49 protein-coding genes, 3 tRNA genes and 2 pseudogenes (1 of these 54 only partly in view) are annotated in these 56,991 nt (G+C 64.0%); 16 read left to right on the plus strand and 38 right to left on the minus strand.

Annotated features, from left to right (window positions below):
* From H8A95_RS04900 to H8A95_RS04930, 7 genes and pseudogenes are all read right to left on the minus strand, one after another.
* Window positions 1–163: pseudogene (locus tag H8A95_RS04900) on the minus strand (DUF2497 domain-containing protein); the annotation flags it as partial.
* 351 nt (window positions 164–514) lie between these two features.
* Window positions 515–1,897: a TolC family outer membrane protein gene (locus H8A95_RS04905; protein ID WP_229182172.1), complete on the minus strand. Its 1,383-nt coding sequence runs from the start codon at window positions 1,895–1,897 to the stop codon at window positions 515–517.
* A 215-nt stretch (window positions 1,898–2,112) separates the two neighbouring features.
* Window positions 2,113–2,778: a protein-L-isoaspartate O-methyltransferase family protein gene (locus tag H8A95_RS04910; protein ID WP_229182173.1), complete on the minus strand. Its 666-nt coding sequence runs from the start codon at window positions 2,776–2,778 to the stop codon at window positions 2,113–2,115.
* A 134-nt stretch (window positions 2,779–2,912) separates the two neighbouring features.
* The gene (locus H8A95_RS04915; RefSeq protein WP_163151534.1) at window positions 2,913–3,092 is read right to left on the minus strand and encodes a hypothetical protein; all 180 of its coding nucleotides are present in this window, start codon (window positions 3,090–3,092) and stop codon (window positions 2,913–2,915) included.
* A 132-nt stretch (window positions 3,093–3,224) separates the two neighbouring features.
* Window positions 3,225–3,299: transfer RNA gene (locus H8A95_RS04920), tRNA-Asn, on the minus strand.
* Window positions 3,300–3,553: 254 nt separating this feature from the next.
* The gene (locus H8A95_RS04925) at window positions 3,554–3,922 is read right to left on the minus strand and encodes a hypothetical protein (protein ID WP_229182174.1); all 369 of its coding nucleotides are present in this window, start codon (window positions 3,920–3,922) and stop codon (window positions 3,554–3,556) included.
* A 134-nt stretch (window positions 3,923–4,056) separates the two neighbouring features.
* A complete protein-coding gene (locus tag H8A95_RS04930; RefSeq protein ID WP_229182175.1) occupies window positions 4,057–4,542 on the minus strand; it encodes an anthrone oxygenase family protein in 486 nt (161 codons plus the stop codon).
* Window positions 4,543–4,634: 92 nt separating this feature from the next.
* On the opposite strand from H8A95_RS04930, the gene H8A95_RS04935 reads away from it, so the two are divergent.
* Both H8A95_RS04935 and H8A95_RS04940 read left to right on the plus strand, forming a co-directional pair.
* Entirely contained in the window at window positions 4,635–5,282 is a 648-nt protein-coding gene (locus H8A95_RS04935) for a TetR/AcrR family transcriptional regulator (protein WP_229182176.1), read from the plus strand.
* A gap of 443 nt (window positions 5,283–5,725) precedes the next feature.
* The gene (locus tag H8A95_RS04940) at window positions 5,726–5,908 is read left to right on the plus strand and encodes a hypothetical protein (protein WP_024584196.1); all 183 of its coding nucleotides are present in this window, start codon (window positions 5,726–5,728) and stop codon (window positions 5,906–5,908) included.
* A 43-nt stretch (window positions 5,909–5,951) separates the two neighbouring features.
* Here H8A95_RS04940 and H8A95_RS04945 read toward each other — a convergent pair.
* The 6 genes from H8A95_RS04945 to H8A95_RS04970 all read right to left on the minus strand — a co-directional run bounded on the left by H8A95_RS04945 (window position 5,952) and on the right by H8A95_RS04970 (window position 16,097).
* Window positions 5,952–6,025 (minus strand) — tRNA-Cys (locus H8A95_RS04945).
* A 54-nt stretch (window positions 6,026–6,079) separates the two neighbouring features.
* Window positions 6,080–6,805 (minus strand): tRNA-uridine aminocarboxypropyltransferase, encoded by a 726-nt coding sequence (locus tag H8A95_RS04950; RefSeq protein ID WP_229182177.1) that lies wholly within the window; start codon window positions 6,803–6,805, stop codon window positions 6,080–6,082.
* A gap of 37 nt (window positions 6,806–6,842) precedes the next feature.
* Window positions 6,843–9,947, minus strand: a complete 3,105-nt coding sequence (locus H8A95_RS04955) for an efflux RND transporter permease subunit (RefSeq protein ID WP_229182178.1) — start codon at window positions 9,945–9,947, stop codon at window positions 6,843–6,845.
* Complete coding sequence (locus H8A95_RS04960) at window positions 9,944–13,072, minus strand: efflux RND transporter permease subunit (protein WP_229182179.1); 3,129 nt, start codon at window positions 13,070–13,072, stop codon at window positions 9,944–9,946. The genes H8A95_RS04955 and H8A95_RS04960 overlap by 4 nt, the downstream gene beginning before the upstream one ends.
* Before the next feature lie 48 nt (window positions 13,073–13,120).
* A complete protein-coding gene (locus H8A95_RS04965; RefSeq protein WP_229182180.1) occupies window positions 13,121–14,611 on the minus strand; it encodes an efflux RND transporter periplasmic adaptor subunit in 1,491 nt (496 codons plus the stop codon).
* Complete coding sequence (locus H8A95_RS04970) at window positions 14,601–16,097, minus strand: efflux transporter outer membrane subunit (protein ID WP_229182181.1); 1,497 nt, start codon at window positions 16,095–16,097, stop codon at window positions 14,601–14,603. Before H8A95_RS04970 ends, H8A95_RS04965 begins: the two co-directional genes overlap by 11 nt.
* Window positions 16,098–16,675: 578 nt before the next feature.
* Here H8A95_RS04970 and H8A95_RS04975 point away from each other — a divergent pair.
* Window positions 16,676–17,710 carry a cysteine synthase A gene (locus H8A95_RS04975; RefSeq protein ID WP_229182182.1) on the plus strand — a complete coding sequence of 345 codons (1,035 nt, stop codon included), beginning with the start codon at window positions 16,676–16,678 and terminating at the stop codon, window positions 17,708–17,710.
* Between the two features lie 109 nt (window positions 17,711–17,819).
* Here H8A95_RS04975 and H8A95_RS04980 read toward each other — a convergent pair.
* The 4 genes and pseudogenes from H8A95_RS04980 to H8A95_RS04995 all read right to left on the minus strand — a co-directional run bounded on the left by H8A95_RS04980 (window position 17,820) and on the right by H8A95_RS04995 (window position 22,334).
* Window positions 17,820–18,559, minus strand: a pseudogene (locus H8A95_RS04980) (amino acid ABC transporter ATP-binding protein).
* Between the two features lie 11 nt (window positions 18,560–18,570).
* Entirely contained in the window at window positions 18,571–20,091 is a 1,521-nt protein-coding gene (locus H8A95_RS04985) for an amino acid ABC transporter permease (protein ID WP_229182184.1), read from the minus strand.
* Window positions 20,088–21,293 (minus strand): amino acid ABC transporter permease, encoded by a 1,206-nt coding sequence (locus H8A95_RS04990; protein ID WP_229182185.1) that lies wholly within the window; start codon window positions 21,291–21,293, stop codon window positions 20,088–20,090. Before H8A95_RS04990 ends, H8A95_RS04985 begins: the two co-directional genes overlap by 4 nt.
* 24 nt (window positions 21,294–21,317) lie before the next feature.
* A complete protein-coding gene (locus H8A95_RS04995) occupies window positions 21,318–22,334 on the minus strand; it encodes an amino acid ABC transporter substrate-binding protein (RefSeq protein WP_229182186.1) in 1,017 nt (338 codons plus the stop codon).
* A gap of 327 nt (window positions 22,335–22,661) precedes the next feature.
* On the opposite strand from H8A95_RS04995, the gene metC reads away from it, so the two are divergent.
* From metC to H8A95_RS05020, 5 genes are all read left to right on the plus strand, one after another.
* Window positions 22,662–23,858: a cystathionine beta-lyase gene (gene metC / locus H8A95_RS05000; RefSeq protein ID WP_229182187.1), complete on the plus strand. Its 1,197-nt coding sequence runs from the start codon at window positions 22,662–22,664 to the stop codon at window positions 23,856–23,858.
* 286 nt (window positions 23,859–24,144) lie between these two features.
* Entirely contained in the window at window positions 24,145–24,948 is an 804-nt protein-coding gene (gene cpaB / locus H8A95_RS05005) for a Flp pilus assembly protein CpaB (RefSeq protein WP_229182188.1), read from the plus strand.
* A 13-nt stretch (window positions 24,949–24,961) separates the two neighbouring features.
* On the plus strand, window positions 24,962–26,431 hold the full coding sequence (locus tag H8A95_RS05010; RefSeq protein ID WP_229182189.1) for a type II and III secretion system protein family protein: 1,470 nt from the start codon (window positions 24,962–24,964) through the stop codon (window positions 26,429–26,431).
* Between the two features lie 29 nt (window positions 26,432–26,460).
* Window positions 26,461–27,204, plus strand: coding sequence for a CpaD family pilus assembly protein (locus H8A95_RS05015; protein WP_229182190.1), 744 nt, complete (start codon window positions 26,461–26,463; stop codon window positions 27,202–27,204).
* Window positions 27,201–28,469: a CpaE/TadZ family protein gene (locus tag H8A95_RS05020; RefSeq protein WP_229182191.1), complete on the plus strand. Its 1,269-nt coding sequence runs from the start codon at window positions 27,201–27,203 to the stop codon at window positions 28,467–28,469. Before H8A95_RS05015 ends, H8A95_RS05020 begins: the two co-directional genes overlap by 4 nt.
* Before the next feature lie 29 nt (window positions 28,470–28,498).
* Here H8A95_RS05020 and H8A95_RS05025 read toward each other — a convergent pair whose 3' ends face one another.
* Complete coding sequence (locus tag H8A95_RS05025) at window positions 28,499–29,323, minus strand: tetratricopeptide repeat protein (protein WP_229182192.1); 825 nt, start codon at window positions 29,321–29,323, stop codon at window positions 28,499–28,501.
* 139 nt (window positions 29,324–29,462) lie between these two features.
* Entirely contained in the window at window positions 29,463–29,708 is a 246-nt protein-coding gene (locus tag H8A95_RS05030) for a PilZ domain-containing protein (RefSeq protein WP_021079298.1), read from the minus strand.
* 349 nt (window positions 29,709–30,057) lie between these two features.
* On the opposite strand from H8A95_RS05030, the gene H8A95_RS05035 reads away from it, so the two are divergent.
* Window positions 30,058–31,740 (plus strand): Na/Pi cotransporter family protein, encoded by a 1,683-nt coding sequence (locus H8A95_RS05035; RefSeq protein WP_229182193.1) that lies wholly within the window; start codon window positions 30,058–30,060, stop codon window positions 31,738–31,740.
* A gap of 19 nt (window positions 31,741–31,759) precedes the next feature.
* Here the strand turns inward: H8A95_RS05035 and H8A95_RS05040 are convergent, their stop codons facing one another.
* From H8A95_RS05040 to H8A95_RS05070, 7 genes are all read right to left on the minus strand, one after another.
* Window positions 31,760–33,568: a M23 family metallopeptidase gene (locus H8A95_RS05040; RefSeq protein ID WP_229182194.1), complete on the minus strand. Its 1,809-nt coding sequence runs from the start codon at window positions 33,566–33,568 to the stop codon at window positions 31,760–31,762.
* A 199-nt stretch (window positions 33,569–33,767) separates the two neighbouring features.
* Window positions 33,768–34,106 carry a lipid-A-disaccharide synthase N-terminal domain-containing protein gene (locus tag H8A95_RS05045; RefSeq protein ID WP_163150535.1) on the minus strand — a complete coding sequence of 113 codons (339 nt, stop codon included), beginning with the start codon at window positions 34,104–34,106 and terminating at the stop codon, window positions 33,768–33,770.
* A complete protein-coding gene (locus tag H8A95_RS05050; RefSeq protein ID WP_229182195.1) occupies window positions 34,106–34,885 on the minus strand; it encodes a glycosyltransferase family 2 protein in 780 nt (259 codons plus the stop codon). Before H8A95_RS05050 ends, H8A95_RS05045 begins: the two co-directional genes overlap by 1 nt.
* A gap of 67 nt (window positions 34,886–34,952) precedes the next feature.
* Entirely contained in the window at window positions 34,953–35,798 is an 846-nt protein-coding gene (locus H8A95_RS05055; RefSeq protein ID WP_229182196.1) for a phosphatase PAP2 family protein, read from the minus strand.
* A gap of 1 nt (window position 35,799) precedes the next feature.
* Complete coding sequence (locus tag H8A95_RS05060; protein WP_229182197.1) at window positions 35,800–37,545, minus strand: ArnT family glycosyltransferase; 1,746 nt, start codon at window positions 37,543–37,545, stop codon at window positions 35,800–35,802.
* 82 nt (window positions 37,546–37,627) lie between these two features.
* Window positions 37,628–39,742, minus strand: a complete 2,115-nt coding sequence (gene pbpC / locus H8A95_RS05065) for a penicillin-binding protein 1C (protein WP_229182198.1) — start codon at window positions 39,740–39,742, stop codon at window positions 37,628–37,630.
* Window positions 39,739–44,946: an alpha-2-macroglobulin family protein gene (locus H8A95_RS05070; protein ID WP_229182199.1), complete on the minus strand. Its 5,208-nt coding sequence runs from the start codon at window positions 44,944–44,946 to the stop codon at window positions 39,739–39,741. Before H8A95_RS05070 ends, pbpC begins: the two co-directional genes overlap by 4 nt.
* A gap of 289 nt (window positions 44,947–45,235) precedes the next feature.
* Between H8A95_RS05070 and H8A95_RS05075 the strand changes: the two genes are divergently transcribed.
* A tRNA-Arg gene (locus H8A95_RS05075) sits at window positions 45,236–45,312 on the plus strand.
* Window positions 45,313–45,610: 298 nt separating this feature from the next.
* On the plus strand, window positions 45,611–45,790 hold the full coding sequence (locus tag H8A95_RS05080; RefSeq protein WP_229182200.1) for a hypothetical protein: 180 nt from the start codon (window positions 45,611–45,613) through the stop codon (window positions 45,788–45,790).
* A gap of 557 nt (window positions 45,791–46,347) precedes the next feature.
* On the opposite strand, the gene H8A95_RS05085 is transcribed toward H8A95_RS05080, so the two are convergent.
* Window positions 46,348–46,737 (minus strand): hypothetical protein, encoded by a 390-nt coding sequence (locus H8A95_RS05085; protein WP_229182201.1) that lies wholly within the window; start codon window positions 46,735–46,737, stop codon window positions 46,348–46,350.
* Between the two features lie 335 nt (window positions 46,738–47,072).
* Window positions 47,073–47,630 (minus strand): hypothetical protein, encoded by a 558-nt coding sequence (locus H8A95_RS05090; protein ID WP_229182202.1) that lies wholly within the window; start codon window positions 47,628–47,630, stop codon window positions 47,073–47,075.
* Between the two features lie 561 nt (window positions 47,631–48,191).
* Between H8A95_RS05090 and H8A95_RS05095 the strand changes: the two genes are divergently transcribed.
* From H8A95_RS05095 to H8A95_RS05115, 5 genes are all read left to right on the plus strand, one after another.
* Entirely contained in the window at window positions 48,192–48,566 is a 375-nt protein-coding gene (locus H8A95_RS05095) for a hypothetical protein (RefSeq protein ID WP_229182203.1), read from the plus strand.
* A 120-nt stretch (window positions 48,567–48,686) separates the two neighbouring features.
* The gene (locus H8A95_RS05100) at window positions 48,687–48,950 is read left to right on the plus strand and encodes a hypothetical protein (RefSeq protein WP_229182204.1); all 264 of its coding nucleotides are present in this window, start codon (window positions 48,687–48,689) and stop codon (window positions 48,948–48,950) included.
* 36 nt (window positions 48,951–48,986) lie between these two features.
* Complete coding sequence (locus H8A95_RS05105) at window positions 48,987–49,193, plus strand: hypothetical protein (RefSeq protein WP_229182205.1); 207 nt, start codon at window positions 48,987–48,989, stop codon at window positions 49,191–49,193.
* Window positions 49,190–49,339, plus strand: coding sequence for a YciI family protein (locus H8A95_RS05110; RefSeq protein ID WP_229182206.1), 150 nt, complete (start codon window positions 49,190–49,192; stop codon window positions 49,337–49,339). The genes H8A95_RS05105 and H8A95_RS05110 overlap by 4 nt, the downstream gene beginning before the upstream one ends.
* A gap of 98 nt (window positions 49,340–49,437) precedes the next feature.
* Entirely contained in the window at window positions 49,438–49,740 is a 303-nt protein-coding gene (locus H8A95_RS05115; RefSeq protein WP_229182207.1) for a hypothetical protein, read from the plus strand.
* Window positions 49,741–49,763: 23 nt separating this feature from the next.
* Here H8A95_RS05115 and H8A95_RS05120 read toward each other — a convergent pair whose 3' ends face one another.
* From H8A95_RS05120 to H8A95_RS05165, 10 genes are all read right to left on the minus strand, one after another.
* A complete protein-coding gene (locus tag H8A95_RS05120) occupies window positions 49,764–51,338 on the minus strand; it encodes a terminase large subunit (protein WP_229182208.1) in 1,575 nt (524 codons plus the stop codon).
* A gap of 144 nt (window positions 51,339–51,482) precedes the next feature.
* Entirely contained in the window at window positions 51,483–51,776 is a 294-nt protein-coding gene (locus tag H8A95_RS05125; RefSeq protein WP_229182209.1) for a hypothetical protein, read from the minus strand.
* Window positions 51,773–52,036: a hypothetical protein gene (locus H8A95_RS05130; protein WP_229182210.1), complete on the minus strand. Its 264-nt coding sequence runs from the start codon at window positions 52,034–52,036 to the stop codon at window positions 51,773–51,775. The genes H8A95_RS05125 and H8A95_RS05130 overlap by 4 nt, the downstream gene beginning before the upstream one ends.
* Window positions 52,036–53,340, minus strand: coding sequence for a hypothetical protein (locus H8A95_RS05135; RefSeq protein WP_229182211.1), 1,305 nt, complete (start codon window positions 53,338–53,340; stop codon window positions 52,036–52,038). Before H8A95_RS05135 ends, H8A95_RS05130 begins: the two co-directional genes overlap by 1 nt.
* A complete protein-coding gene (locus H8A95_RS05140) occupies window positions 53,340–54,353 on the minus strand; it encodes a phage tail protein (RefSeq protein ID WP_229182212.1) in 1,014 nt (337 codons plus the stop codon). The genes H8A95_RS05135 and H8A95_RS05140 overlap by 1 nt, the downstream gene beginning before the upstream one ends.
* On the minus strand, window positions 54,350–54,721 hold the full coding sequence (locus H8A95_RS05145; protein ID WP_229182213.1) for a hypothetical protein: 372 nt from the start codon (window positions 54,719–54,721) through the stop codon (window positions 54,350–54,352). Before H8A95_RS05145 ends, H8A95_RS05140 begins: the two co-directional genes overlap by 4 nt.
* Window positions 54,721–55,008, minus strand: coding sequence for a hypothetical protein (locus H8A95_RS05150; RefSeq protein ID WP_229182214.1), 288 nt, complete (start codon window positions 55,006–55,008; stop codon window positions 54,721–54,723). Before H8A95_RS05150 ends, H8A95_RS05145 begins: the two co-directional genes overlap by 1 nt.
* Window positions 55,005–55,172 carry a hypothetical protein gene (locus H8A95_RS05155; protein WP_229182215.1) on the minus strand — a complete coding sequence of 56 codons (168 nt, stop codon included), beginning with the start codon at window positions 55,170–55,172 and terminating at the stop codon, window positions 55,005–55,007. The genes H8A95_RS05150 and H8A95_RS05155 overlap by 4 nt, the downstream gene beginning before the upstream one ends.
* A gap of 171 nt (window positions 55,173–55,343) precedes the next feature.
* Window positions 55,344–55,751: a DUF5681 domain-containing protein gene (locus tag H8A95_RS05160; RefSeq protein ID WP_229182216.1), complete on the minus strand. Its 408-nt coding sequence runs from the start codon at window positions 55,749–55,751 to the stop codon at window positions 55,344–55,346.
* Window positions 55,752–55,910: 159 nt separating this feature from the next.
* A protein-coding gene (locus H8A95_RS05165) for a phage/plasmid primase, P4 family (RefSeq protein WP_229182217.1) crosses the window boundary here: on the minus strand, window positions 55,911–56,991 show its 3' portion. It continues 305 nt past the right edge of the window; the window shows 1,081 of its 1,386 coding nt (coding positions 306–1,386); its start codon lies beyond the right edge, outside the window; it ends in the stop codon at window positions 55,911–55,913.

A 56,991-nucleotide genomic window follows, 5' to 3' on the forward strand; every position in this document is an offset into this window, starting at 1 on the left:
CGGGCTTGGCTGCTGGTGGCGGCTCGACCTTCGGCGGCGCTGCCGCGGCAGCCGCAGGCTTCTCGGCCGCAGCCGGCTTTGCCTCGTCGTCGGCAATGATGCGACGGATCGACGCCAGGATCTCCTCCATCGAGGGCTCTTGGACCTTCGCAGGTTGCGTCATCTCCGACTCCACATCGAAACTATTTTACATCAAGCCCAAGAGGATTCGCCGGTTCCGATGATGCGGGCGGAGATTTTCATTGCTCCCGCCCGACTTGTCCCCAGATCAAGCCCGCCCGAGGCTTTGTGCAAGCTTCGTGTCGCCCACTGCAGCGTGATCAGAGGTGGCGTCGCACCTTTCATCACGCTACGCCGGCGCGCCGCGAATCGCCTTGCTGCCCGACAAAACGGTATGTCAGGCCAATTATCGATTGCAAGCAAACGCACCTGCTTGTGGTCCTGATTAACTCAGAACCACAAACATGGCGCGACAAGCGACGATGATGTGCAGGGTATTTCGAAGCAAAGGCGTTTAGCGGCCGTCGGGCGTGCGCACGCCGGCCCAGTTGTCGCGCACCTGCTGGTAATGCACGCTCGGATCATAGACGTTGGTCGAAAGGCCCATCACCTGCGGTGACAGCCGGCCGACCGCGCTCAGCACGTTGTAGGACGCAACGACGCGGTCGTGCTGCGCGGTGACCAGCGCATTGCGCGCGTTGACCAGCGCCTGCTGCGCGTTCAACACGTCGAGCGTGGTGCGCTGGCCGGCCTTGGCTTCTTCGCGCACGCCGTTCAGCGCGATCTCGGACGCCGTCACCTGCGCCTGTGCCGACGCCACCTGCGACTTGCCGGCGACCAGCTGGCCCCATGCGGTAACGACGTTGGCGCGGGCCTGATCGCGGGTCTGTTCCAGAACGAGGCGCTGCTGCGCCAACGATTCCTTGGACTGCCGGATCAGCGAGTACTCCGTGCCCCCCTGATAGATCGGCACTGAGATCTGAACGTTGGCCGCCGCATTGAAGAGGCGGTTCACCGACAATTGCTGCTGGTAGCCTTCGGTCACCGTCGCCTGCAAACCAACCGTCGGAAGCAGCGCGCCCTCGGCAACCTTGGTCTGCAGGAAATTGACGTCGACGCCGAACATCGCGGAGGTGACGTTCGGATTCTGGGTCAGGCCAAGCTCGACGGCGGCCGCAAGCGTCGCCGGCAGGAAGCGGTCGACCGGCGCGCCGGGCGCAAGGTTCTGCGGTTCGTTGCCGATGATGCGGCGGAAATTCGATCGCGTCGTCGTCAGGTTCGATTCCGCGGTGAGCTGCTGGGTTCTGCCGGCTGCAAGCTGCGCCTCGGATTGCGCGACGTCGGTCCGCGTCACCTCGCCGACATTGAAGCGGTCCTGAGTCTGCTTCAGCGTCTGTTCCAGCACGCGCGTGTTGCTGCGCTGGACCTCGACGATCGCCGAGTCGCGCAGATAGTCCATGTAGATCGTGGCCGCGCTCAGGATGACGGTCTGCTCGAGCACGCGCAGACCTTCGCGTGCCGACGAGACCTGGCTTTCGGCTGCGCGCACCTTGTGTGGGGTCTGCGCGTTGAACAGCGACTGGTTCACCGTCAGGCCGGCACTGGCCGGATTCTGGGTGCCGTGGATCGAGTCCTTGATGCCCGTCGGCTGCTGATCGGAGTATTGATATCCGCCGGTTACCGTCAGCGAGGCCCTCGGACGGTAGCCTGATAGCGCCTGCGGAACATTTTCGTCAGTCGCGCGCACCAGCGCGCGTTGCGCGTTCAGCTGAGGATTGTTTTGGTAGGACCGCACCAGCGCGGCCTCGATAGTATCGGCGAGCGCGGGCACGGGCCCCAGTTCAGCCAACAGAAGGACGGCAGTCGCAGCCGCGGTGACAACCTTCACCCCACGCATCCCCGGTAATCCAATCATTGTAGTCGCCGTCTCCCACACGCAAGTCAGTCCGGCGGTCGCTTCAGACGAAGTGAGTCCCGCCTCACCTTAGTCCGCAGCTAAGGGCAACGGAACTACCCCGCAACGGAACACGGTGGAAACTCTTCACATGGGGCAAACGGGCCACACTTCTGATTCAGAACGGGATTTTTTCAGCTAGCGCAGCGCGGTAGCGGTCAGAAGACGAAGGCGGGAAGCTGCTCGAACCCGGGCAGCACGGGGGCGGTGGCGTCGAACAGCTCGCGATGTCCGAAATCCCCGTGGGAGTGAGTAACGAGGGTGGCGCGTGGCGGCGGCGTCAGGCCGAACACCCCGACCAGCCGGCCCCCCTCCTTGAGCTGGCCAAACAGCCCGGTCGGAACAACGGCGGTCGCACCGTTGAGAACAATGACGTCAAACGGCGCACCCGCGGCATCGCCGTCGGCGGCCGCTGCGGTCTTGACGGTCACATTCTGGACTCCGAGTTGGGCCAACGCGGTGGTCGCTTTTGCGGCAAGCGCCGGATCGCCCTCGGTTGCGCTGACCTCTGCGGCAAAGCGCGCCACGATGGCGGCGGCGTAGCCGGTTGCGCAGCCGACCACCAGCACACGATCGGTGGCCTTGATCTCGGCGGCCTGCAGCATCCTGGCAAGCAGCGCCGGCGTAATCAGGTAGCGCCGCACCGCGCCGCCCTCGGTCACATCGAGATCGAGATCCAGATAGGCAAGCGCCTGCTTGCTGGCCGGCACGAATACCTCGCGCGGCACGGTCAGCATGGCATCGAGAATACGATCATCGGTCACGTCGCTCGGACGCACCTGACCATCGACCATGTACTGGCGCGCGGTCGAAAAACCGGTCATTGGCGGGACCCTGCAAGTCGCGGCATTGCCGCTGGAGAAGCTAGAACAGGGCCATCTTTTGGAACAAGCTCCGCCAAAACGCAACACGCGTCGACGCGCAAAGAATGCTCCCGGAACGCGCTTCGCCGTGCAGCCTATTCGATCGTGACGGCAAGCCGGCCGATCAGGCGGGCTACTTCGTCGAGATGCTCGGAATCATGTTCCTCGACTGCTTTTGCGAGCAGGCGAACGCACTCATCATCACTGATGTCCGGGGCATCGTTCGGAACCAGTGTCGGCTGCGGCATCGACAGGTCGATCAGGTTAATCGCCATCAAAATCACCTCTCAAGACCCGGCGAGACGAAGTGTCGACGGCTATTGAGTCGATTTGACGACGATTTTTGTCTGTCTGCGGCGAGCCACAGGCTTGTGATCTGGTGATGGATGTTGATGGGGCCAGCAAGCTGGCTCCCCGGGCTGGATTCGAACCAGCGACCATTCGATTAACAGTCGAATGCTCTACCGCTGAGCTACCGAGGAATAGGCGAACAAAACGTTCGCGAGCCGGCAGCGTATAACAAAGCCTTTCGGCCTTGCAAAGAACCAAATGGGCCTCCGGCGAAACTTTAGCGCGGGACGGTAACCCCCTGCGGTGCAAGGGTTTGCCGGCGTCCCGGGAGATGCAGGCCTGTCCCGGCTGTCCCAGCATTGGCACCGCCGGCGCCCGGATGGACCCAACGGCGCGGCATTGGAGCCGCACCGTGATTCCCCAAGGGCACCACCCGCTCCCGACATCATTCCGCGGTGAACGAGGTGGTCTTGGTGCCGGGGTCGTAGCGCAGCCGCAGAACGTTCAGCTTGCAGAGGTTGACGTTCTTCCACAGCACCGACTCGTCGTAGTTCGCCCAGTCGACCTTGATGTTCCAGACGCAGCCTTCGTCGTCGTTGCCGAATTCGACATAGGCGGTGTCCTGATTCTTCAGCGTGCCCTCAAGCTCGTTCTCCCATTCGTCGAGGCCGTCGTCGGGCCCGTTGAAGCCGAGAAACTTGATGGCGTATCCGGTCTCGTTGACCACAGAGACGTTGCGGTTATCGGCGGCGGACGCGGGCACCGCGATCAGCGCCAAACCCATGACGAGCAGTGCCGGCAAAATAAACTTCATTGAAATTCTCCTGGCGGTCGGCCGCACATCGGCGTGCGGCGCCACTTCCTTAGCGACGGTGCCTTACGAGTACAAATCGTGCACAAAATGCGAAGCGCGTGCCCCGCCCCGTTCCGATTGAACCGGAGAACGCGCTATCGCGCGGCGATGGCGACGATGAACAGCGTGGTCGCCGCAAGCGAGGCGATGGTCCGGACGTGGTTCCAGATGGTCCAGTCGGTCAGATAGCGCGCCCAGACCGGCGCAGCCGCAGCGCTCGCGGGATCGACCGCCGCAAGCTGATCGTTCAGCGGCACGTTGAAGACAACAGTGACGATGAACATGCCGACCACATAGAGGACGCCGCCGCAAATCATCGCAATTGCACCCGGCTCCTGCCAGCGCAGCGCGCCGAGCACCACCAGCGCCGCGCAGGACAGCGTGGTGCCGAGGAAGACCGGCATGAACAGCGAGCGCACGATGTCGACACTGATCGCGTTCATCGCCGAGATGCCGGCGGCCTGATCGATCCGGCCGAGCGCGGTCATGACGAAAGCCGAGAACGCGAAATAAAGCCCGGCAAGCAGGCCGCAGCCGAGTGCAGAAAACCACAGCAAGCCCGAGGTCAGGACACTGCGCATCGCTCCACCTCAAAATGCGAGAGGTACTCGTATTTGTGAAATGTGATAAACTCTCGTATTAGAAACGTCAACCCCGTTTGTGGAGGACAGAGATGGCGAGACGAAAGGCCGCGCCTGCGGCGGAAGCTCCCCTGCCCGGGCTGGCGCGGCTTGCCCCGACGCAGCAGCGCAGCCGCGAGCGTTTCGAGCGCATCCTCGCCTGCGCGACCGAGATCATGGCGGAAAAGGGCAGCGAGGCCTTCCGCATGAGCGACATCGTCGAACGCAGCGGTGTCGCATTCGGCTCGCTCTATCAATATTTCCCGGACAAGGCCGCCATCATTGGCACGCTGGCGGAACGGCACAATGCCGTCGGGCGCGATTGCGTCAGGCGCGATCTGGCAAGTGTTGCGGCCGCGCGCGACCTGCACCCGGCGCTCTGCCGGATCGTCGACAGCTACTACGAGATGTTCATGCGCGAGCCTGTCATGCGCGACATCTGGCAGGCAACGCAGGCCGACCGCGCCCTGCAAAAGCTCGATGCTGACGACATGGCCGTGCTCTCAGCCCTGTTGTCCGACACGGTCAAGCGGGTTGTGCCCAACATGCCGGCCGCCACCCTCGCCACGCTCTCGGGATTGACGATGACGCTGATCGCGGCTGCCGTCCGTCACGCGATCACCTTGCCACCGACGAAGGCGCGGCAGGTGCTGACCCAATTCAAGGCCATGTTGCCGGACGACCTCGCCAGGCTGGCATGATCGCGGTCGCGAAGGCGCGTCGGGAATTTCCGCTGCGCAGAGGCGATAGACAGCTGGCGTAGACGACCTACGCCGTCTTGGGAGTTGCCCACGGCGCCCAGCGCTGTCCTGCTGGCGAACCATGTCAGCAAGAGCCGAGGATCGATGCGAGATGCGACTGGCGACGGTTCTGCAATGCTCGCCTTCATTGTCACGTCTCCCTAAAATTCCTGCGATATTTGACGGCTATGAATATTGCCGGGAATTCCGGGAAGAGTTTTTCGAAACATGTGATTTGTCTCACACGAGGTGCGGCCATGCCGACCTAGGTTCCCCAAGGGGTCATCAGTCATTTATTAACCAAAGCGGGCGCCATCGTTCTTTTCATAAAATTCGAACGAATCGCTCAATCCCGACCGAAGACAGTTTTGCGACCATGGCGCTCTCGAACCTCGGAGAGCGCGATGAGCGAAGTCGAATTTGATCTGCTGCTTGACGCCGTGCGAACGGCGATCGCGCCTATTGCTCAGGAGGATTTCGTGGCCCAGCCCTCGCCCCGCATTCAGCCGCCACCGCGCGCTGCCAATGACAACCAGGCGCCGTGGCCGCTGATTCCGTTTCCTGAAGGTTGGTACGCCGCGAGCTGATGCGGCTTCTCATTTGTTGGCTGCAAGCCATTGATGAGATGAGTGGAGGCCACGACCAGAATTGAACTGGTGTACACGGTTTTGCAGACCGTTGCGTAACCACTCCGCCACGTGGCCCCTTGCGGCGGACTTCATATACGCCCTCTCTTCGATAGGCAACCAATCGCGCAACTAACGCCGACGCCTCCGGAAGTCCCGCTTTTTGGGTTTTGGCGCCAATTCCGGCATTTTGGCCTGCACTTCGCTGAATCTCGCCAGCATCCGGTCGAAACTATCGGTTAAGGTTGCGGCAATATCCGGCCGCTTCTGCAGCCCGGCCAGCAGGATCGCGGCCGCCTCGATGGTCGACAGACCGTCGCGCCTCGGTTCCCGGCGCAGCTTGCCGTAGCGCGAGGGCCGCTTCGGTCCGAGAATCACCCGCTGGCACTTCAGCATCCAGGCATTGCGCCACCACAGCGCCTTGGCCTGGCTCCAGGTGCCGTCGAGCAGGACGATGCCCTCGATGTCGGAGAGGATCGCCCGCTGATGCGGCTCGAGCTCGCCCTTACGGTTGATCGCGACGATCTCGGCATCGGTATCGAGGTCTTCGACCTTGGCCGAGCCGAGATAGAGCACCGCCCAGCGTGACGGATCCGGCACCGGCCGGCCGAGCGCCTTGGCGAGGCTCGGCCAGGACAGCCCGATCCGGACCACGGCGTTCTCGAAATGCCGCGCCAGCAGCCGCGCGGTGCCGAGCGCCCTGTCCTGCTCCTGCGGATGGATCAGGATCAGGAGCTGGATGCGGCTTTCAATGGGCGTGACGCTGTCGCAGATGCACAACGGCAGCGGCTTGCCGCAATGCGGGCAATCCTCGATCTCGTCGGCAATATCTGGCTTTGCTTCGGTCGGGTCGGACATCGCTTCGCTATACGCGCGCGGAGCCGTACAATTCAACCTATTCCGCCGGCGCGTACACGCCTGAAGGCTCGCGGCGCCGGCGCAGTCGGTCGATCAGCAGATAGATCACCGGCGTGGTGTAGAGCGTCAGGACCTGCGACACGAACAGGCCACCGATGATGGTGATGCCGAGCGGCCGGCGCAGCTCGGTGCCCGGGCCGGTCGCGATCACCAGCGGAATGCCGGCGAACAGCGCGGCCATGGTCGTCATCAGGATCGGGCGGAAACGGGCCCGGCAGGCCTCGAAGATTGCATCCCGTGACGACAGCCCCTGATGCCGCTCGGCCTCGAGCGCGAAGTCGACCATCATGATGCCGTTCTTCTTGACGATGCCGATCAAGAGGATGATGCCGACGAAGGCGATCACCGTCAGCGGCGTGTTGGTCACCTGGAGCGCCAGCAAGGCGCCGAGGCCGGCCGACGGCAGTGTCGAGATGATGGTGATCGGATGCGCCAGGCTCTCATAGAGCACCCCCAGCACGATATACATCGCGATCAGCGCGCCGAGGATCAGCAGCGGCTGCCGCCCGCTGGTCTTGTTGAAATCGCCGGCATTGCCGTCGAAGCTGCCGCGAATGCCTTCGGGCATATGCAGCTCGTTGACCGCCTGCTGGATGTTCGTCGTCGCCACCTCCAGCGGCACGTCCGGCAGCAGGTTGAACGACACCGTTGTCGAGGGGAAGCCGCCGGAGTGATAGACCGCGAGCGCCGACAGGCCGCGCTGGGTGTGCACGAGCGCCGATAGCGGCACCTGCACGTCATTGGCGCCGGCGACATAGATGCGCTCGAGGTTCGACGGATCACTCTGGAATTTCGGATCGATCTCGAGCACCACGACGTACTGGTTACGCTGGGTGTAGATGTACGAGATCTGCCGCTGCGAGAATGCGTTGTTGAGCGCGTTGTCGATGTCCTGGACGCGGACGCCGAGGCTGGAGGCGATCTTGCGGTCGATCACCAGGTTGAGCTGCAGACCGCCGGGATCGCGATCGGACGAGACATCCGTGATGCCCTCCACCGTCTCCATGCGCTTGGCGACCAGCGGTGCCCATTTCTGCAACAGATCGAGATCGGTCGAAGAGAGCGTGTACTGGTAGTCGGAATCGCTCTGCCGGCCGCCGGTGCGGATGTCCTGGGCAGCGAACATGAACAGCCGAATGCCCGGCACCATGAACAAATTGCGGCGCAGCCGGTCGATCACCTGTGCGGTCGACATGCCTCCCCGCTCCTCCGGCGGTTTCAGGCTGATGAACATGGTGCCGCGGTTGGAGGTGGCGCCGCCCGGGCCGCCGCCGGAGCCGACCGACGAGCCGATGCCGGCGACCGCCGGATCGGCCATCACGATGTCGGCGAGCCGCTGCTGCAACTGGAGCATCGCCTGGAACGAGATATCCGCCGACGCCCGGGTCGAGCCGATCACAAAACCGCTGTCGTCGGTCGGGAAGTAGCCCTTCGGCGTCTTGTAGTAGAGCACCACCGTCAGCGCGACGGTTGCGGTGAACACCACCATCGTCAGCCAGGGGTATCCGAGCACACTCCGCAAGGTCGACGCATAGAACGCCACGACCCGCGACAGCGCGCCCTCGATGGCACGGTCGTACCAGGTGGCATGGTCCGAGGTCGCCTCCTTGATGTAGTGCGCGCAGATCATCGGTGTGATCGTCACCGACACCAGCGTCGACACGATGATGGCAAAGGTCAGGGTCAGCGAGAATTCGCGCAACAACCGGCCGACGATCCCGTCCATGAAGATCAGCGGCGTGAAGGCCGCGATCAACGACAGCGAGATCGACAGCACCGTGAAGCCGATCTGCTTGGCGCCCTCGACCGCGGCCGGATACGGCGCCATGCCCTGCTCGAGATTGCGGTACATGTTCTCGATCATCACGATGGCATCGTCGACCACGAAGCCGACCGAGATCGCGAGCGCCATCAGCGACAGATTGTCGATCGAGAAGCCGGCGAGCCACATCCCGGCGCAGGTGCCGGCCAGCGCCAGCGGTACCGAGACGCCGGCGGCGATCGTCGGCACGATCCGGCGCAGGAACACGAACACCACGACCATGACAAGCATGGCGGTCGCCAGCAGCGTGAACTGCATGTCCTGGACGCTGGCGCGGATCGTTCCGGTGCGATCGACCAGCGTCGAGATTTCGACGCCGGCCGGGATCCACTTCTTCAGTTCCGGCAGCATCCTGCGGACGCTGTCGACGGTCTCGATGACGTTGGCGTCACCCTGCTTGGTGATCTGGATCAGCACTGCCGGCTGCTTGTTGAACCAGGCGATCGAGCGCGAGTTGCGGACGGAATCCTCGACCTCGGCGACGTCGGAGAGGCGGACGAAATTGCCGTTCGAGCTCTTGATGAGGATGTCGCGGAACTCGGCCGCGGTCCGCATCTGCTTGTTGATCGAGAGCGTCTCGGCCAGCCGGTCGCCATTGAAGATGCCGACCGGGCCCAGCGGATTGGCGCTAATGATGGCGAGCCGGACGTCATCGGTCGCGATCCCGGCATTGGCCAGCGACACCGGATTGAGCGCGATGCGTACCGCCGGCTGGTCGGCACCGCTGACGGTGACCTCTCCGACGCCAGGCACTTGCGAGATGCGCTGCGCCAGCACGGTGTCGGCAACATCGTACATCGCGCTGGTCGAGATCGTCTTCGAGGTCAGCGCCAGCACGAACACGGGTGCCGCGGCCGGGTTGGTCTTGCGGAATTTGGGCAGCGACGGCAGGTCGCTCGGCAGGTCGGCGAGCGAGGCATTGATCGCGGCCTGCACGTCGCGCGCGGCGCGGTCGATGTTGCGGCCGATCGAGAACTGCACCTGAATGCTTGTCATGCCGAGCGAGCTCGTCGAGGTGATCTGGTCGACGCCCGAGATAGTGCCGAGCTTGCGCTCCAGCGGCGCGGCGACGGTCGAGGCCATCACCGACGGATCGGCGCCGGGACGGGATGCCGACACGCGGATAGTCGGGAAGTCGACGTTCGGAACCGACGACACCGGCAGGAACTCGTAGGCGACGATCCCGACCAGGAACAGCCCGATCGCCAGCAAGGTGGTGCCCACCGGCCGGCGGATGAAGGGCTCCGAGATCGAGATCACTGCATGCCCTCGGTGGCGCCCGCGATCGGCGGGCCGCCGCGGCCTGGGTCCGGCACGGCGCGCTCGATCCGGCGATTGAGCCGGTCGAGCGCGAGATAGATCACGGGCGTGGTGTAGAGCGTCAGCAGTTGGCTCAGCAGCAGGCCGCCGATGATCGAGATACCGAGCGGGAAGCGCAGCTCGGCGCCGGTGCCGCTTTCGATCGCGAGCGGCAGCGCGCCGAACAGCGCCGCCAGTGTCGTCATCATGATCGGACGGAAGCGCAACAGGCAGGCCTGCACGATGGCGTCATAGGACGACATGCCTTTGTGGCGCTCGGCCTCCAGCGCGAAGTCGATCATCATGATCGCGTTTTTCTTGACGATGCCCATCAACAGGATGATGCCGATCAGGCCGATCACCGAGAGGTCCTGCCCGCACAGCATCAAGGCAAGGATGGCGCCGACGCCGGCCGAGGGCAGCGTCGACAGGATCGTGATCGGATGGATGTAGCTCTCGTAGAGCACACCGAGCACGATGTAGATCGTGATGATCGCAGCCAGGATCAGCCAGGGCTGGCCGGCCAGCGAACGCGCGAATTCGGCGGCGTCGCCGGAATAGATGCCGACGATGCTGCCGGGCATTCCGATCCTGGTCTCGATCGCCTTCACCGCCTCGACCGCATCGCCCAGCGCTTCACCCGGCGCGAGGTTGAAGCTGAGCGAAACCGACGGAAATTGCGCCTGGTGCGAGATCGCGAGCGGCGCCGTGGTGCGGACCAGCGTAGCGACCGCCGACAGCGGCACCTGCGCGCCGTTGGCGCCGGGCAGATAGAGCTTGTCCAGGATCGACGGATCGCGCTGGTACATCGGCAGCGCCTCGAGCACCACGCGGTACTGGTTGGCCTGGCCGTAGATCGTCGAGATCTGCCGTTGCGCGAAGGCGTCGTTGAGCGTGTCGGTGACGCCCTGCAGATTGACGCCGAGCTGGCCGGCGCGCTGGCGGTTGACGTCGAGTGCGGCGCGCAAGCCCCCGTCCTGCGCCTCCGAGGAGACATCGCGGAAGATCGGGTCGCGCCGCATCTCGGCGACGAGCTTTTGCGCCCATTGCGAGACCTCGGCGGCATCGGTCGCGGTCAACGTATACTGGTATTGCGAGCGGCTCGACTGGGTCGATATCTGAACGTCCTGCACCGGCTGGAAGTAGACGGTCATGCCGGGCACCGTCGCGACCTTCTGCTTGAGCCGTTCGATCACCTCGACGACGCCGTCGCGCCGCTGGTCGAGCGGCTTCAGTGTCATCACCAGACGGCCGACATTGGTGGTCGGATTGACCGAGCCCGAGCCGATCACCGAGACCACACCGACGACGTCAGGATCGGCCTTGATCAGGTCGGAGACGGCGCCCTGCCGCCGCTGCATCTCGGCGAACGAGACGTCGGGGCCGGCCTCGGTCACCGCCGTGATCGAGGAGGTATCCTGCAACGGCAGAAAGCCCTTCGGCGCCAGCACATACATCACGAGCGTCAGCGCGATGGTCGCGAACGTCACCAGCAGCGTCGCGCGCTGGCGCCGCAGCACCCAGAGCAGCGTCCGATGATAGAACTCCACCATCCCGTCGATGAAGCCGCTGACCGCGGCCAGGCCCGGGACTGCCATCTCCTCGTGGATGTTCTTGAGCAGCCGCGAGCACATCATCGGCGTCAGCGTCAGCGAGACAATCGCCGAGGTCACGACCGCGATCGTCAAGGTCAGCGCGAACTCGCGGAACATGCGGCCGACCAGGCCGGACATGAACAGCAGCGGGATGAACACCGCGATCAGCGACACAGTCAGCGAGATCACGGTGAAGCCGATCTCGCTGGCGCCTTTCAGCGAGGCCTCCATGACCGTCTCGCCGTCTTCCATGTGGCGGACGATGTTCTCGATCATGACGATGGCGTCGTCGACCACGAAGCCGGTTCCGATGGTCAGCGCCATCAGCGACAGATTGTCGAGGCTGAAGCCGGCGAAATACATGATGCCGAAGCTCGTGATTAGCGACAGCGGCAGCGCGACGCCGGCGATCAGGGTCGCGCGCAGCGACCGCAGGAACAACAGCACCACCAGCGTCACCAGCACGACGCTCAGGATCAGCGTGAACTGCACGTCGTGGACCGAGGCGCGGATCGTCACCGTGCGGTCGGAGACCACGGTCAGCTTGACGCCGGCCGGGACCGATCGCTGTAGCCGCGGGATTTCGGCCCGGATCTGCTTGACGACGTCGATGACGTTGGCGCCGGGCTGGCGCTGGATGTCGATGATGACCGCCGGCGTGCCCTGGTACCAACCGCCGGTACGGTCGTTCTCGAGCCCGTCGACGATCTGCGCGACGTCGCCGATCGTGACCGGCGAGCCGTTGCGATAGGCGATGATGATCGGCCGGTAGGCGTCCGCGGCGGCGATCTGGTCGTTGGCGGCGATGGTGTAGGATTGCTGGGCGCCGTCGAGCGATCCCTTCGGCCCAGACACGTTGGCGCCCGCAATTGCGTTGCGTAAATCCTCCATCGCGATGCCATAGGCCGCGAGCCGGGCGAGATCGGCCTGCACGCGCACCGCGGGCTTCAGGCCGCCAAGGATCGAGACCCGGCCGACGCCGGAAATCTGGCTCAGCCGTTGGCCGAGGATGGTGTCAGCGAGATCGCTCATCGCCCGCAGCGAGATCGTGTCCGAGGTCAGCGCCAGGGTCATGACCGGCGCGTCGGCCGGGTTCACCTTGGCGTAGACCGGTGGATACGGCAGCGTCTTCGGCAGGATGCCGGCCGCGGCATTGATCGCGGCCTGGACGTCCTGGGTGGCGCCGTCGATGTCGCGGTTGAGGTCGAACTGCAACGAGATCTGGCTGACGCCGAACGAACTGGTCGAGTTCATCGACGACAGCGACGGGATCTGCCCGAGCTGCCGCTCCAGCGGCGCCGTGATCAGCGAGGCCACCACGTCGGGACTTGCGCCGGGCAACTGCGTCGTCACCTGCACGGTCGGGAAATCGACCTGCGGCAGCGCCGAGACCGGCAACGCCCAATAGCCCAGCGCGCCGCCAATCATCAGGGCAATGCCGAGCAGCGAGGTGGCTATCGGCCGGCGGATGAACGGTTCGGAGACGCTCATGGCTGCGTGCTCGCTGTAAGGTCGGACATTACGAGGTCAGGATGCCGGTCATGGCTGCGCCTTCGGTGCGCCGCCCGACTGTTCGCCCCCCGCTGCGGGCGTCGGCCCGGTCTGCCCCTTCTGATCGCCTTCGCTATGCTCGCGCTGGCCGCGATGTTCGCCGTTCTTGCCCTGCCCGTCCTGCTGGCCGTCCTTGCCCAGGTCTTTGCCTTGGTCCTTGCCTTGGTCCTTGCTGGAGCCGTCGCCTTGCGCCCCACGCTTGCTGTCGGGATTCTTGCCGTCGGGATTGCGGCTGCGCTTGCGCGGCGCGAGATCGGCGGCCGGCGGCCCGTCGTCCTTGCCGACCACGACCTTCGATCCGTCCGCGAGATTGGCAAAACCCGTCGTCACGACGCGGTCCGACGTGGTCAGGCCGCTGCCGATGACAGCCTCATGCTCGTTCTGCTGCGTGACCGTGACCCGCTTGGCGGTGACGATGTTGTCGGCACCGATCACATAGCTGAAAGTCCCGGCCGGACCGCGCTGCACCGCCGAGGTCGGCACCACGATCGCCTGCGGCAGGGTCTCGACCTTGAGGCGGACATTGACGAACTGGCCGGGCCAAAGCTGGTAGCTGGCATTCGGCAACTCCGCCTTCAGCTTCAGCGTGCCGGTGGTCGGATCGACCTGGTTGTCGATGCCGGTCAACTTGCCGGTATCGATCACGGTGACGCCGTCGTTGCCGAACACGTCGACGGCCAGCTGGCCCTTCGCGGCCGCGGCGTTCACCCGCATGATCTGCTGCTGCGGCAGGCTGAACCATACCGCAATCGGCTGTAGCTGGGTCAGGATCACGAGCCCGGTGGTGTCGGAGGCGTGGATGATATTGCCCTGGTCGACCTGGCGCAGGCCGGCGCGCCCCGCGATCGGCGCGACGATCTTGGTGTAGCCCAGTGTGGTGCGCGCATTGTCGATCTGGGCCTGGTCGGCCTTGATGATGGCCTCCTGCTGCGCGACCAGCGCGCGCTGCGTGTCGGCCTGCTGCTTGGAGCCCGCATTGCTGGCGGCGAGTTGCTCATAGCGTGCTAGGTCGATCTTCTGATTGGCGAGCAGTGCTTCGTCCTTGGCCTTCGTGGCCACCGCCTGGTCGTATTGAGCCTGATAGATCGCGGGATCGATCTCGCCCAGCACGTCGTCCTTCTTGACGTCCTGGCCTTCAGCAAAATTCACCTTGAGCAGCTTGCCGTCGACCTGCGAGCGCACGGTGACCGTGTTCAACGCCTTTACTGAGCCGACGCCGTCGAGATAGACCGGCACGTCGTGGACTTGCGGCGTGGCCGCAAGCACCGGCACCGGCAGGTCGGGCGGCGCGCCCGCACCGCGTCCACCGACACCACCTTGCTTGGGCTGGAACGCGAGCCAGCCGAGGTAGCCGAGCCCACCCAGGATCACGAGCGTCACGATCAGGGACACCATGCGCCCGAGCAGGCGCGAGACCAGGCTCCGCTTGCGCGGGGCAGTGCTTTTCTCGTCGTCCGTCGAGTCGGGCTTAAAGAGCATCGACCGGTCTTTCCATCTTCGGTTCCCAGCCGCCCCCCAAGGCCTGATACAGGCTCACGATCGCCAATAACCGGGCCAGCTGGGCCTGAGAATAAGCATCTTCCGCCTGGAATAGGGTCAGCTGCGTATTTAACACAGTTACGATGTCGGCGGTGCCGGCCTTGAGCTGCTGCTCGGCCAGGTCGAAGGCGCGCCGCGACGACGACAGCACGTCGCGCTGCAGCTGCAGCCGTCGCGTGGTTTCGCGAATTGCGACCAGCGCGTTGTCGACATCGGTGAACGACTGCACCACCGTCTTGCGATAGGTCTGCAGCAGCTCGTCCTGCCGCGCCTTGGCGTTCTCGAAATTGCCCAGGATCCGGCCGCCGTCGAAGATCGGCTGGGTCATGCCGCCGACCAGGTTGAAGAAGGCGGCGTGCGGCTGGAACAGCGAGACCAGCGCCTGGCTCTGGTAACCGCCCGTCCCGGTCAGCTGGATGCTCGGGAAGAACTGCGCCCGCGCGCTGCCGACATTGGCGGTGGCGGATGCAAGCTGCGCTTCCTGCCGGCGGATATCCGGACGCTGGGTGAGCAATTCGGACGGCAGGCCCGGCGTGACGCGCGGAATCGCAACCGCGTTGAGCGAGCCGCCGGCGACGCGCATGCTTTCCGGCGGCCGCGACACCAGCACGGCAAGCGCATTGACGTTCTGGTCGAGCGTCTGCCGCAGCGGCGGCACCAGCGCGCGCTGATTGGCGAGCACGCTCTCCTGCTGGGCGACATCGAGATCGGAGCCGGTGCCGGCCTTGAAGCGATCCCGGATCGCATTGAGGATACGCTCGGCGCTGGCGATGTTGCGCTGTGCGGTACGCAGCCGGTCCTGGGTGGCGAGCACCGTGAAATAGGCGTTGGCGACGCTCGCCAGCGTGGTGAGCGCCACCACCTCGCGGTCGAAGCGGTTGGCGACGGCGGTCTCCTCCGCGGCCTGCGCGGCGTCGCGATTCTGGCCCCAGAAATCGAGCTGATAGCTGGCGCTCAGCGAGGCGCTGTAATTCACCACCTCGCGCCCGCCATTGGTGAGACCGCTGGCGCTGGAGCCGGAGGTGCGCGAGTAGGTCTCCGAGCCATTGAGGTTGACGGTCGGCAGCAGCGCGGCGCCGGCCTGCCGTGCCAGCGCGTCGGCCTGACGGAAGCGCGCAACGGCCGCGGCGATGTCGAGGTTGACGGTCTGCGCCTCTTCCATCAGCTGCGTCAGCTCCTTGGAGCGGAAGCCCCGCCACCAGTCGAGCGTCGGAATCGCGTCGGCCGCGCCGCCAAGCCGCGCGGCCTTGTAGCCCTGCGGTACGTCGAGTGCCGGATCGGGGATGTCCTGGGTCAGAATGCAGCCGGCCGAGCTCGCGACCAGGCCAAGCGCGACAAGCGACCGTCCCGCGAGCCGTCGCGCGCGGACAGCGAGGCCGAACCGGCCTCCAGGCACCATCACGGACGTGGGCTGGCTCACACCCATTCTCCGCCGAGGCCAGACGTCGCCCGTGACGCAGGAATGACGCGTTCGGCAATGGTCTGGGTGACGTTCACGGGGCAATGCTTCCAATGGAACCTGACTGTCCCATCCTACCCTTGGGACGATGGCGCGGACAGCCCTGTCACGATCGCGCGACGTCGCACCGCGCGCGATTCATGGTCGCCCCCGACGCAGGCTTTGCCCTATTTTTTAAGGCATTTCCGCGCATTTCGGCCCCCTGCCGGAAGTCACTATCCTAACAAAGATTTCATGGGGATTTCTGGGCCCCTGTTGCACCGAATCCGCAGGATGCGCCGATCTGTTGGCGCCGCGCTCCGCGCCGTCAGGCCTTGACTTCATCTGCTGCGCACAATCGACGCAAGGCGGCCGACCGCAGGGTGATTCTGCCGGGTGGGCCGACCACCGCAAAACGTCATTCTCCCCTGCGCGCGACATCCGTGCTCGCGAGGTCAAGCGTGCGGAGCCCACCATTTGCCGCAGTGCAAAAGCCCTTCCCTTTTTCGATCAGCACACTAGGTTCGCGGCAAGCAAGACACAGACCGGCAAAGAAATTCCCCGACATGACATTCAACAAAGACGTCGTCCAAGCGATCGGCAACACGCCGCTCATCAAGCTGAAGCGCGCATCCGAGCTGACCGGCTGCACCATTCTGGGCAAGGCCGAATTCATGAACCCAGGCCAGTCGGTGAAGGACCGTGCCGGCAAATGGATGATCCTGGAAGCCGAGAAGCGCGGCGATCTGAAGCCCGGCGGCCTGGTGGTCGAGTCGACCGCGGGCAATACCGGCATCGGGCTTGCGGTCGTGGCGAGTGCGCGCGGCTACCGCACCCTGATCGTCATCCCGGAGACGCAGAGCCAGGAAAAGAAGGACATGCTGCGGCTGTGCGGGGCCGAGCTGGTCGAGGCCCCGGCGCTGCCCTTCTCCAACCCGAACAACTATCAGCATCTCGGCAAGCGTCTCGCCGAGCAGCTTCGCAAGACCGAACCGAACGGCGTGCTGTTCGCCGACCAGTGGAACAACCTCGACAATCCCAAGGCGCATTACGACTCCACGGGGCCGGAAATCTGGCAGCAGACCGACGGCAAGGTGGATGGCTTCATCTGTTCGGTCGGTACCGGCGGCACGCTCGCCGGCATCAGCCGCTACCTGAAGGAAAAGAACAAGGACATCGTCACTGCCTGCGCCGATCCGCACGGCTTCGCGATGTACGAGCTGTTCAAGAACGGCCAAGTCAAATCGACGCCCGGCGACTCGATCACGGAAGGCATCGGCCTCGGACGCAAGACACCGGTGATCGAAACGGCTGATGTCGACGATGCATTCCTGGTCTCCGACGAGGACGCCGTGACCATCATCTATGAGCTGCTGGAGCACGAAGGCCTGTGCCTCGGCGGCTCGACCGGTGTCAACATCGCGGGCGCGATCCAGCTCGCCAAGCAGCTCGGCCCCGGCAAGACCATCGTCACCATTCTCTGCGACTCCGGCAACCGCTACCAGTCTAAGCTGTTCAACCCGGCCTTCATGCGTTCGAAGAACCTGCCGGTTCCGGAATGGCTGGACAAGCGCACCAAGATCGAGCTGCCGTTCGTCTGAGGTGTGAACGAGGCACGTCATTATTCCGGGATGGTGCGTCAGCACCAGACCCGGAATCTCGAGATTCCGGGTTCGATGCTTACGCATTGCCCCGGAATGACTCGAACAATCACCGCAATATCTGGCTCAAGAACAGCTTCGACCGCGCATGCTGCGGATTGGCGAAGAATTCCTGCGGCGTGTTCGATTCGATGATCTGGCCGGCGTCCATGAACACCACCCGGTTGGCGACCTCGCGCGCAAAGCCCATTTCATGGGTCACGACCAGCATGGTCATGCCCTCCCTGGCGAGATCGACCATGGTGTCGAGCACCTCCTTGACCATTTCCGGGTCGAGTGCCGAGGTCGGCTCGTCGAACAGCATCACCTTCGGGTTCATGGTCAGCGCGCGGGCGATCGCGACGCGCTGCTGCTGACCGCCCGACATCTGGCCGGGAAACTTGTTGGCCTGATGCGGAATCTTGACGCGCTCGAGAAATTTCATCGCGGTCGCCTCGGCATCCTTCTTCGGGATGTTGCGTACCCAGATCGGCGCCAGCGTGCAGTTCTCGAGCACGGTGAGATGCGGGAACAGGTTGAAGCTCTGGAACACCATACCGACTTCACGGCGCACTTCGTCGACGCGGCGCAAATTCGGCCCGAGCTCGATGCCGTCAACCACGATCTCGCCCTCCTGGAATTCCTCCAATGCGTTGATGCAGCGGATCAAGGTCGACTTGCCCGAGCCGGACGGGCCGCAGATCACGATGCGCTCGCTCTTTCCGACCTCAAGGTCGATGTCGCGCAACACGTGGAAGTCGCCGTACCATTGTTGAGCGCGGAAATGTTGACGATCGGGGTTGTGGACATGGTGACCTTGTTCAGTGGCGGCGGTGGGCGTTGAGCCGGTTTTCGACGAACAGCGAGTAACGCGACATTCCAAAGCAGAACACGAAGTAGATCATTCCGGCAAAGGCGAATCCGGTAAAGGCGGTCGTCGGCGTCGTCCAGACCGGGTCCGAGAACGATGCCCGCAGAGATCCCAACAGATCGAACAGCGCCACGATCGACACCAGCGAGGTGTCCTTGAACAGCGAGATGAAGCTGTTGACGATGCCGGGAATGACGTAACGCAGCGCCTGCGGCAGCACGATCAGCGACGTGGTCTTCCACCAGGACAGGCCGAGCGCCGATGCGGCCTCCGCCTGCCCGCGCGCCACCGCAGCCAACCCGCCCCTGATCACCTCGGCCATATAGGCGCCGGTAAAGATCGCCACGCCGATCAGGGCACGCAGCAGGCCGTCGACGGCGAAATTGCCCGGCACGAACAGCGGCAGCATGTAGGTCGCGAAGAACAGCACCGTGATCAACGGCACGCCGCGCCAGAATTCGATGAACGCGATCGAGAAGATCCGGATCAGCGGGATGGTCGAGCGACGGCCGAGCGCCAGTGCAATCCCGATCGGCATCGAGGCGACGATGCCGGTGATCGCGATCACCAGCGTCACCAGGAGTCCGCCCCACAGCCGGGTGTCGACGATGGGAAAGCCGCCGCGATCGAGCCCCATCAGCCTGATGCCAACCGCTATCCCGGCAAATGTCAGCAGGCTCCCGAGCAGTGCCCCGCGGCCGGTGCGCACGCCGCCTCCGAGCACAAACAGCACGGCCGAGACGATCACGGCGGTGACGAGGAAATCGCCCCAGACCGGCAGCGACGAGGCTTGCAACTGATCGCGCAGCCAGGTCAACGGAAAGATCAGCCAATGGATCAGTACGCCGACCAGGACGAGCACCTTGCCCACCACCCACAGCAGCGGGGCGATCGCCGAACTCTTGCTGAGATTGACCAGCAGATCGCCGGCACCGCCGATGCTCTGCTCGAAGAGCTGCAACAGTCCGGCGGTCCAGCTCACGCCGAAGCCAGCGATGCCGCCGCCATGCAGCAGGAAGAACGCCACCACCGGAAACGCGAAGAAGAACAGGCCGGAGTTCAGGCCCTTGGCCGGCAGGCGCGGCATCAGCAGCGGCAGCAACAACGCGGCGCCGAGCGCATAGGTCAGATTGACACGCCAGCGCTGGGCTTCCGGATAGAAGCCATAGATCAGTTGCGCCAGCTTGGCCTGAATATAGGGCCAGCAGGCGCCGACCTCGTGGCCGGCCTTTTCGGCGAGGCAAGCGGTGCGATCCTTGCCGGTCCAGACCGCGTCGAACAGCAGGAACCTGACCGTCGGGACAACGATGTACCAGGCCAGCAACAGCCCGAGGATCGTGAGCAGGATGTTGCCCGGCGAATTCAACAGTCGCGTTCGCAGGAATCCGATGAAGCCGGTGGTCTTCGTCGGCGCCGCACGCTCGGCAACCAGATCCTGCCGGACAAAGGACGAGGCGGACAGATCCGTCATGCCGCCATGCTCCGGTTGATGCGCCAGCCATAGATGCTCATCAGCGCGCTCGTCGTCAGCGAGAGCAACAGGTAGACGCCCATCGTCATCGCGATGATTTCGATCGCCTGCCCGGTCTGGCTCACCGCGGTGCCGGCGAACACCGAGACCAGATCGGGATAGCCGATAGCCACCGCCAGCGACGAGTTCTTGGTGAGATTGAGGTACTGGCTGGTCAGCGGCGGCACGATGACGCGCATCGCCTGCGGCACCACGATCAGCCGCAGCGTCGCGGCGCGGCTGAGGCCGAGCGAGGAGCCCGCCTCCATCTGTCCCTTGTGGACCGACATGACGCCGGCGCGGACGATCTCGGCAATGAAGGCCCCCGTGTAGGTCGACAGCGCGACCGTCAGCGCAACGAATTCGGGGATGATCCGCGCGCCGCCGGCGAAGTTGAAGCCTTTCAGCTGCGGCAGCTCGAGCTTGAACGGCCAACCGAAGATCAGCATCGAGGCCAGCGGCAGTCCGACCAGGCAACCCAGCACATAGGGCCAGATCCGGATCATGTGCCCGCGCTGGAACAGGATACGCCGCGCGTGGTGCCGCAAGCCCAACGCCACGACGATACCGGCCGCGAGCGCGGCGAGGAACGGATAGAGCCCCGGCTCGCTGACCGGCAGCGGCACGATGAGCCCGCGATTGTTGAGGAAGAACGTGCTGAAGATCGAGATGCTCTGCCGCGGCGCCGGCAGCGCCGCGAGCACTGCCAGGTACCAGAACAGGATCTGGAACAAGACCGGCAGGTTCCTGACGATCTCGACATAGATGCCGCCGATCCGCGACAGCACCCCGTTCGGCGACAACCGGCACAGCGCCACGATGAAGCCGATCACGGTGGCGAAGACGATGCCGATCACCGAGACCAGGATCGTGTTCAACAGACCGACGAAGAACACCCGCCAGTAGGTGTCGGAATTGTTGTAGGCGATCAGGCTCTGATTGACGTCAAAGCCCGCATTGTAATTGAGGAAGCCGAAGCCCGACGCAATGTGCTGGGTCTCCAGGTTCGTGCGCGCATTCGCCACGATCTCATAGGCTATCCAGGCCAGGATCGCGGCGAAGGCAATCTGTGCCGCAAAGCCGTTCCAGCCGGTCTTGCCGCCAAGCGCACGCTTGAGCCTGAGGGCAAATTGCAGCGGTGGTTTGCGGGGCGCGATGCTCATCGCCGCAGCCGTTGGCCGGATCGATCAGCGGATCGGCGGCGCGTACTGGATACCACCCTTGTTCCAGAGATTGTTGACGCCACGAGCGATGCCGAGCGGCGAGCCGGTGCCGACATTGCGCTCGAAGGTTTCGCCGTAATTGCCGACCGCCTTCACGATCCGCACCACCCAGTCCTTGGTGAGGCCGAGCTGTTCGCCGAGATTGCCGTCGGTGCCGAGCACCCGCTTCATCTCCGGCTTGTCCGATTTGAGCATGGTGTCGACGTTCTTCTGGGTGATGCCGAGCTCCTCGGCATTGATCATCGCAAACAGTGTCCACTTCACGATGTCGAACCACTGGTCGTCGCCGTGGCGCACCATCGGCCCCAGCGGCTCCTTGGAGATGATTTCCGGGAGCACGATGTGATCGGCAGGGTTGGCGAGCTTCAGGCGGCTGGCATAGAGCCCCGAGGCGTCGTCGGTGAAGACGTCGCAGCGTCCGGATTCATAGGCTTTGACGGCCTCGTCAATGCTGCCGAACGCGATCACCTCGTACTTCATGTTGTTGCCCTTGAAGAAGTCGGCGAGGTTCTGCTCCGTCGTGGTGCCGGTCTGCACGCAGACCGAGGCGCTGTTCAATTCCAGCGCCGAATTGACCTTGAGCGACTTCTTCACCATGAAGCCCTGCCCGTCATAATAGGTCACGCCGGTGAAATTGGCGCCGAGCGAGGTGTCGCGCGACACGGTCCAGGTGGTGTTGCGCGACAGCACGTCGATCTCGCCGGACTGCAGCGCGGTGAAGCGATCCTTCGCCGACAGCGGCACGAACTTGACCTTGGTCGGGTCGTCGAGCACCACGGCGGCAATGGCGCGGCAGACGTCGACGTCGATGCCGGTCCAGTTCCCCTTGTCGTCCGGCGCGGAGAAGCCCGGCAGGCCCTGGCTGACGCCGCAGGACAGCTGGCCCCTGTCCTTGATCGTCTTGAGGGTTTGCGCCGAGGCGGCCTGGCCCGACAGGGTGGCGGCAACGGCAAGAAAAACAGCCAGGGATGCGCATTTCATGGGCAGGGCCTTTCAGGGTCGTCCGTTGGACGTTTGCTTTGTGATCGCCTCGCGTTCGGGCCATCCCAATGATCCCTTGCAGCAAAAGATGCTGATCTGACAGTCAGTTTGACGTGCAAACCGGCCAGGCAACGGATCGTAGGTCGCGGCAGGCCCCTCAACGTGCGGCGACTGGTAGTTGCGGCGCATCACATAGCGACTGACGAGCCGGGTCAAGGGGTTGACGCATGTCTTCTACCTCTTGTTAGTAACACCTCCCGGCGTAGCCCTGTCTTCCCGACGCGGTGCGGCTGCGGCAAAAAGTCTAAAGTCTAACGGCAGCAATCCATGACCTCCTCTGACGGCTCCACGCCCTCCCGCTCGCAAGACGTCACGACCCGCCTGGTCACGGCCGGCCGCGACACCAAGGCCCAGAAGGGCTTCGTCAACCCGCCGGTGTTTCACGGCTCGACCGTGCTCTATCCGAGCGCGGAGGACCTCCACGCCCATCGCGCCGAATTTACCTATGGCCGCCACGGCACCCCGACCACCCGGGCGCTACAGGACGTGCTGATGGCGCTGGAAGGCCCGCAATGCGCCGGCGTCGGCCTCGCCCCGTCGGGACTGTCCGCGATCAGCACGACGCTGCTCGCCGTGCTGAAGGCCGGCGACCATCTGCTGGTTTGCGACAATGCCTATCGGCCGACCCGCAACGTCTGCGAAAAGCTCCTGAGGCGCTACGGCATCGAGACCAGCTATTTCGATCCGCTGATCGGCGCCGGCATCGCGGCGCTGTTCAAGCCGAACACCCGCGCCGTGCTGGTCGAGGCGCCCGGCTCGCAATCGTTCGAGATGCCCGACGTGCGCGCGATATCGGCCGTGGCGCATGCCCACGGCGCGCTGATGATCGATGACAACACATGGGCGACCCCGCTCTATCGCCGTTCGCTCGAACAAGGCATCGACATCAGCATGCAGGCCGGCACCAAATATTTCAGCGGCCACTCCGACATCATGTTCGGCACCATCGCGGCCAACGCGAAGGCCTGGCCGCTGGTCCAGGAGGCGATCGGGGTGCTCGGCGTCTGCGTCGGCCCCGATGACGTCTACCTCGCGCTGCGCGGGCTACGCACGCTGTCGGTTCGACTTGCACAGCACCACCGCTCCGGGCTCGAGATGGCGCGCTGGCTTGCGGCGCGACCCGAGGTCGAACGCGTGCTGCACCCTGCCCTCGAGACCGATCCCGCGCACGCAATCTGGAAGCGCGACTTCACCGGCGCCTCCGGCCTGTTCAGCATCGTGCTGAAGCCGGTGCCGCAGACCGCGGTCGATGCGATGCTCAACACGCTCAAGCTGTTTGGCATGGGCTTTTCGTGGGGCGGGTTCGAGAGCCTCGCCATCCCGTTCGATTGCAGCGACTATCGCACCGCGACCAAATGGTCGCCGGGCGGACCGACGCTGCGGCTGCATATCGGGCTCGAAAGCCTCGACGATCTCAAAGCCGATCTCGATCGCGGGTTTGCGGCGTTGAAGGCTGCGCGCTGATCCGTCGGCGCGGACTACACGTTAGCCGAGATTAACCACAAGCGACCGGCCGTGACGCGGCATTGCGACCCGCGTCCCGTGCATCGAGTACGCGCGATCTCCGGGATTCTGCGGAGATGTGACGGCGCCGATAAACTCGCCGTTCACCATCCCCACCAATCCCTTAATTGTCCGGACGTTCCATCAAGTTCCCTTATACTTTTGCGGCCGTAGTGATGCTCCCGGGAAGGGCTGTCGGTGCCGCAAGGACGTGACTGCCCTGAGTTAAGGGCATTCAGACAATCGCATGAAGACGGCACGCATCGTGGTCCTCGGCATCGCCGGCGTCGCAGGCCTCGCAGCCATGTATCTCGCGAGCGTTGGCGATCGCAAACCGGCGCCGGTCGCGCCGCCAGTCGCACAGCTCCCGACCGTCGAGGTGCTGGTGGCGAAGTCCGACATCGGCCTCGGCCAGTCGGTCAAAGCCGAAGACGTGCAATGGCAGCGCTGGCCCGCTGAAACCGCAAGCGCGGCGTTCATCCGTCACGACACCAATGCCAATGCCATGGCCGACGTGATCGGCTCGATCGCACGCGCTCCTTTCATCATCGGCGAACCGATCCGCGACCAGAAATTGGTCAAGGCCAATGGAAGCGGCTTCATGGCCGCGATCCTGCCGTCCGGCATGCGCGCGATCTCCACGGAAATCTCGCCGGAGACCGGCGCCGGCGGCTTCATCCTGCCGAACGACCGCGTCGATGTGATCCTGTCGCGACGCGACAAGAACCCCGATCAACAGCAGGGTAACCGCGACATCATCACCACCGAAATACTGCTGTCCAACGTCCGCGTGCTGGCGATCGACCAGGCGCCGAAAGAGAAGGACGGCAACAACTCCCTCGTCGGCAAGACCGTGACACTCGAGCTCAAGCCCGAACAGGCCGAGACGCTCGCGCGCGCCCGGCAGAGCGGCACGCTGGCGCTGGCGCTGCGCAGCATCGCCGACATCAATGAGACGATCGACGAGACCAGAGACCAGGCCCCGAAGCGGGGCGAGAGCATCAAGGTGGTGCGCTTCGGCATCCCTAGCGCTCAGACGACACAGAAGTGATGGGGGCTTCGATATGACAACGGGTGCAAAACAACTGGCGACGCGGACCACGCTGGTCCGTTCGCTGTCATTCTCGGCGGTTACCGCCCTGATGCTGATCCCGGCTCTCGCCGGCGCGACCGATCCCGACAAGAACTCGGACGTCGCAGTGACGAGCAGCATTTCCGCCAAGATGCGCTCCGTCTCGCTCGGCGTCGGCAAGTCGGTGGTGGTCGACCTGCCGCGCGAGGCCAAGGACGTCCTGGTCGCCGATCCCAAGATCGCCAACGCCGTGATCCGCTCGGCGCAGCGCGCCTATATCATCGGCGCGGCGGTCGGCCAGACCAACGTGGTGTTCTTCGACGCCGAAGGCAACCAGGTCGCGTCCTACGACATCGCCATCAAGCGCGACCTCAACGGCATGCGCGCCGCATTGAAGCAGATGCTGCCCGGCGTCCAGATCGAAGGCGTCGGCGACAGCGTGGTGCTGACCGGCACGGTGGCGAGCCCGGTCGAAGCCCAGCAGGCCGGCGACATCGCCGCGAAGCTCGTCGGCAGCGCCGAGAAGGTCGTCAATTCCATCGTGGTGCGCGGTCGCGACCAGGTGATGTTGAAAGTCACCGTCGCCGAAGTGCGCCGGGATGTCGTCAAGCAGCTCGGCGTCGATCTCAGTGCCAACATGAATTACGGCACCGCCGCGGTGGTCTTCAACAACGCCAACGCCTTCACCGCCAACAACGGACCGCTCGCGCCCAGCAACGTGCTGGCCGGTGCGGCCCTGAACAAGCTCGGCGTGCCGACCGTCACCGCGACGCTGCGCGCGATGGAAAACGCAGGCGTCGTGAAGACGCTGGCCGAGCCCAACCTCACGGCGATCTCCGGCGAGTCCGCGACCTTCGTCTCGGGCGGCGAGTTTCCAATTCCGACCGGCGTCACCTGTCAGACCACGACGTCAGGCACGATCGGCAATTGCGTCCAGACCGTCAGCTTCAAGAAGTTCGGTATCTCGCTCAACTTCACTCCCGTGGTGCTGTCCGAGGGACGCATCAGCCTGAAGGTGATGACCGAAGTGTCCGAAGTCTCGATGGACAACGCGTTGACCGGCGGCCAGGGCGGCACGACGATCCCCTCGATCAAGACCCGCCGCGCCGACACCACGCTGGAGGTGCCCTCCGGCGGCTCGATCGCGATGGCCGGATTGATCCAGGAGCAGACCAAGCAGGCCATCAACGGAATGCCGGGTGTCGATCAGATCCCGGTCCTCGGCCAGCTGTTCAGGAGCCAGGACTTCGTCAACAACGAGACCGAGCTCATGGTCATCGTGACGCCCTACGTGGTGCGCGCCGTTGCGCAGAAGGAATTGTCCCGTCCGGACGACGGATTTGCCCCGGCCTCCGACGCACAGTCGGCGCTGCTGGCGCGCGTCAATCGCATCTACGGCGTTGCCGCCCGTGCCGAGCCGATCGGCGCCACGCCGGTCAATTTCGGCTTCATCATCGACTGAGGCGCGAACCTGAAGGGTTGGGGGATCCTATGATGATACGCAACACACAAGCCGGATATACGAGGTCGCTGTCGCTCTGCGGCGCACTCGTCGCCACGGCGATCGCGCTCGGCGGCTGCAATCTGACCGGCGACAATCTTGCCACCGGCACCGTACCCGACGACTACCGGCAACGGCATCCGATCGCGATCACCGAGGGTGAGCAGTCGATCGTCGTGTTCGTGGGCCATGCCCGCGGCAATCTCACCGAAACGCAGCGCGACGACGTGATGGGGCTGGCCCGCACCTGGCGCCGTGAAGGCACCGGCGCGATCGCGATCGATGTGCCGGCCGACACCTCGAACACGCGCTCGACGCAGGCGGTGTACCAGGAGATCCGCGGCGTGCTGGCGTCGATGGGCGTGCCTGCGCACGCCATCACCCGGCGGTCCTATCACGCCGACGACCCGCGCGCGCTCCCGACCATTCGCCTCAGCTATCCGAAGATGGCCGCGGTCGCCGGACCCTGCGGCGTGTGGCCGAGCGACCTTGGTCCCTCGATCTACAATCCCGGTTACAGCGAGAACAAGCAGTACGAGAATTTCGGCTGCGCCACGCAACGCAACCTCGCCGCGATGGTCGCCAATCCGTCCGACCTCGAACAGCCGCGGACCGAGACCGCCGCCTACACGCCGCGCCGGTCGATCGCATTCCAGAAATACCGCAAGGGTGAGTCGACCGCGACCACCTACCCCGAAGCCGATAGAGCGAAACTGAGCGACGCCGGGAAATGACCGAACAGCAGGACGAACCGCAGCACGCCCACGACCACATCGCGCCGGCACCGCGGATTTCCGTGCAGGCCTTCTGCGCCAGCGTCGCGACGGCCACGACCGCGCGCGCCGCCGCCGAAGACCGCCGGCTGGCCAAGGCTCACCTCTCCGTCCACATGGGCGGCATCGCAGCGGCGATCGACACCTATCACAAGGCACCGACGCCCAACGTCATCATGCTGGAGACCGAGCCGGACAACGATTTCCTCGCCGGTCTCGACGAACTCGCCACGGTCTGCGATCCCGGCACCCGCGTTGTCGTGCTCGGCACGCCGGGCGAAGCTGCGCCGTATCGCGAATTGGTCCGGCGCGGCGTCAACGACTACGTCATCGGGCCGGTCAAGGTGCTCGACATCGTCCGCTCGATCTGCAGCCTGTTCTCGTCCTCGGAAGCGGTCTCGGTCGGTCGCCTGATCGCGGTCGCGGGCGCCAAGGGTGGCGTCGGCGCCTCGACCATCGCCCATAATGTCGCCTGGACCATCGCGCGCGACCTCGGGCTGGATTCGGTCGTGGTGGATCTCGACCTCGCCTTCGGCACCGCCGGGCTCGACTACAACCAGGATCCGACACAGGGCATCGCCAACGCGGTGTTCGCACCCGAGCGTCCGGACAGCGCCTTCATGGAACGCCTGCTGGCAAAGTGCGGCGACCATCTCAGCCTGCTGGCGGCCCCGGCCACCCTCGACCAGGTCTATGATTTCGGCGCCGAGGCGTTCGATGCCATCTTCGACACGATGCGCATGACCACGTCCTGCATCGTGCTCGACGTCCCGCATCAATGGACCGCCTGGACCAAACGCGTGCTGGTCGGCGCCGACGATATCCTGATCGTCGCCGAGCCCGACCTTGCCAACATGCGCAACACCAAGAACATGATGAACTTGCTCCGGACCGCGCGTCCCAATGACCGGCCGCCGCTCTACTGCCTGAACCAGGTCGGCATGTCGAAGCGCCCCGAGATCGAGGTCAAGGATTTCGCCAAGACGATCGAGAGCCAGCCGATCGCGTCCATTCCGTTCGATTGCAGGCTGTTCGGCGAAGCCGCCAACAACGGCCAGATGATCGCGGAAGTCTCCGCGCGTCATCGCACCACAAAGACGTTCCTGCGGATCGCGCAGCGCCTCACCGGCCGTCCCGATCTCGCCGAGGCCCGCGAGTCGTTCCTGTCGCCGATCCTCAAGAAGCTGCAGTCGCGTCGGAACGACGGCCGCCGCGCTGCCGGCTAGCAGCCGTCCTGATTTCGCGTGAAGACGCTCTAGTCGCGGCGGCTGGCCGCGACCGGGATCTTGTCAGAATCGGTCCGGCTCGCATCCCTGCGCGCCAACAGCCGCTTCAGCGCGGCAACGTTCGCTGAGCCCTGCTCCGGCGGCAAATCGGCCTTCATGATGGTCTCAGCTTCGGCCTGGCGGCCCTGCAGGCCGACCACGACGGCGAGATTGGTCCGCACCCGCATGTCCCCGGGTGCGCGCTCCCGGGCGCGGCGCAGCGTCTCCTCGGCCTTCGGCAGGTCCTTCGACAGCAGATAGGACAGGCCGAGATTGGAGAGCACCGACGGATCGTCGGGCACGATCTTCAGCGCGCTCGAATAATACTGGCGGGCCTCGTCATGGCGATCGAGTTGATCGAGCACGGCGCCCTGCGCGGACAGGATGCGCCAGTCCGGGTCTTCCGGGGTGTGGGCGCGTCCGAGCACGTCGAATGCCTGCTGGAAATTGCCGTTGTCGGCGAGCGCCCGTCCATAGCTCGCGAGCAGCGCCTTGTTGCTGGGCTGTGCCAGTACGGCCTGCTCCATGACCGCGACGGCCTGTGCCCGCTGGCCGGTGGCGCGCAGCGCCCGGGCGTATTTCAGCGCGGCGTCGGTGTCTTTCGGGTTGGCCCGGACACGCTCGTGGTAGGTTGCGATGTCGCTCCGGGGATCGGCCGGGGCCGGCGTGGCCTCCGCCGTATCGCCCAATGACCCGGTGATGTCGGATGGCCCCGAGGTCTGACAGGCGGATAGGCCAATCAGCAGGATGACGGCAGATACCGAGCCGGCGAGATGGCGCACGCGGCCTGGAGGTCGGGGTAGTTTCTCGGACATCAATGAGACTCGGAACAGCGAAGGTTCCGGGATGCTCACAGCTTAACCCTAAGTTCCGGTTAAGGATGCCATCATCTCGCCGTCATCCGGCCCAGAAGCGGTGCCGGACGCCTGGCGGGAAGTCAGCCTGGCCGCTGGCTCAGTCGACGAACTGGGCGCCGAATTCGTGCCCGATCCGCCAAGCCAGACGGCACTGCCGCGGGCTGCCACTCGAGAGGATGATGGTGAATTCCGGCGGAATCTCGAGATATTCGGCGATCACCTTGACGCCACCCGCCGAGATGTCGGTAATCATGCAGTCACGTGGCAACGACCCCGTGCCCAATTGAATTTTTGCGACGCTCCGGCACTCGCGGCGTTCGCTCTTGCGGCGATTCACAAACATTCTGATCCCCACGCCTTTCTGGGCAACTTCTTGGCTGGACAGCTTTCTCGTTCCTACCGTCATAGCCGGGAAAGATTGGAAACTGCCTAGCGGAACCAATCGCAATTTAGCGGTCCCGTTCGAGAATCATTTACCGGGCGTACCCGTCGCCATCCCGTGTGGAACCAGGCGCTTGGCCAAAGGATTGAAGGAGTTCCGATCCGACCATGGCTGCATCATGAGGCAGCCCCGATCGTTCCGATCGCCTTCCGCAACCGGTTTCAACGAGAACAAAAAGGGGTTGATATCGGGTCAGTTGGCTCTATAGCGTGATCCCTTCGACTCGAATTCGCCGGGATATCCAGGAAGTATGGGAAGTCTAGTTCTGCTTGATCTGATGGGGGGCGTCGCCCTCCTGCTGTGGGGCCTGCACATGGTCCACAGCGGGATTCTGCGTGCCTTCGGGCCCGATTTGCGGCTGTTGCTGGCGAGGGCGCTGAGCAACCGGTTCACCGCCCTTGGCGCCGGCCTCGGTCTGACTGCCCTGCTCCAGAGCTCGACCGCGACCGCCCTGATCACCAGTTCCTTCGCGACCGAGGAGATCGTGAGCCTGGTGCCGGCGCTCGCGATCATGCTCGGCGCCAATATCGGCACCACGCTGATCGTGCAGGTGCTGTCGTTCAACATCGCAGCCGTAGCGCCGGTGCTGTTCATCACAGGCCTCGTCGCATTCCGCAGCGGGCCGCGCTCCCGGATCAAGGATCTCGGCCGCGTCTCGATCGGCCTCGGCCTCATGCTGCTCGCGCTGCACATCCTGCTCGATACGATGGCGCCCGCCGAGAATGCCCCGGGCGTGCGCGTGTTCCTTGGCGCGATCACCGGCGATCCCGTGCTCTGCATCCTGATCGGCGCTGTCGTCACCTGGCTGGTCCACTCCAGCGTCGCCAGCGTGCTGCTGGTGATGTCGCTGGCCTACTCCCAATTCATCTCGCCCTATGCCGCGTTCGCGCTCGTGCTCGGTGCCAACCTCGGCAGCGCCATCAATCCATTGATCGAAGGCGCTCGGCGCGACAATCCGGCAAGCTACCGGCTGCCGGTCGGCAACCTCGTCAACCGCGTCGTCGGCATCCTGCTGGTGGCGCCGTTCCTGCGCCCGATCACGGAGACCATCTACGCCTGGCAGCCCGATCTCGCCAAGGCGACCGCGCTGTTCCACATTGCGTTCAACGTTGCGACTGCGCTGCTGTTCATCGGCGTGCTCGACCACATGGCGCGTTTGCTGGAGCGTTTGTTGCCGAAGCGGGCACAGGAGACCGATCCATCTCGCCCGCGCTATCTCGACGAGAGTGCACTGGAGACGCCGTCGCTCGCGCTGGCCGATGCGGCCCGCGAGGTGCTGCATATGGGCGACCACACCGAGGCGATGCTGCGCAAGGTCATGACGGCGATGATGACCAATGATCGCGCCATCGTCGACCAGGTCTCGAAGATGGACAACACCGTCGACCATCTGAACGAGGCGATCAAGCTCTACGTCACCAAACTCACCCGCGGCAGCCTCGACGAGCGCGAGGGGCAGCGCGCCATGGAGATCGTTTCGTTCGCGATCAATCTCGAGCATATCGGCGACATCGTCGACAAGAATCTGAGCGAGCTCGCGACCAAGAAGATCAAGCACCGCCTGCAATTCTCTGCCGAAGGTGCCGAGGAATTGTCGGCATTCCACAAGCGCACGATCGACTCGCTGCGGATGGCGTTCGGCGTCTTCATGTCAGGCGACGCCAACGAGGCGCGCAAGCTGCTTACCGAGAAGGCTGCGCTGCGCGCGGCTGAATTGGCCGCCGTCGAGCGCCATCTGGAGCGCCTGCGCGAAGGCCGACCCGAGACCATCGAGACCACATCGCTGCATCTCGACGTGCTGCGCGACCTTCGCCGCATCCATTCGCACATCTGCTCGGTCGCCTATCCCGTGCTTGATGCCGCCGGCGAGACCGCCGCTGATCGTGAGAATGCGGTCGACGCAGCCGAGCTTCCTGCACACGGGCGGCTTTAATCGAACGCGCCTTCGAAGGTTACGTCGGCGGCCCGTGTTCGGAGCCAGGCTGCCGCCGCGGAAACGCGGAGGCCGCAGCGAGTTGGTCGATGCTGTCCCGCTGGCGATCGAAAGCTCCAAGGAGTTCGCCTTGCAGCAGCCGGCCGCCTGACAATTTCATCCGAAGCGGATCGACGTTGCGGCCGTTGATCCGCACCTCATAATAGAGATGCGGACCGGTCGAGAGGCCTGTCGATCCGACATAGGCAATCGTCTCGCCCTGACGAACACGGTCGCCGATCTTCAGTCCGGGCGGGAAGCTCGCAACATGGGCATAGGTCGTCTCGTAGCCACGATCGTGACGCACGCGGATGTATTTCCCATAGCCGCGTTCGTACCCTTCGGTCTCGACGACGCCGGCGCCCGCAGCCGCGATCGGCGAGCCGTAGGGCGCGGCAAAATCGACGCCTTCATGGAAGCGGCGGTCGCCAAGGATCGGATGAATCCGCCAGCCGAAGCCGTCGCCGAGGCGCCCGCTGACGACCGGCTTGCGCAATAGGAATTTGGTAATGGACTGGCCGCTCTCATCATAGAAATCAGAGCTGCCGTCGTCCGGTGCAGTGAAGCGATAGTACCGGCGGGTCTGCCCGCGCACCGTCAAGTCGATGAAGACCAGCTCGGGCTGGCCAATGTCGTTGGGAGCGTAGATGATCTCGGCCACGTCGGCGTCGCCGAGCGGCTCGTCGAGGTCGAAATCGCGGCCGCACAGGCGCATCAATTCGGCAACGATCCCCTCGTCGACGTGATTGGAGCGTGCAAGCGCGTTAAGCCCATCTCGTAGCGTTTCGCCGGGGACGGCGTGTGCGTCGATCGACTGACGCAACGCACTCTCGCTCCGCGAGGAGCTGCCAGGCTGCTCCGGCGCGATCGCCTGATATTCGCCGCCATCGGTGCGACCGACCGCCGTCACGCTGGAGTCCGCCCGTTCGATCGACACTTTTGCGACGTGACCACGTGGCGAACCGGCCTCTCCGCTCTGCTCGACGATCGTGATCTTCTCGCCGCCGGACAGGGCCGCTTGCGTGCCAGGCGACGGGAAAGCGGCAAGAACGGCTGGCGCGTCCTCCGCAGCCGCGGTCAACGCCCGCAGAATGGCAGACAGCGTGTCACCGGCTCTCGCGATAATGACGTGTCGTTGGTGGCGCGACGACACGGGAGACTTCGGCAGGCTGGTTACGTTGACGGCGTCACCGATCGAAGAAGGCGGCTGCGGCATGGCTTCATCAGCAGCATAAGCGCTGGTGCCGCCCGGCAGCCCGCGGCGGGATGGACCGGCCCGGATGATGGGCGGCAACTCCGACAGCGCAGCGCTTGGCGAGTTTGCTCGCTGCTGGTCCTTGCTGTCTCCCGGTGCATCGCGATGGTCCGGTTGTGGCTGGGGGGCGATCTCCGCGAGTCGGGCTGACACCCGCGTGAATGGACGGACCGAACCCGTATCGCTCAACTGCTCGATCTTGAGCGCGGTGGAATTGCCTTGCGAGTCGTGCCTCCGATCCAGACGATCGCCACGCCGCGCTTCGTCAACCACCTGCCCCGCAAAGCGCGGCAGCGAAACGACCGGGGATGCTGCGAACCGCGTGCGATAGCCGAACGCGCCGCGAAGCGCGCCACCAAGGAGAACGAGGGCGGCGGTCCCGATCAGAACCGTCCCCGCGATCCAGCGGATGTTGACCGCGCGCCGGTCCGGCACACCGCCCTCGCCGGTCAGCGGCGGCGCGTCAGGCAGCGGAACATCGCGGACAATAGATCGATAACCACCCGCTTTGGTCGCTTCGCCACGGCTGGTCATCAACGCCCCTCATGCTATGGCGCATGATCTCAGGATGCCGCCACGCCAACGACAAGGCGTAGATGCCATACGCCTTAAGGCGAATGTTTGACCGCCGTTCAGATTCGGTCGCAATTGATGCCGAGCTGAACTCGATGCTGGAATTTATCGAAATTGCAGGAAGCCCAGCGTACCGCTCGCCGCGCGGCGACCGCTGGGATCAGTTCTCGAGCGTCTTCGACCCGCGTCCGCGGTTCTTCAGGATCAGCATGATGTTGCGGATGTAGATCAGCGTCGCGAGACCCTGCCCGATGATGATGACCGGCTCACGCTTGGCGAGCCCGTAGATCAGCGTCATCAAGCCGCCGCCCATCGAGAAGAACCAGAACGCCATCGGCACCACGCTCTGGCCGGCGCGCTCGCTGGAAATCCACTGCACCAGGAAACGCGCGGTGAACAACAGTTGCGCGACGAGGCCGAACGCCAACCAGAAATCGAACTTGGCGACGAACGTGTCGTAAAAATAGGCGCTCAGCGCCTGGCCAAACTGAATCAGCATCACTTCACCTCGGTAGCGACCGGCGCTTCGGCGACATCAGTCACCTCAGTGACGACCGGCGTCGGCTTCTTGCGGCGGATCAGCCACCACACGCCGGCAAGATCCATGATCCCGATCCAGAGCCGGTCGAAGAATCCGTAGTTCGACACACCGGAATGGCGCGGGCGGTCGACGACATCGACATAGGCAATCGCGAGCCCCTCGCGGCGGACCAGCGCCGGAAGGAAACGATGCAGCCCGTCGAAATAGGGCATCGCCAAAAACACCTCGCGCGGAAACGCCTTCAGGCCGCACCCGGTGTCGCGGGTGCCGTCGCGCAGGATGATCCCGCGCACCGCATTGGCAATGCGCGATTGCAACTTCTTGAAACCGGTGTCCTTGCGCCCCACGCGCTGGCCTGCGGCGAGGCCGACCCGGCCATTGCCGCTTTCGATCGCCGCGATCAGGTCCGGCAGGAAGGCCGGATTGTTCTGACCGTCCCCATCGAGCGTTGCCACGATCACGCCGCGCGCGGCGCGCACGCCACTGCGCACGGCGGCCGACTGGCCCGAAGAGACGGTGTGGCGGAGTTGCCGGAGATTGGGCCGCTGGGCCATGATCGCGCCCAGCCGCTCGCCGGTCGTATCCGTCGAGCCGTCATTGACGTAGACGATCTCGTAGGCCCAGCGTCCGTCGAGCGCAGCCGCGATCTCGGTGATCAGCGGCGCGATATTGTCCGCCTCGTTGCGCACAGGCACGACGATGGAAACGGCGACCGGCGTCTGGTCGGAAGCAGGCAAATCGGCACTCGTGGTTGGTGTTGTCAGTGGCTGGAACCCGCCCGATCCGGCCATCGGGCGACCGCTTTTATGGGGCGAATGCGCTCCCCGCAACCCCTTTAAGGCGCCCTTCCGACGGTCCCGGCAGCGCCACAACGGTCCCATCGCGATCAATGGCGAAACCAAGGCGGCGGGCCGCGAACCAGTAGCGCACGATCATTGCGCCGATCACGCCGACCAGCGCGCCCGCCACCACGTCGCTCGGGTGATGAGCCAGCAGTACCAGCCGTGTCGCGATGATGATCAGCGCATAGACCAGCATCACGCCCCGTGCCCGCGGCCATACTGCCGACACGGCGAAGGCCAGCGCGAACGCAGTGATCGAATGTCCCGACGGAAAGCTCGAATAGGCCTCGGTGCCGGCGAAATGCTGGAAGTTGAACGCGTTGGCCTTGCCGCCGACAAAAGGCCGCCCGCGGCCGACGATCCACTTGATCAGTTCACCGACCGCGACCGACAGCACGATCGACAGGAACAGGTACTGCAGCCGCGTTCCGAGGCCGAGCAACGTCGCGCGCGGCACACCGCGCAGTGCAGGCGCCGCCAACGCCACCGCAATCAGCAGCAGGCCGAGCGCGCTCAGCACATACTCGTCCTTGCCGAAATCGGTGAGCACTTTCACCCACCAGAGACCCGGGGTACCGCGTGGTGGCATCAGGCTGATCTCTGCGACATCGACCACATACATCAGCGTGACGATCACGCCGCCGACGATGACGACGAGCAACAATGCGTGGCGCGCGGAGCGTCGCGCCGCCTCGGCCCGGCGCGAATGCGACGGCGCGCGCACCAGCTGGGCAAAGGACAGCCAGACCAGCGTCAGCAATCGTCCGAAATAATTGGCGGAGTCCGGAATGGCGGGCGGCGCCGGCATGTCACTCCGTTCCTTCGGAACGGAAGACCGCAATCGAGACCGCCTTGCCCTGCGAGATGTTGTAGCCCTCGATCCGCACCGGCGCGTTGTAGCGCAGGCCGATGGCCTCGGCGCGCTGCACGAAGGCGCGCTCCGAGCGCTGTTCGATCAGCGCGAAGCGGCAGGAGCCCTGCCCGAGGAAATCCGCGGCACCCGATCCGTCGGTGAGCAGCGTCGAGGTATCGGTCATGAAGACGAGGCTCGGTTCATGGAAGCCGGCGGCCGCCGCCTTCGGGCCGACGCAGGTCACGTTGCGCAGGGCGCGCGCGACCTCCTGGCTCGGAAACACCGTGGTGAGCCGCGGCAGCACCACGCCATAGGTTGCTCCCGCCATCAACGCCGCGGCGATCACCGCATTGAGCAGCGACCGCTCGGCACGGCTGTCCTCGAACATCCACCACGCGATCAGGCCGAACACCATCGCCACGGCGAACAGCGGCCAGGCCGGAAACAGCGGCTGATGGATCGCCTTGATCGCGCCGACGATCACCAGCACCGCGCCGAACGCGGGGATCGCAAACCACCAGGCGGCGGCGCGCAACAACCAGGGAGAGCGTGACAGCACCCGCCGCTCCAGCGCGCCCACGGTCAGGATCGCGATCGCCGGATAGAGCGGCAGCACGTAATGCGGTAGCTTGGTCAGCACCGCCTCGAACACGATCCAGGACGGGATCAGCCAGGCCAGCAGGAACTGGGCGCCGGGCTCACGGCGCGCGCGCCAGATCGCAGGCGCCGCCATGCCGGCGAGCGGTGCGCCGGGCCAGAACGTGATCCAGAACAGCAGCAGATAGAGCCCGGGCGGCGCGCCGTGGGATTCCTGCGCGCCGAGCTTGCTCAGCATGTCGCCGCCGACCGAGTCGGCAAAGAAGGCGTCACCCGCGCGCAGGAAGATCAGCACGAACCATGGCAGCACCAGCACCAGGGTCCACATCAGACCCCAGACCGGGCGCATGCGCCAGAACCAGGCCGCCGAGCGATCGAGTATCGCAACCCCGGCCATCGCGAGGCCGACGAACATCAGGATCAGCGGCCCCTTGAGCAGGATGCCGACCGCGAGCGCCGTCCAGAAGACCGCCGGCGGGCCCCATGATGGATGCGCCGGATCCTCGCCGCGCTGCCAGGAGATGTAGACTCGCGCCATCGCACCCATCGCGGCGGTGACCGTCAGCAGCAGCATCGCGTCGGTCTTGGCCAATCGCGCCTCGACCCCGAGCAGCACGCAGCTTGCCATCATCAAGGCGGCCAGCACCGCGCCCTGTCGTGTCACGAAGGCGAGCGCCGTCCAATAGGTGAGTAACACCGCGCCGATCGCCCCGATCAGGGACGGCAAGCGGTAGACCCAGATGCGGACCTGGGCGCGCGGCACCCCGAGCGCGGAGACGGTCTTCAGCGCCGCCGCCTGCATCCAGTAGATGCCGACCGGCTTCTTGTAGCGGACGTCGTCCTGGAAGCGGATGTCGACGAAGTCGCCGCTCTCGACCATCTGTTTAGTCGCCTGGGCAAAGCGGACCTCGTCGCGGTCGATCGGCGGGATGGTGAAGAAGCCCGGCAGGAACAGGACAAGACAGGTCAGCGTCAGGAACAGGATCGAACGCCATTGGCTGGCCGTTGCGAACTCGAACGCCATGAACAGCCTGCGGCTGGAATGCGCAGGTTTTACAGACTGTTGCCCTGCTCCGAAGCGCCGGGGTTGGAGGCTATCCACCATGGGTTTCGCATACGATGAAACCGCACCGCAAACAACCGTGCTGTTCCGCTTTCCAACGGTGCCGTTCCGCTTTCCCGCACGATCATTGCACGCGGATCACAACGGTATCCGCTGCCCCCGTGGCATCGATCACGGTGAGCCGCGCGAAGCCGGGCCCAGGCGGCTCGATCAGGCGTTGGCGCCGGCTGTCGATGTCCCCGGCTGAGACACCATTGACGAGGACCGTCAGCGGCAGCACCCCGCCGGCGACCTTGACCGGCATCGTCGCGTTACGGCCGCCCTCGGATTGATCGACGTCGATGCGCGAGCCGTTCAGCGGAAACTGGATGTGCGGCGCCTGGTCGTTGCCGCTGCGGACCAGCTCGCCGAGCGGCCGGAACCGGCGCAGCGGTGGCGGCAGTTTGGCGTTGGAGGCGACCAGCACGCCCCGCGGCGGCTTCGGCAACGCCGCCGGGATCTTTTCGGTGCGCGCAAAGGCGTCGAACAGGATCGGCGCCGCGGCCGTTCGGCCGACCAGGCCCGGCACCGGTGCGCCGTCCGGACGGCCGACCCAGACCCCGATGGTGATGCGGCCGTCGAAGCCGACCGACCAGGCATCGCGATAGCCGTAGCTGGTGCCGGTCTTGAACGCGATCCGGTTGTGCACGCCGTTCTCCGGCGGCGGCGTGCCGAGCAGGACATTGCCGACCTGCCAGGCCGCGGCCTGATCCATCAGCCGCATCGTGTCGCGGCCGTCACTTGCCTGCATGATCTCGCGCAACGGCTTGGTCGCACCGAGCCGCGCCAGGCCGGAATAGAGCTGGGCGAGATCCTGCAGCGTGATACCGACGCCGCCGAGCCCCATTGCAAGGCCCGGCGCTTCGTCTTTCGGCAGCACGAGACTGGTGCCGGCCTGCTTCAGCCGCGACGACAGCCGGCTGGCACCGACCCGGTCGAGCAGCGCAATCGCCGGCACGTTCAGCGACAATTGCAGCGCCTTGCGGATCGGCACCGTGCCCTGGAACGTCATGTCGAAATTCTCCGGCGCGTAGGTGCCGAAGCGGATCGGCTGATCCTCGATCAGGCTGTCGGGATGGACAAAGCCGTCCTCGAAGGCGAGGCCATAGATGAACGGCTTCAGCGTCGATCCGGGCGAGCGCACCGCGCGCGTCATGTCGACCTGCCCGGCCCGCCGATCGTCGAAATAATCCGCCGAGCCGACCCGCGCGAGCACGTCGCCCGTTTCATTGTCGACCACCACGATCGCAACCGAGACGTCAGGGCCCAGTGCGGTGGCGCGGTCGCGTGCCAGCGCCTCCAGGTTCCGTTGCAGCGTGGCGTCCAGCGTCAGCTTGATGACGGGCGTATCCTTCATCGTCGCGATCGCCTGATCGGACGAATGCGGCGCCAGGATCGGGATCTGCTTGCGCAGCTTCGGCACCGCCGTCGCCCTCGCCTGCGCGGCGTCGTCCTTCGACACCACGCCATCCTCAACCATGCGATCGAGCACGCGGTCACGTGCGGCATGGGCGGCTTCGGGGAAACGATCGAGCCGCCGCCGCTCCGGCGATTGCGGCAAGGCGACCAGCAGCGCGGCCTCGGCGAGCGAGAGCCGCTTCGGCTCTTTGCCGAAATAGGCGATCGAGGCGGCGCGGACGCCCTCGAGATTGCCGCCGAATGGCGCCAGCGCGAGATAGAGATCGAGGATCTGCTCCTTCGAGAGCTGCCGCTCCAGTTCGACCGCACGCACCATCTGGCGCAGCTTGGCGTAGACCGAGCGCTGGTGCCGCGGCTCGATCAGCCGCGCCAGCTGCATCGTGATGGTCGAGCCGCCCGAGACGATATGACCGCGGGTGAGGAGCTGGAGTGCGGCGCGCGACAGCGCCAGTGGATCGACGCCGTGATGCTCGTAGAAGCGCTTGTCCTCATAAGCGAACAGCAGCTTCAGATAACCTGGATCGACTGATGTCTTGCCGTCGACCGGCAGCCGCCAGCGTCCATCCGCCATCGCATAGGCACGCAACAGCTTGCCGTTGCGATCGATGACTGATGTCGAGACCTGCTGCGCCTGCGCAAGCGGCAGCGGACCGAGCGACACGACCCAGCCGGCGAAGGCGCCGGCTGCGACCAGCGCCACGACGGCACAGATCGCCAGCACTGGCCTGATCCGTCGCCAGCGCGATCCGCGTACCGGTGCTGTCGTCAGCGTTGCACTCATCTCGCCGGCTTCACCTCGACCGCACCGGTGCCGCTTCGGCCGTAGCGCGAAGGATTGTACATGTCCTCGACATAGGCCTGCGGCAGTACGTATTTGCCCGGCGACACCGCGCGCACGACATAGGCGACGGTGAACACCGATTTGTCGTTGGCGCCGCGGTCGATCGCCGCGGTGAAGCGATCATCGCGGAACTCGGTGTTCTTCGGCTCGACACCATCCTCGATCCACTCGAGCGTGCCGGAATCGCCTGACGACACCAGGTTCGGGTTGTCGATCTCGAGCCCGGCCGGCAGATAGTCGGCCACCATGATGTGCCCGAATTCCGGCTTGGCTTCCGTCACTTTCAGGACAACCGCGAAGCGGTCATTCTGTTTCGCCTTGGTGACATCCGCCGGCTTGCCGTCGAGCGTGAAATAGCCGCGCTCGATCTTGAAGCCGTTGGAGGCCGCGGGTTCCGGCGTGACCGGCGAGCCCGACACCGAGATCACCGCCTGCACCGGTGCGTCTCCGGTGTTGGTGATCTTGAGCGGCTGGCCCGTCATCTCCTCGGCCTTGTAGCTGCGATAGACCGCGGTTTTGACCGGCTGGCCGTTGATGTCGAGCGCCATTGTCTCCTTGGCGAGCGCGCGGGCCGCCAGCACCATCCACGCATTCTCCTGCGTCGAGGTATAGGGCGACAGCCCCCGCGCCGCTTCGACCCGCAGCACGGCCTGCGTCAGCGTGGTGCGCGGCGCATTGCCCTCGCCGGCGAGCGAGACAAGCGCCGCCGCATCGCGCAGCGCCGAGCCGTAATCCACCCGGCCGAACTCGATCACCGGTTTCGGGTTCAGCGCGTCGAGCGCGGCGCCATAGACCCGCTCGGCCCTCGCCTTGTCGCCGACCAGGGCCAGCGCCGCGGCAAGCTGCGCCTTGGAGATCGGCGTCGCCAGATTGTTCAGCTTGGTATCGGCGAGATAGCGCAGATCGCCAATCGGCGCCGCGCCGTTGCGCGCGAGCACGTAGAGGCCGTAGGCCAGATCGCGGCCGCCGTCCTTCTCCGGCTCGTTGGCATTGACCACCGAGTTCCTGACGCGGTCGAGCGCGTTCTTGAACAGCACATCCGGCACCGCAAAGCCCTTTTCACGGGCCCGGGTCAGGAAGTCCGTGACATAGGCATCGAGCCAGGCGTCGTCACCGCCCGCCGACCACAGGCCGAACGAGCCATTGGAGCCTTGTCGAGCCAGCAGCCGCTCGATCGCATCGCGGATGCGCTGGTCGACCGCGGTGTCCATCGCGAGATGGGCGCCGGCGGCAAGATCGTTGACATAGAGCAGCGGCAAAGCGCGGCTCGTGATCTGCTCGGAGCAGCCATAGGGGTAGCGATCAAGCGCCTTCAGGATGCTCGCGGCATCGAGCGCGGTCGACAGGCTCGCCGAGATCGAGACGCTGCCGGTGCCCGGCACGAGATCGGAGAACATGTCGGAGGTCAGCGTCAGGCTCTCGCCCTTCGCCAGCGTGCGGATCGAGCGGCGCGCCAGCACTTGCGTGGCCGGCTTGACGTCCAGCGCATAGTGCCGCGCCAGCGCCAGCCCGTTCGGCCCCGAAATATTGACGTCGAACTCGGCGCGTCCGGCACCGCCGGCCTCGAGGCCGAGCGACAGCGATGAACGCTGCTTGGCGGCGAGCTTCACCGTCGTGGTCGAATTGCCCGAAGCCTTGATCGGGCCACTCGCCTTGACGCTGATGGCGTAGTCGCCGGCGGCGCCCTCGACATTGTCGATATCCATGCTGATGGTGCCCTTGTCACCGGTCAGCAGGAAGCGCGGCAAGGTCGCGGTCACCACCACGGGGTCGCGCACGATCACATCGGTGGTTGCGCGACCGAGCTTGGTGGCGCTCCACGCCACCGCCATCACCCGCGCGGTGCCGGCGAAGTCGGGGATGTCGAAGCTCACCTCGGCGGTGCCGTCGGGGCCGACCGTGACAATGCCGGAATAGAGCGCGAGCGGCTTCTGCGTCGGCGGTGAGCCCTGCAGCTCGGCGCCGGCGGCGTCGCCGCCGCTGCGGATCTGGCCGCGCGTGCCCTGCATGCCGTCGATCAGCTGGCCATAGAGGTCGCGGATCTCGGCGGTCAGGCGGCGCTGCCCGAGATAATATTCATCCGGCGCCGGCGGCTTGTAATTGGTCAGATTGAGAATGCCGACATCGACCGCGGCCAGCACCACCTTGGCGTCCTCGCCCGGATTGAGCCCGCCGAGCTTGACCGGGATCTTCAGCGTCGTGCCAGGCCGCACCAATGCAGGCGGCGACAGCGCGACGGCAAGCGTGCGTGTCTTCTTGTCGATGCCGAACCATTTCAGCCCGATCGCACGGCCCGGCATACGCCCGGCGGCGGCATCGAGCGGACGGCGCAGCGTCGTCATTACATAGGCACCGGTGCCCCAATCGCTGCCGACCGGGAGCTTGACCTGCTGGGTGCCCTCCTTGACGTCGACGCTTTGCGTCGTCAGCAGGCGGTCGCCGAGCACATAGAACGTGAGCTTGCCTGAGGTGCGTGCGTTGACCGACACCGTCATGGTGTCGCCGGAGGCATATTCCGGCTTGTCGATCGATGTCTCCAGCAGGTCGGGCGTGTCGGCACTGCCGTCGGAATACCAGCCGACATCGAACTGCACCGAGGTTACCGGGCCGTCGGCGTCGGTCGATTTGACGTCGAGCCGGTACCGGCCGGGCTGCGGCTGGAAGGTCAGGCGCATCGGCTTGTCGGCCGCGAGGTTGGCGTCGCCATCGGCAACGCGGCGGGTCGACTTGACCGGCTCATAGTTCCACGACGAATTCTGCCGGTACCACTGGTAACGCGACTCCAGCTTCAGGAGTTCGTAGCGCAGCCCGTCGCGCTGAAGCTGCTTGCCGTCGGGCGCGACGAACACAACGTCAAACTCGGCCTTGTCACCCTCGGCCACGCTCTTGTCGCCGAACAGCGGCTTGACGCCGATCAGCGAGGCGCCAGGGGCCACCGGCAGCACGATCTTGCGCTCGACCGAGCGGCCGCCGGTCTCCGCCATGCGGATGAAGATCTGGGCCTCCTGCGGCCGGGTCGAGGCCGGTACCTTGTCGAGCTTGACCGGGAAACTGGCGGCACCATTGGCATCGGCCTCCGGCAGATCCTCGATCGGGGTCCGCTCGTTGCTCGCGGTCTGCTCATCGTCGACACCGAACTGGTAGCCGGCATAGCCGGGCCGGCCGTTCGCCGCTGGCGCCACCAGCATGTCGCCCTCGAGCTGCAGGCCCGAGGCCGGCGCGCCGTAGAGGAAGTGGCCGGAGACCTGAAGTTCCACTGGAACTTCAGCTTTAATCACCTTCTCCTTGCTGGTCAGATCGAATTCGACCCGCTCGGGGTTGTAATCCTCGACCATGAAGGTGGTTTCGCCGACCGACGAGCCCTTGGGATCGGTAAAGACGCGGGCGCGCCAGGTGCCGGTCGGCACCGCCGAGTTCAGCGCCACCGCCAGCATCCGGCCGCCGGCACCCTGGTCGGGCAGCACGGCACGGCGGAATTCGACGCCGTCGGGGCGCTCGATCACCATGGTCAGCGGCGTCCCGGTCAGGGCATTGCCCTGCCCGTCGCGCAGCAGCGCGGTCAAATAGACGGTCTCGTTGGAGCGGTAGACGCCGCGCTCGGCATAGACGAAGGCGTCCGCACCGGCCGGGATCGCCCGGCCGGTGACGCCGCGGTCGGTCAGGTCGAAGGCATTGGCCTTGAGGCTTAGGAAGGCGTAGTCGGCTTTCTCGCCCGTCACCGTCAGCAGCGCCGGCGACAGCCCGCCCTCGCCGCGCGCCAGCCCCTGCTCGAACAGCACATGACCGGCCGCATCCGTCTTGCGGGTCGCCAGGATCTCGTTGTTGCGGGCGACCAGCTTCACTTCCGCGTTGGCGACCGGCTCGGTCGAAGCCAGCGAATTGACGAAGACGTGGATACCGTCATTGCCGGAGAACGCCGACAAGCCCATGTCCGAGACGATGAACCATTGCGTCGCCAGCGTGCCGTCGTCGTCGCTGCCAGGTCCCTTGGCCGCAGCGGTCATGACATAGACCCCCGGCTGCAGGTCACCCAGCGCCTGGTCGACGGGAAATGCGGTGACGACGTCCTGGTTCAGCGTGGTGGCCGTCGCAAGCTCGCCCGACCACACCTTGACGCCGCGCTGGTCGCCGAGATCGGAAAGCTGGTAGCGGCTCAGCGTGCTCTGGAAGTCGCTGTCGATCACCGTGTTGATCAGGTTGCGGTCACCGATCCGGAAGACGTCGACCTTAACCGCCGGCGTGTTGACGCTCACCACCGGGATACCGCGCTGTCCGGTCCGCGGCAGCACATACGCGCGACCGGTGAACCGCACGAACGGCTTGCGGTCGCGAACATAGATGTTGAATTCGGCCGATTTCGGCAGGGTCTCCTTGACCGTCGACGGCAGGCCGGCGCGCAGATTGATGTTGTAGCGCTCGCCGTGCTTCAGCCCGTCGACGCAGAGCTGCTGGCCTTCCGCCGACAATGCCGGCTTGTCGGTGCCGGCGAGCGCCAGGTACGGCGCGAAGTCAACGCGCTTGGCCAATTCCTCGGAGAACTGAAAGCAGGCCCGCGGCGAGGCCGCGTCGGAATCGACGGTATAATCGAGCAGCCGGAAGCCGTGCTCGTCGCGCATTTTCTCATACTGGCCGCGGACATCGGCCACCTCGCGCATGTCGAGCGACATCCGCAATGCATCCAGCGCCGGGCGCCACAGCTTGCGCTCGGCAAGCGCCTTGCCGAGCACCGCCAGCGCGTCGGCCTCCTCGCCCGCATTGCCGGCACGCTGATAGGCGATATAGGCGGCGGTCGAGGCGCGCTCCATCAGGAAAGTCTGTTCGCTTGAGCTGGCCGAACGGATCTGGAACACGGTTTTGGCGAGCCGCAGCCAGTTGGCGCCATCCTCGGGCGCGGTCGCCGCGATCTGGCCGAGGATCGTGAGTCCGCCGCGGAAATCGTTGCGCTTGAAGGCGGCATCCGCGTCGGTGCGCAGGGTCGCGGCCGACTTGTTGACCGCGCCCGCCTCGCTCTTGATCTGGGCCTCCAGCTTGATCGCGGAATCGGCGAGATCGTCGCGCTTGAAGGCCTTGTCCGCAGCCTGGGCGCTCACCAGGCCGAGTGCCAGCGTGGCGCAAAGTGCGGCCGCACGAACCAATCCGATCATGATGGAGCTCCTGAACGCCCCGCGGTCGACCGCCGCGTTGGGGCTAAAAAATGCGCGAAAAGGTGACGGAGTGAAGGCGCTGACATGAACGGACAAAAACGTCGCAGATTGCATTGCCGACATTCCTTCGACCAGCCCCGGCGGCAGCGCAATGCCGGCTCGGCGGGCTGGTCTGGCCAACACAGGGCGGGACCCCTGCTCGCCTTTGTCGTCTGACCACAAAAATCGGTTCGGACGGACTTGGCGGAAAGGCGGATTTTTCATAATGGCGGTGCTACAAGGCCGGCACGGTCCCGTAGCTCAACTGGACAGAGTAGCGGATTTCTACTCCGCGGGTTGCAGGTTCGAATCCTGCCGGGATCGCCAAATTTTCTCCCAGCAAATCAAACCCTTGGGCGCGTTGTGGCTTCGTTCTTGAAGCCGCTCCGTGTTGCGTGGCGCTGCAAGCAGCTGACAGAAATTTCAATGTCTTACGAGCCATTACCAACGGCTCCGCGCAACACGGACGCAACACACGGATTCGCAGTCTGTTCACGGAGGTGGGCAGATGACGATGCTGATCATAATCGGAGCCGCGGTTGCGCTGGTGCTGCTGATTCTGCTCGCTGCGGTCGCGCTGATCGCCAAGGTCAACAGCTTCGGTGATCCGGGCTAGGATGCCGCTATGTGGCACCTGTTCCAGTCGCTCGTGATGTTCGCGGTGATCGCCTCGAACATCCATTGGCGATGGACACCGAACGGCTACCTGGCGGCAATGATCGGCGCCGGACTTGCGTGGGCGCTCACCCAGATCATCAACGAGATGCCGCGGACGCTCGACGCGCTTCGACGCCGCCGGTCATAGGCCTGTGGCACAGCAGCGAAACGACCCCAGCGCGGGGAGCGCCAGGGCCGCCACTGAACTCCCGCTCGGGGGGGCACCAGATTACGGGAGCACATGACGACTCCCGCCATTGCCACTTGTTCCTGCACTCCCGCGACATCACAGCGCGTAACAAGAAGTGCTCCCCGGTTGAGCACCGATGCTACGGGGCCGCCGTTGACTCGACGCTGGGGATTTCAGGGCCCCGGTTTAGGAAGAAACGCCGCCGGGCATGTATTTATGAGACCGGCGGCGTCTTTTGTTGGGACTTGAGGCGGATCAATAGGAGCTTTTGCACAAGTTGTACGTTGAGGCGCAGCATCGGGGCGGATCCAAGATCGAGATCGAGCCATGAGTACTGTCCCTCTGGACGTTGAACGAAAGATCGCGCAGCGGTGGGCCGCAAGATTTGCACGACCAGAACTCTCATCGCCAGGGCACGAGCCCGAACAAGCTTGCAGCGCTAGCCTACCGCCCGGACAATCGCCACCGCTCGAACTTGAGCCTGCAGCGCATAAGCAAAGCTCGGATCAGGCGCATTAGCCCATCGCCCCTTCCTGCCAGTCCTGCGTGCCGACCTGCTCCAGCAGGCCATCCCAGTCGCCTATCCCGCTGTCGTTGTCCTCTTCGAGATCGTCGCTGCCGCCGGCTGCCCATCGCTCTTGGCTGTGGTGGCAGTCGAGGCTTCCAAGATCGGGCTCGTCGTCCTCGAAGCAGTCCTCGCGCTCGCAGTCGTCGAACTCGCGCTCGGTCATCACGTATTCGTCGCTGGCATCGAGGAAGGCGATCAGCCGCTCGATCTCGGCGGATGCCTCTTTCCTGAGTCTGGCGAGGGCCTGGAGAGTCGTTTCCCGCTCCCGCTGTTGGAGTGCGAGGCCGGAGGTAATCGCACCAGCGGACTCCGCTGGTCGTTCTACGGTGGTTTGCATGTTGCTTGCTCTGGATTGCTGGCTTTCTAGGGCCAGTTGCCAGCGAGCAGCGCTGGCGCCGGGAAGCTAGAAACGCCGCCAGAGACGGCGCGCGACGGCTTTCCCCTTTCGGGTCTTGTATAGCCGCCGCCTTCCCGGCATAGTGGTGCCGTTCACGCTGGCGGCTAACCAGCGCGTCCTAATCGATGGCATGTTTGATCCCGGCAAGGATCGCCCCGCCATCGCCCTGGTGCTTCAGGCCCGGCAAGGCCTTCGGCGGGAGTTTCTAGGCTCCGCCTTCACCGTCTCACTGATTTGGTAAAAAATCCATCCCCTCCCGGGGCGCCCTCGGCGCATCAGTCCCACAGGCCCCGGCTGACCATGTCCCCGCGTGTGGCACCTCCATCATCGAAGACCTGCTCGTCGAGCGACACCAGCAAGCTATCCCCGAATTTCCGGAATTTGGTCGGAAAGAGCCTCTCCCGTTCCTGAACGTAGAGCCGAACCCGTTTTGGGACGTCGGCGCGATCTAGCGTGCCTGACAGCATGTCCTCGAAAATGCGGCTGACGATCTCGTCCACGTCCGTGACGTGGCCTGGGATCATGGCGCGTATTGCGTAGTAGTCGTTTGCTTGCTCGCGGCGCTTTGTCGTTGCCTGATGTGACCGATAGAGAGACCACCGTAGCTTGAGTGCGCGGCTTATGCTGTCTGCGATGTGTTCCTTTACGAAGGAATCAAAGGCAGGGTCTGCTTTTCGAGCGCTATAGAGCTTATTGCTACTCACATACAGGCGGCGCTTCTTGCCGCGCAACCGCTTTCCAGTGATTTCGGAGATCGACTTTTTCGCTAGCAGCATCGATTTAACGACCTGCAGTTCGTTCGCCTGTAACGGCCTGGCCTCGTGGTTCCTCATGTGATGACAAGTCCGGCAGTTACGAACCACCCAACCTCTGCTCACATACACGTAGGCGTCAGCAAGCGAGTGCCCCCTCTTGCAATGCGTCTGACTTTGTCGATCTCTCCCCTTTCGCTCGTTTGAGGCCTCCATATTAGCTGCCAAAAGCGGGAGAGCGACCTGGGCAAACTCTGGCTTGGCATCGCAGTAGCGATGAAATGATTGTCGATCAGTTATCCATTCACCGCGGATGCGTTGCTTACCTATCCTCCCGCTACAAATCGCGTTGAGCGTCCTGCCAGTTCGCAAGGCTTGGATAATTCGAGCCGCAGTGTCATCCGACAATAACTTCATAGCTATCGCCATTTCAGGGATCTCCGCGCGCGCGGAATTGCGCAGGCAGATGCGGCTCCTGAGTCGCGACCATGAAGCGGCAGAGCGACGAAATATTCTGGGCCGTTAGGTCAACGGCCCTGCTTCTCCCGACTCGCGCACGATACTTTCGGCTATCCGGGAACCTACGGGATTGCCCTCCACCAGTGGTTGCGCTTAGTAGCGGACGGCTGGGGAGGCCTTTTTATGAGAAATTTGGGAATCGTGGCGCTCGCCGCCGCACTGGGCGGTTGTGCGTCGTCGGCGGCGGACATCACGCCGAACTACGTTTCGCCCGTCATCTATCAGTCCTACACGTGCCAGCAGCTCGCGCTCGAGGCGCAGGGCGTGTCTGCGCGTGCCGCGGCCCTCTCGGGTGCTCAGGACAGCCAGCGCACAAAGGACACGATCGCGACGACGGCCGCAGTCATCGTCTTTTGGCCGGCGGCGTTCCTGGTTGGTGGGGACAAGCAGACCGCCTCCGAGCTCGGTCAAATGAAGGGCCAGATGGTCGCGATCGAACAAGCCTCGATTGCCAAGAAGTGCAACATCCAGTTTCAGAATAAGCCGCCACCCGGGTGACGTCGCTCGGATTGCTGCGCTGAGCCATCCACACCCACGACGCGCAGTAGCTCGCCGCGGTTCATGGCCTCAAGGGATTGATAATTTGCATCCGCTTCGCAGCCGCGGAATCAATCGGGCATGCCCTGGCGCCGCAAGCCCGCTCACTTCCTCCGCTACTGGTCCGGTCCGGTCGACCGCAACGCCGGCTTCAAGACCGTGCTGGTCTTCTGCGTCGGGTGCGACCACCACAACGGCCGGCTGAACCTCGCCGACCTTCCCGACTGGGATTGGTATGACATATCGGCGCACCTGAAGTGTACCGCCTGCGGCAAGGTCGGCTGGGTCGATACCCGGCTCGATTGGGGCGAGGTCGTCAACTTCGCGAAGGGTGTCTCGGGCTGATTCGCATATTCCCGTCGAGTGCTTATTCTCCCGGGTATGCCGATCACCCGAAAGCCGCTCGAAATCCCGCCAGAGGTAGCCCGGCGGTTCGCCGAGAAGATGCGGCTGTTCCATGCCGAGGACAGCCCACTCAAGCGCGACGAGATCGCCGCAGATACCAGGCACCTGCTCCTCCAGCACATGCCGAAGGGCGCTAAGCTGCGGCTTGCCGATGTCCTCGAACTGTTCAAGCTGATGCGATGAAAACAGTCTGGATCTACGTCAATACAAGCAAGCTCGTTGGCGACAAAGACCACCTGAAAGTCTTTGCCAGTGAAGACGCAGCCGAGACGTGGTTGCAGGAGAACGATCCGGAAGGGGTGGCATTCGAGTACGAGGTACTGGAGTGAACCGCATCGGCCGGCGCCGATCATCTGCATGTTGCTAATTGCAGCGTTCGCCCTGACGTGGAATCTGATAGGCGGCTAAGAACTTTGGGGGAGCACAAATGACCGAACGAACGCCGCTGAGCAACACGATAAGTGCCTTCAGCTTAATAATCGCAATGCTGGTCGAAAAACTCGAGGCCGCGAATGTCATGTCGCGCAGCGACTTCGCAGAGCACCTTCGGAAAAGTGCTGATGAGGCAGAGAGGCAAGCCCCTGATCATCTGAAGAACGACACCCGTCTGGATCTTCAGATTGCTCGCCTTGTGGCAAATCTGCTTGCGCAACCTGCGACGAAGCCTTGGGAGCCGGTTGTGATCGAAGGCGGTTTGAACGACGACGATCCAGAACCAAGTCAAGATTAAACCATTCTCCGATAACTCTCATCCTAAGCGTACCCCATATCCGGATACTCAATCACCCGGTTGAACCCGGACAACCGCACATACGGCGACCCGTTCGGCTCAGAGAAGCACAGCGCCACAGCATCGCCCTCGTCCGGGCTCGGCATGCCCCGCTTCTTCATGTCGTCCTTGCTCTCGAGCATCAGCCGGCCGTCGCTGGTGTACTTGTAGCCGGGTCCGGTCAGATCGGCCTGCAGGCTGTCGCTGTCCGGCAGCGAGAAGTGAGAGCCTGACAGTGACTTCTTGAGGTTCGACCACATTTCAGCCCGCCGGTTTGCCGGACCACCGGATGCCTTGCCGCTGTCGTCCAATGGCGGCGGCTCGATCGGCTTCGATCCGAAGTTGACGCTGTTCAGGATGCCTGAGCCAAAGCTGCCGCCATAGCCCTGCTCCACCAGCCGGTCATAGATGCCGGCGCCGAGCCCGCCCACGTCGATGTTGACCTTGGCCGGCTTGTCCTCCCGCATGATGCTGGCAACCCAGCCCGCGACCTGCATGGTGTCCAGGCCGTGCCGCTTCTCGATCTTCTCGATGCAGCTGCCGCGGCGCCAGGCGATGGCCGTGCTGTCCGCCCCGAAGCGCGCAGGATCGACGCCCAGGATCAGCGGCCCTATTCCCTCCGTGGTCCCTGACTTGCGAGCTCGCAGCACCAGCTCGTGCGGGATGAAGCTGTCAAACTCCGACGCAAGGAATGCCTCATCCGGCGTCAGCGGATACTCGCGCTTGAAATAGTTGATATCGCCCTTGTCGGCGATCTTGCAGCGGCGCCAGTAGATTTGCCCGGCATCGAGGCCGTGCAGCTCGGCAAGCTTCTTCTCTTCGCCGGTCATCTCGAAATCGTCGGGCACGGCCCTGCGATAGGTCGGATCCTCCGACCACGGCAGAAAGACCGCCTTGAAGCTGTTCTCGCCGGCCAGCGCCTTGCACCAGAACTGATGGAATTCATCACCAAACTGATTGCCCGTGGTCTCCACGATGATTTCCGTGTCCGGCAGATCGGGCACGGTTTCCATCAGCGCGGCCAGCTGCTCCTTCAGGTTCACCCAGAATGCAGCTTCCGACGCATGCAGCGCCTGCGCGGTTGACGATCGGCCGGCGCCGTCCTCCGTCGCGACCGAAACCAGGTAGCCGGAATCGATGTTTGCGAACTTCAGCTCTTCGGCGTTAGAGGCCCCCGTCGCCGGCCGCATGTCGTCCGGCATGTGATCGTGGAACCGTTTTACCAGACCGAACAAGTTGCGCGACGCCGGTTTCTCATGCGCCACGATCGCAGTCAGGAAACCGGGATTGCGGATCGTCTTGTGATAGTAGCGGCCCGCAACATAGGTGCTGACGCCTTCCTGCCGGGCCTTCAGGACGACAATCCGGACCATGCCGGTCGTCGCGCGCTGCTCTTCGATGATCGCATGCAGCTTTTGCTGAACCGGGTTGAATTTGAACGGCACGAGACCGCCCGCCTTCGGCCTGATCTTCAGATGCGTTTCCGCGAAATACTCGAGATCTTCATCAAGCCGCTCGAAGTGATCGAGCGTCGCGGTGATCTGCTCCAGTGCGTTCATTGAGCCGCCCGCAGCTCATCGAGCTTGCCCATGACATGCATCGCCTGCGCGCAGGGACAGCCTATGGCGTTCCTCTCGATTTCCATGCGGATGACGCCGGCAGGGACACCCTCTCGCCCTACTCTCATCTCTGCGACGTGCCGATCAATGATCTCGTCGCATTCCTTCCGAATCTGAATGATCCGCTCTGCAAGGGACCGCGCTTTCCCGATCGCCATTGGCTTCAATCTCCTTCAGTTTCTTGCGAGCTTTGGCGGCCTCTCTGAGAGCCTTGTGGATCGCCTGCTCGCGCTGCTTCTCGTGGAACGCAAAGTAGAGCTGCAAGTCACGCGGCAGTCGCAGAAACGCGGCCTTCATGTCCTTGCGCCATGAACGCGGCGGATCGACGATATCCGCGACCCGCGCATTTATCAGCGCTTCCAGGACCGGGATTGTCATCGACCAGCTTTCCGCAGCTTGTGGTGCAGATCCTGCATATCGGTATGAAACGACGTGAACTCGGCGTACTTCCGAAGGGACGTCTCGTCACTTTCAACACTCATCTGCCGAAACTCGCTGTCGACCTGATCCAGCATGTCGGCCCGTTTCTCGGGCCCAAACATCTTGAAGTCATCCAGCATCTCGGCAGTCGTTTTCTCCTGCCCCCGATTGCGAGACATGTCCCGGATGTCGTCAATGAAATTGCGGTTGTCGTTCATCACCGTCCTCGCGCTTTGTTCTGTGCCAGATAAAGCTCATATGCATCTTCCGGAGAGCCGGATGACGAAAGCCTGGCAGTCAGCGCCTGAATTGATTCCGCCGCGCGTGCCCCATTTGGAGCGGCGACGCCGGGCTTTTGCACCTTCGGAACCGGCTTGCTTTCCGGCCTCGGCAATCCCGCCTTCTTCAGTGCGTCATACTTCGCCGCTTTCAATATGATCTCGCGCCCTTCCGCCGTCGAAAGCACAGGGTGCTGCCGGACGAAGTTGTACGCTTGATTGCGGCCAATGCCGTGATCATCGAGAAACGACACCAGCGCCTTGTTCGCCTCGGCCGCCCCGGCCTTGCCAAGCACCTGCTCGAGCCGAGCATCTTCGGCTCCGACATTTGCCTGAAACTGCTGCTCCGCCTGAACAGCCTGATGCTGCTGCCATTGCGTCTGCGCGATGCTCAACGTGTTGACACGCTCCGCAATGCTCATCGCTCGCTGCACACGTTGCGGATCGTGCTGGTGCAGGATCTGAAGGGCGGCGTCCCAGTTCTCCAACGGGATCTGCGCCAACTCGGGGAAGTGATCGACCAGACTTTGCTGCGCATAGCGATTGGCGGTTTCAATCGCGGTGGAGAGCTCCTGCCGCGTGGCATCGGCCCTGCCAATCTCGGCCTCGATCGCCTGCCGGACCTGCGGATGCTTCAGAGCTTTCGCGACCTCAGGATCCAGTCCGTCAACAGACGGCTCGGTGTCGCCGGCCTCTGGCTTTCCATCGGCTTCAACCGGCTTCGCTTCTGCATCGGCCGCTTTGGCGTCGGTGGGCTTGGCTTCGGCTTTCGCCTTCTCAGCGTTCGCCTGCACCTCGCCAAGGTCCAGACCGTAATAGGTTGCAATGTCAGGATTGCCGTTGATCCGCTCGGAGCGTGCGCGATCGACTTCCGCGGCGATCTTCGCCAGCTCGGCAGCCTCGTTGGCCTCCGCTATCTCGGTTTCAACAGCTCTCAGATCAGATGCGGCTTGCTCGACGGTCTGCGCCAGGTTTTCGGGCGCACGGTTTCCCTCGGCGTCGAGCAGCACGATGTTCAGGATGTCCGGCTTCGGGTCACCCCACGTCTTCTGCGCCAAGGCGCGCAACGATTCTTCGTCCGAGGAATGCTCCCATGGGCGATCTTCGTCAGGATTGCCATCGGCCTGCACCGCGTCAGGCCGCGGGATAAAGCCCTGATCGATCTCGAGGCTATGAACCCCGAGCGTCTTTTCCGGAGAAATAAACTGGCCTGCCGCGTCGCGCGCCTGTTCACTGTCCGACATCAGATGATCCTCAAGATGTAGTTGCAGCAAATCGTCGGTTGCACGATCGCGTGCGGGAGGCTGCCACCAGCCTGGAGCGTTGCGTTTGCAACGCTGTCACCGCTCGTGATCGAAATGCCGGTCGTCGCACTATTGATGGTCGCTCCGGTGCCCCCGTTCACCGCGTTACCACCCCCACTCTGAAAAAAGTTGACGGTGTTGGCCGGCGCGTTACTGGTATGGGTGTGCCCAGGATCGGAAATGAAAACGCTGTGCCGATGCAGCGGCATTTCGTTGCTCGTCAAAAGATGATTGTCAGAGCCGCCAGCGAGGCCGAGTTGAGGACTTCCGAAATAGGTAGAACTCAAGCGACCGGCTGTCACACCACCCATGTTATCGACACCCGCCGCAACACGCCCGCGCTTGTCCGGCAGATTGAATGTGGTCGATCCGTCACCACCGCCATATGTCGTGTTAACGAGTGAAAAAAGCGTCGCATACGTAGTGCGCGAGATCGCTTGCCCTACCGGGAAAACAAACGAACTATTTGGCGCCGTGGTTCCCCAATACTCAATGCAACCGGCAAGCGGGATGCTGTACGGACTGCCAAAAAATCCATGCAGATAGAATGCACCGTCCGTGTTGTTGTAGAGTGCGAGGTAAGGCGTCCCTTGGCTCAAGGTGCCACCAGGCACCTCCACACTCGGCGCCGATCGCAAGGGCTTCGCGCCCAACCCATCGACATTCAAGGTGCAAGTCCCGGTCTGTGTCGTATGTGGTGTGAAGGCGATAAGCTGGCCGGCAAGCCGAGTGAAATTGTCAAACTGCTGATTGGACGTGACAGTGTAGGCCGTGCTCGTTCCAGCTGTGACGATCGCGCCCGCAATGTCATCACGCCACTTCGCGGTGCTGGCCATCATGGCTCGAGCACTGTCATTGATAGAGGATGGAGCCTGCCCTTCAGCCCAATTGACCGTGCTGTCCTGGCTGGCGTTCGCGGCCGCCGTCTGAGACCAAAATGCGACGCCGGTCATGCGTGCTCCATCGACTTCGGAACTACCGGATAGGTCCTGATGACGCGCTCCCCATCCACGCGCAGGGGCAACGGTTTCAGACGCCAGTGCTGCGCAGCGTTGAACGGCTCGGTGTCTTCGTTTTCTACGGGAAACCATTCCCCGCGGTCATCCGGAAATGGCCGGTAAGACAAGATCGGCACCTCGTTGTGGATGACGACAGCACCATCGGCCACCAGCGCATACTGAGTGTCAGCCACCGCAAAGCCCTCAGAGGCCAAGGCAGCGTCCGCCAGCGAGCGCATCAGCGTGCTCAGGTTGACGCCGCGGCGATCGGCCAAGGCCTTCAGCAGGTCTTCCCTGCCGTAGCGGAAGGTGATGTTGGCCATCAATAGATCTCCGTTACGCTCAGCGTCGCCGTGCTCGCCGTGATCGCGGCGACCTTCTGGCCAGGCGAGCAGATGAGGGCGAGCGGGAAGTTTGCGGGCAGCAGCGTGTCACCAGCCACTGCGGTAGGAGTGGCATCACCAATTCGGATGTTGCAGGCCGCAGTAGCGACCAGCAGCACCACCCGGGTCTGTGAGCCAAGCACGGTCGATGCCGCGCTGGTCGTCGTCACCGCGACGTTCTGGGACGCGCCTTGGCGCCCAACAGTCTCGATCGCCAACGCCGTCATGACGCCCTGCCAGCCTCAACAGCCGGCATCGGCTTGTTGATCGTCCAGCCGCGCTGCTGCATCAGCTCGAGCACGGCCACGGCTTCGGAGTGGTTCAGCCGCACCAGCGGTGAATGCGTCTGCAGCATCAGCACCAGGTCGTTCAGATCGGCATCGGAGAGCATCGAGGCATCCTTTCGCAATCAGATGCCTGCGACTGTGAGTCATTCGCTCGCTAAATGCATTGACAGTAATTACTCGAAATTCCGCTGTTTTCCGCATGTGCAGCAACACGGACGGAACACGAACGATTCAAGCTATTGATTTTATTGAATGCCGAGCGGATTTCGCATCCGTCAGGCGATTGTTTCGACCTCGATTGTCTTCGCCAACCTTGCGCGAAGATCGTCTTCGATCCAGGCGAACACCGTTTCCGCATCGATCCCTGTTGCGCCGGCAGCGTGGATCACATCGACCACGCGCCGCATGCTGCGCATCTCCTGGCTATCCAGCGGACCATTTCGCTGCTCGATCGAAACCGCGATGTCCTTCGGGATAATCGAGAACATCACGCGCAGATAAGTACTCGGGTCTTCCTTCTTGACGCGCTCCAGCACGTCACTGCCGCCGCTCGTCCAATGCTTCAGTGCATCCGCACACGCAGCATCAGCAAACTTACTACGGGCGCCCTGAGGTCTCCCGGCTGGATTGCCGCTCTGCCCTGGCTTCCACGGCTTCAGGCCACTCTTCGGGTTCTGTTTCATCACTGGCTGCACTCCCAACCGGTCAAGTGCCACCTGTGACGACCATGACGACCTTGACGGCTATTTCCCTTAATCGTCCCACCCGCGCGCGCGTGAGAAGTCGATATGTAGACCCCCGTCAAGCTTGTCACGCTTGTCATTGGCTCCATGCCCATCCTGTTAATCGCCACCATTGAAACTGGCTTTTGGCAAAAGGCTGATGCCCAGGAACTCGCGAGCCTTAGCCGTTCGGTAGAACTTGAACTTGTGCCGCAACATTTGGTCTTTGAACGATTGCTGAGTACCGGGGCCAATGCCGGCGCTCTGGGCAAACTCTCGCCACGACTTAAAGAGCTTGCCGCTGGTTTCGGATCGATCGACGTTGCCGGGATCGCAAACGCACTCCTCCGCGAGCCAGTGCGCGAATACATCCTGATCGCTGAAATATTCTTCCGTTGCGGCAAGCACGCTGGCGGGTTTCAGGAGACCGTTGGCCTGCCAGTCGAGGCAACCATCAACCATCCATTGCAGGATGGCACCGGCTTCCATGAGCAGCTTACGCTCCAACTCACGATCCGGCTTATCTGGCTTGCGCTCGAACGGCACGATCAGGAACCGGCGCCGGGCAGCTTCGTCGACGTTCCGCAACACCGGCTTGTGATTGCCGACGATGGTCAACTTGAACTGCGGAACGAACTCGAAAAAGTCCTGCCTCATAAAGCGAGCGCTGATCCGGTCGCCGCCCGTCATCTGCTTGATCCGGCTTTCCGCCCATGGCCGGCCTTCCTCGGTCTCGGAGGCTGTCACCAGTCTGGCCCCCCGAAGCATTGCGAGATCGGTCGGGTGCTTGTCCGATGACGACGCCGTGAACGTGTCCATTGCCGATGTCGTGGCGTAGTCCTTCAGGATCGCGGCAACGATATTGAGGAAAACTGACTTTCCATTGCCACCGGGCCCGTACACAAAAACCAGCGCGTGCTCGGTCGTCAGCCCGGTCAGGGAATAGCCGCACCATTGCTGCAGGAATCGGATTAGCTCGGCATCGCTTCCCGTAGTCTCGTCAAGAAACTTTAGCCACTGCGGGCAACCGGACGGCGCCGGTGCGACGCTGGTCAGCTTGGTAATCCCGTCATTCCGGCGAGGGAGTAGAAGCTTGCCCTGCCGCAGATCTATCGTTCCGCCCGGCGTGCCAAGCCGCATCGGATCCGCGTCCCAATAGCTGACGGTAACAGCGATGTCGGGATCATTCTTGGCGAACTTC

Origin of the sequence: Bradyrhizobium oropedii, from assembly GCF_020889685.1 — a bacterium.
Lineage (GTDB): Bacteria > Pseudomonadota > Alphaproteobacteria > Rhizobiales > Xanthobacteraceae > Bradyrhizobium > Bradyrhizobium oropedii.

Coding starts and splice junctions, on each gene's coding strand:
- H8A95_RS04905 (WP_229182172.1), bottom strand. CDS start 1,897: ATGCGTGGGGTGAAGGTTGTCACCGCGGCTGCGACTGCCGTCCTTCTG.
- H8A95_RS04910 (WP_229182173.1), bottom strand. CDS start 2,778: ATGACCGGTTTTTCGACCGCGCGCCAGTACATGGTCGATGGTCAGGTG.
- H8A95_RS04915 (WP_163151534.1), bottom strand. CDS start 3,092: ATGGCGATTAACCTGATCGACCTGTCGATGCCGCAGCCGACACTGGTT.
- H8A95_RS04925 (WP_229182174.1), bottom strand. CDS start 3,922: ATGAAGTTTATTTTGCCGGCACTGCTCGTCATGGGTTTGGCGCTGATC.
- H8A95_RS04930 (WP_229182175.1), bottom strand. CDS start 4,542: ATGCGCAGTGTCCTGACCTCGGGCTTGCTGTGGTTTTCTGCACTCGGC.
- H8A95_RS04935 (WP_229182176.1), top strand. CDS start 4,635: ATGGCGAGACGAAAGGCCGCGCCTGCGGCGGAAGCTCCCCTGCCCGGG.
- H8A95_RS04940 (WP_024584196.1), top strand. CDS start 5,726: ATGAGCGAAGTCGAATTTGATCTGCTGCTTGACGCCGTGCGAACGGCG.
- H8A95_RS04950 (WP_229182177.1), bottom strand. CDS start 6,805: ATGTCCGACCCGACCGAAGCAAAGCCAGATATTGCCGACGAGATCGAG.
- H8A95_RS04960 (WP_229182179.1), bottom strand. CDS start 13,072: ATGAGCGTCTCCGAACCGTTCATCCGCCGGCCGATAGCCACCTCGCTG.
- H8A95_RS04965 (WP_229182180.1), bottom strand. CDS start 14,611: ATGCTCTTTAAGCCCGACTCGACGGACGACGAGAAAAGCACTGCCCCG.
- H8A95_RS04970 (WP_229182181.1), bottom strand. CDS start 16,097: ATGGGTGTGAGCCAGCCCACGTCCGTGATGGTGCCTGGAGGCCGGTTC.
- H8A95_RS04975 (WP_229182182.1), top strand. CDS start 16,676: ATGACATTCAACAAAGACGTCGTCCAAGCGATCGGCAACACGCCGCTC.
- H8A95_RS04985 (WP_229182184.1), bottom strand. CDS start 20,091: ATGACGGATCTGTCCGCCTCGTCCTTTGTCCGGCAGGATCTGGTTGCC.
- H8A95_RS04990 (WP_229182185.1), bottom strand. CDS start 21,293: ATGAGCATCGCGCCCCGCAAACCACCGCTGCAATTTGCCCTCAGGCTC.
- H8A95_RS04995 (WP_229182186.1), bottom strand. CDS start 22,334: ATGAAATGCGCATCCCTGGCTGTTTTTCTTGCCGTTGCCGCCACCCTG.
- metC (WP_229182187.1), top strand. CDS start 22,662: ATGACCTCCTCTGACGGCTCCACGCCCTCCCGCTCGCAAGACGTCACG.
- cpaB (WP_229182188.1), top strand. CDS start 24,145: ATGAAGACGGCACGCATCGTGGTCCTCGGCATCGCCGGCGTCGCAGGC.
- H8A95_RS05010 (WP_229182189.1), top strand. CDS start 24,962: ATGACAACGGGTGCAAAACAACTGGCGACGCGGACCACGCTGGTCCGT.
- H8A95_RS05015 (WP_229182190.1), top strand. CDS start 26,461: ATGATGATACGCAACACACAAGCCGGATATACGAGGTCGCTGTCGCTC.
- H8A95_RS05020 (WP_229182191.1), top strand. CDS start 27,201: ATGACCGAACAGCAGGACGAACCGCAGCACGCCCACGACCACATCGCG.
- H8A95_RS05025 (WP_229182192.1), bottom strand. CDS start 29,323: ATGTCCGAGAAACTACCCCGACCTCCAGGCCGCGTGCGCCATCTCGCC.
- H8A95_RS05030 (WP_021079298.1), bottom strand. CDS start 29,708: ATGTTTGTGAATCGCCGCAAGAGCGAACGCCGCGAGTGCCGGAGCGTC.
- H8A95_RS05035 (WP_229182193.1), top strand. CDS start 30,058: ATGGGAAGTCTAGTTCTGCTTGATCTGATGGGGGGCGTCGCCCTCCTG.
- H8A95_RS05040 (WP_229182194.1), bottom strand. CDS start 33,568: ATGACCAGCCGTGGCGAAGCGACCAAAGCGGGTGGTTATCGATCTATT.
- H8A95_RS05045 (WP_163150535.1), bottom strand. CDS start 34,106: ATGCTGATTCAGTTTGGCCAGGCGCTGAGCGCCTATTTTTACGACACG.
- H8A95_RS05055 (WP_229182196.1), bottom strand. CDS start 35,798: ATGCCGGCGCCGCCCGCCATTCCGGACTCCGCCAATTATTTCGGACGA.
- H8A95_RS05060 (WP_229182197.1), bottom strand. CDS start 37,545: ATGGTGGATAGCCTCCAACCCCGGCGCTTCGGAGCAGGGCAACAGTCT.
- pbpC (WP_229182198.1), bottom strand. CDS start 39,742: ATGAGTGCAACGCTGACGACAGCACCGGTACGCGGATCGCGCTGGCGA.
- H8A95_RS05070 (WP_229182199.1), bottom strand. CDS start 44,946: ATGATCGGATTGGTTCGTGCGGCCGCACTTTGCGCCACGCTGGCACTC.
- H8A95_RS05080 (WP_229182200.1), top strand. CDS start 45,611: ATGTGGCACCTGTTCCAGTCGCTCGTGATGTTCGCGGTGATCGCCTCG.
- H8A95_RS05085 (WP_229182201.1), bottom strand. CDS start 46,737: ATGCAAACCACCGTAGAACGACCAGCGGAGTCCGCTGGTGCGATTACC.
- H8A95_RS05090 (WP_229182202.1), bottom strand. CDS start 47,630: ATGAGGAACCACGAGGCCAGGCCGTTACAGGCGAACGAACTGCAGGTC.
- H8A95_RS05095 (WP_229182203.1), top strand. CDS start 48,192: ATGAGAAATTTGGGAATCGTGGCGCTCGCCGCCGCACTGGGCGGTTGT.
- H8A95_RS05100 (WP_229182204.1), top strand. CDS start 48,687: ATGCCCTGGCGCCGCAAGCCCGCTCACTTCCTCCGCTACTGGTCCGGT.
- H8A95_RS05105 (WP_229182205.1), top strand. CDS start 48,987: ATGCCGATCACCCGAAAGCCGCTCGAAATCCCGCCAGAGGTAGCCCGG.
- H8A95_RS05110 (WP_229182206.1), top strand. CDS start 49,190: ATGAAAACAGTCTGGATCTACGTCAATACAAGCAAGCTCGTTGGCGAC.
- H8A95_RS05115 (WP_229182207.1), top strand. CDS start 49,438: ATGACCGAACGAACGCCGCTGAGCAACACGATAAGTGCCTTCAGCTTA.
- H8A95_RS05120 (WP_229182208.1), bottom strand. CDS start 51,338: ATGAACGCACTGGAGCAGATCACCGCGACGCTCGATCACTTCGAGCGG.
- H8A95_RS05125 (WP_229182209.1), bottom strand. CDS start 51,776: ATGACAATCCCGGTCCTGGAAGCGCTGATAAATGCGCGGGTCGCGGAT.
- H8A95_RS05130 (WP_229182210.1), bottom strand. CDS start 52,036: ATGAACGACAACCGCAATTTCATTGACGACATCCGGGACATGTCTCGC.
- H8A95_RS05135 (WP_229182211.1), bottom strand. CDS start 53,340: ATGTCGGACAGTGAACAGGCGCGCGACGCGGCAGGCCAGTTTATTTCT.
- H8A95_RS05140 (WP_229182212.1), bottom strand. CDS start 54,353: ATGACCGGCGTCGCATTTTGGTCTCAGACGGCGGCCGCGAACGCCAGC.
- H8A95_RS05145 (WP_229182213.1), bottom strand. CDS start 54,721: ATGGCCAACATCACCTTCCGCTACGGCAGGGAAGACCTGCTGAAGGCC.
- H8A95_RS05150 (WP_229182214.1), bottom strand. CDS start 55,008: ATGACGGCGTTGGCGATCGAGACTGTTGGGCGCCAAGGCGCGTCCCAG.
- H8A95_RS05155 (WP_229182215.1), bottom strand. CDS start 55,172: ATGCTCTCCGATGCCGATCTGAACGACCTGGTGCTGATGCTGCAGACG.
- H8A95_RS05160 (WP_229182216.1), bottom strand. CDS start 55,751: ATGAAACAGAACCCGAAGAGTGGCCTGAAGCCGTGGAAGCCAGGGCAG.